Source organism: Streptomyces sp. NPDC096079 (genome assembly GCF_040303145.1).
GTDB lineage: Bacteria > Actinomycetota > Actinomycetes > Streptomycetales > Streptomycetaceae > Streptomyces.
Window position 1 is genome coordinate 1 of the sequence record NZ_JBEOST010000029.1, and the last position, 57,671, is coordinate 57,671.

The 57,671-nt window shown below is 73.8% G+C and carries 38 protein-coding genes (1 of these 38 running past the window's edge); 8 read left to right on the forward strand and 30 right to left on the reverse strand.

All coding sequences use genetic code 11. From position 1 onward, the window contains the following. Nucleotides 1-170 precede the first annotated feature (170 nt). Nucleotides 171-1,064 (forward strand): AraC family transcriptional regulator, encoded by an 894-nt coding sequence (locus tag ABTY59_RS34210; protein ID WP_352023020.1) that lies wholly within the window; start codon nucleotides 171-173, stop codon nucleotides 1,062-1,064. Between the two features lie 28 nt (nucleotides 1,065-1,092). On the opposite strand, the gene ABTY59_RS34215 is transcribed toward ABTY59_RS34210, so the two are convergent. The 15 genes from ABTY59_RS34215 to ABTY59_RS34285 all read right to left on the reverse strand — a co-directional run bounded on the left by ABTY59_RS34215 (nucleotide 1,093) and on the right by ABTY59_RS34285 (nucleotide 33,531). Continuing rightward, on the reverse strand, nucleotides 1,093-1,824 hold the full coding sequence (locus tag ABTY59_RS34215; RefSeq protein WP_352023021.1) for an ABC transporter ATP-binding protein: 732 nt from the start codon (nucleotides 1,822-1,824) through the stop codon (nucleotides 1,093-1,095). Continuing rightward, on the reverse strand, nucleotides 1,821-4,538 hold the full coding sequence (locus tag ABTY59_RS34220) for an ABC transporter permease subunit (RefSeq protein ID WP_352023022.1): 2,718 nt from the start codon (nucleotides 4,536-4,538) through the stop codon (nucleotides 1,821-1,823). The genes ABTY59_RS34215 and ABTY59_RS34220 overlap by 4 nt, the downstream gene beginning before the upstream one ends. Nucleotides 4,539-4,550: 12 nt before the next feature. Then, the gene (locus tag ABTY59_RS34225; protein ID WP_352023023.1) at nucleotides 4,551-5,807 is read right to left on the reverse strand and encodes an ABC transporter substrate-binding protein; all 1,257 of its coding nucleotides are present in this window, start codon (nucleotides 5,805-5,807) and stop codon (nucleotides 4,551-4,553) included. Between the two features lie 84 nt (nucleotides 5,808-5,891). Next, entirely contained in the window at nucleotides 5,892-6,578 is a 687-nt protein-coding gene (locus ABTY59_RS34230) for a class I SAM-dependent methyltransferase (protein ID WP_352023024.1), read from the reverse strand. Nucleotides 6,579-6,713: 135 nt separating this feature from the next. Further along, a complete protein-coding gene (locus tag ABTY59_RS34235; protein WP_352023025.1) occupies nucleotides 6,714-7,160 on the reverse strand; it encodes an immunity 26/phosphotriesterase HocA family protein in 447 nt (148 codons plus the stop codon). Then, nucleotides 7,157-15,325, reverse strand: coding sequence for a SpvB/TcaC N-terminal domain-containing protein (locus ABTY59_RS34240; protein ID WP_352023026.1), 8,169 nt, complete (start codon nucleotides 15,323-15,325; stop codon nucleotides 7,157-7,159). Before ABTY59_RS34240 ends, ABTY59_RS34235 begins: the two co-directional genes overlap by 4 nt. A gap of 115 nt (nucleotides 15,326-15,440) precedes the next feature. Next, complete coding sequence (locus tag ABTY59_RS34245; protein ID WP_352023027.1) at nucleotides 15,441-16,601, reverse strand: Kelch repeat-containing protein; 1,161 nt, start codon at nucleotides 16,599-16,601, stop codon at nucleotides 15,441-15,443. Further along, the gene (locus ABTY59_RS34250; RefSeq protein ID WP_352023028.1) at nucleotides 16,598-17,803 is read right to left on the reverse strand and encodes a Kelch repeat-containing protein; all 1,206 of its coding nucleotides are present in this window, start codon (nucleotides 17,801-17,803) and stop codon (nucleotides 16,598-16,600) included. Before ABTY59_RS34250 ends, ABTY59_RS34245 begins: the two co-directional genes overlap by 4 nt. Before the next feature lie 27 nt (nucleotides 17,804-17,830). Continuing rightward, nucleotides 17,831-19,042, reverse strand: a complete 1,212-nt coding sequence (locus ABTY59_RS34255; protein ID WP_352023029.1) for a Kelch repeat-containing protein — start codon at nucleotides 19,040-19,042, stop codon at nucleotides 17,831-17,833. Next, complete coding sequence (locus ABTY59_RS34260) at nucleotides 19,039-28,440, reverse strand: Tc toxin subunit A-related protein (RefSeq protein ID WP_352023030.1); 9,402 nt, start codon at nucleotides 28,438-28,440, stop codon at nucleotides 19,039-19,041. The genes ABTY59_RS34255 and ABTY59_RS34260 overlap by 4 nt, the downstream gene beginning before the upstream one ends. Before the next feature lie 204 nt (nucleotides 28,441-28,644). Next, nucleotides 28,645-28,938 (reverse strand): hypothetical protein, encoded by a 294-nt coding sequence (locus ABTY59_RS34265; protein WP_352023031.1) that lies wholly within the window; start codon nucleotides 28,936-28,938, stop codon nucleotides 28,645-28,647. A gap of 124 nt (nucleotides 28,939-29,062) precedes the next feature. Next, nucleotides 29,063-29,716 carry an alpha/beta fold hydrolase gene (locus ABTY59_RS34270; RefSeq protein ID WP_352023032.1) on the reverse strand — a complete coding sequence of 218 codons (654 nt, stop codon included), beginning with the start codon at nucleotides 29,714-29,716 and terminating at the stop codon, nucleotides 29,063-29,065. A 126-nt stretch (nucleotides 29,717-29,842) separates the two neighbouring features. After that, nucleotides 29,843-31,498, reverse strand: coding sequence for an MDR family MFS transporter (locus ABTY59_RS34275; RefSeq protein WP_352023066.1), 1,656 nt, complete (start codon nucleotides 31,496-31,498; stop codon nucleotides 29,843-29,845). Between the two features lie 179 nt (nucleotides 31,499-31,677). Further along, complete coding sequence (locus ABTY59_RS34280; RefSeq protein WP_352023033.1) at nucleotides 31,678-32,379, reverse strand: TetR/AcrR family transcriptional regulator; 702 nt, start codon at nucleotides 32,377-32,379, stop codon at nucleotides 31,678-31,680. 165 nt (nucleotides 32,380-32,544) lie between these two features. Then, entirely contained in the window at nucleotides 32,545-33,531 is a 987-nt protein-coding gene (locus tag ABTY59_RS34285; RefSeq protein ID WP_352023034.1) for an aldo/keto reductase, read from the reverse strand. A gap of 117 nt (nucleotides 33,532-33,648) precedes the next feature. Between ABTY59_RS34285 and ABTY59_RS34290 the strand changes: the two genes are divergently transcribed. The 3 genes from ABTY59_RS34290 (at nucleotide 33,649) to ABTY59_RS34300 (ending at nucleotide 35,158) form a co-directional block, all read left to right on the forward strand. Then, nucleotides 33,649-33,897 (forward strand): antitoxin MazE7, encoded by a 249-nt coding sequence (locus ABTY59_RS34290; protein WP_352023035.1) that lies wholly within the window; start codon nucleotides 33,649-33,651, stop codon nucleotides 33,895-33,897. 4 nt (nucleotides 33,898-33,901) lie between these two features. After that, nucleotides 33,902-34,282 carry a toxin Doc gene (locus ABTY59_RS34295; protein ID WP_352023036.1) on the forward strand — a complete coding sequence of 127 codons (381 nt, stop codon included), beginning with the start codon at nucleotides 33,902-33,904 and terminating at the stop codon, nucleotides 34,280-34,282. Nucleotides 34,283-34,390: 108 nt separating this feature from the next. Then, nucleotides 34,391-35,158: an SDR family NAD(P)-dependent oxidoreductase gene (locus tag ABTY59_RS34300; protein WP_352023037.1), complete on the forward strand. Its 768-nt coding sequence runs from the start codon at nucleotides 34,391-34,393 to the stop codon at nucleotides 35,156-35,158. 58 nt (nucleotides 35,159-35,216) lie between these two features. Here ABTY59_RS34300 and ABTY59_RS34305 read toward each other — a convergent pair whose 3' ends face one another. Together ABTY59_RS34305 and ABTY59_RS34310 are read right to left on the reverse strand one after the other, a co-directional pair. Next, nucleotides 35,217-35,429: a helix-turn-helix domain-containing protein gene (locus tag ABTY59_RS34305; protein WP_352023038.1), complete on the reverse strand. Its 213-nt coding sequence runs from the start codon at nucleotides 35,427-35,429 to the stop codon at nucleotides 35,217-35,219. Beyond that, nucleotides 35,429-35,920, reverse strand: a complete 492-nt coding sequence (locus tag ABTY59_RS34310) for a DUF2975 domain-containing protein (protein ID WP_352023039.1) — start codon at nucleotides 35,918-35,920, stop codon at nucleotides 35,429-35,431. The genes ABTY59_RS34305 and ABTY59_RS34310 overlap by 1 nt, the downstream gene beginning before the upstream one ends. 109 nt (nucleotides 35,921-36,029) lie before the next feature. Here ABTY59_RS34310 and ABTY59_RS34315 point away from each other — a divergent pair, with 109 nt between their 5' ends. Further along, entirely contained in the window at nucleotides 36,030-37,928 is a 1,899-nt protein-coding gene (locus tag ABTY59_RS34315; RefSeq protein ID WP_352023040.1) for a serine/threonine-protein kinase, read from the forward strand. A gap of 74 nt (nucleotides 37,929-38,002) precedes the next feature. Then, nucleotides 38,003-38,968 (forward strand): MerR family transcriptional regulator, encoded by a 966-nt coding sequence (locus ABTY59_RS34320; RefSeq protein ID WP_352023041.1) that lies wholly within the window; start codon nucleotides 38,003-38,005, stop codon nucleotides 38,966-38,968. Between the two features lie 63 nt (nucleotides 38,969-39,031). Here ABTY59_RS34320 and ABTY59_RS34325 read toward each other — a convergent pair whose 3' ends face one another. After that, nucleotides 39,032-40,405 carry a cryptochrome/photolyase family protein gene (locus ABTY59_RS34325; protein ID WP_352023042.1) on the reverse strand — a complete coding sequence of 458 codons (1,374 nt, stop codon included), beginning with the start codon at nucleotides 40,403-40,405 and terminating at the stop codon, nucleotides 39,032-39,034. A gap of 265 nt (nucleotides 40,406-40,670) precedes the next feature. Between ABTY59_RS34325 and ABTY59_RS34330 the strand changes: the two genes are divergently transcribed. Then, the gene (locus ABTY59_RS34330) at nucleotides 40,671-41,237 is read left to right on the forward strand and encodes an RNA polymerase sigma factor (RefSeq protein WP_352023043.1); all 567 of its coding nucleotides are present in this window, start codon (nucleotides 40,671-40,673) and stop codon (nucleotides 41,235-41,237) included. Here ABTY59_RS34330 and ABTY59_RS34335 read toward each other — a convergent pair. From ABTY59_RS34335 to ABTY59_RS34380, 10 genes are all read right to left on the reverse strand, one after another. Further along, entirely contained in the window at nucleotides 41,183-42,772 is a 1,590-nt protein-coding gene (locus ABTY59_RS34335) for an SDR family oxidoreductase (RefSeq protein WP_352023044.1), read from the reverse strand. The genes ABTY59_RS34330 and ABTY59_RS34335 overlap by 55 nt on opposite strands. Nucleotides 42,773-42,945: 173 nt before the next feature. Beyond that, nucleotides 42,946-44,331, reverse strand: a complete 1,386-nt coding sequence (locus ABTY59_RS34340) for a M16 family metallopeptidase (RefSeq protein ID WP_352023045.1) — start codon at nucleotides 44,329-44,331, stop codon at nucleotides 42,946-42,948. A 227-nt stretch (nucleotides 44,332-44,558) separates the two neighbouring features. After that, nucleotides 44,559-45,836, reverse strand: coding sequence for a M16 family metallopeptidase (locus ABTY59_RS34345; protein WP_352023046.1), 1,278 nt, complete (start codon nucleotides 45,834-45,836; stop codon nucleotides 44,559-44,561). Between the two features lie 7 nt (nucleotides 45,837-45,843). Then, nucleotides 45,844-47,286, reverse strand: coding sequence for an MFS transporter (locus ABTY59_RS34350; protein WP_352023047.1), 1,443 nt, complete (start codon nucleotides 47,284-47,286; stop codon nucleotides 45,844-45,846). Beyond that, entirely contained in the window at nucleotides 47,262-48,011 is a 750-nt protein-coding gene (locus ABTY59_RS34355; protein WP_352023048.1) for a HesA/MoeB/ThiF family protein, read from the reverse strand. Before ABTY59_RS34355 ends, ABTY59_RS34350 begins: the two co-directional genes overlap by 25 nt. Before the next feature lie 278 nt (nucleotides 48,012-48,289). Further along, complete coding sequence (locus tag ABTY59_RS34360; RefSeq protein ID WP_352023049.1) at nucleotides 48,290-49,048, reverse strand: 2OG-Fe(II) oxygenase; 759 nt, start codon at nucleotides 49,046-49,048, stop codon at nucleotides 48,290-48,292. Between the two features lie 59 nt (nucleotides 49,049-49,107). After that, on the reverse strand, nucleotides 49,108-51,093 hold the full coding sequence (locus tag ABTY59_RS34365) for a B12-binding domain-containing radical SAM protein (RefSeq protein ID WP_352023050.1): 1,986 nt from the start codon (nucleotides 51,091-51,093) through the stop codon (nucleotides 49,108-49,110). 1 nt (nucleotide 51,094) lies between these two features. Beyond that, nucleotides 51,095-51,865 (reverse strand): 2OG-Fe(II) oxygenase, encoded by a 771-nt coding sequence (locus tag ABTY59_RS34370; protein WP_352023051.1) that lies wholly within the window; start codon nucleotides 51,863-51,865, stop codon nucleotides 51,095-51,097. Nucleotides 51,866-51,878: 13 nt separating this feature from the next. After that, a complete protein-coding gene (locus ABTY59_RS34375; protein ID WP_352023052.1) occupies nucleotides 51,879-53,528 on the reverse strand; it encodes an ABC transporter substrate-binding protein in 1,650 nt (549 codons plus the stop codon). 100 nt (nucleotides 53,529-53,628) lie between these two features. After that, on the reverse strand, nucleotides 53,629-53,778 hold the full coding sequence (locus ABTY59_RS34380; RefSeq protein ID WP_352023053.1) for a hypothetical protein: 150 nt from the start codon (nucleotides 53,776-53,778) through the stop codon (nucleotides 53,629-53,631). A 211-nt stretch (nucleotides 53,779-53,989) separates the two neighbouring features. Here ABTY59_RS34380 and ABTY59_RS34385 point away from each other — a divergent pair, with 211 nt between their 5' ends. Next, nucleotides 53,990-55,642 (forward strand): ABC-F family ATP-binding cassette domain-containing protein, encoded by a 1,653-nt coding sequence (locus ABTY59_RS34385; RefSeq protein WP_352023054.1) that lies wholly within the window; start codon nucleotides 53,990-53,992, stop codon nucleotides 55,640-55,642. Nucleotides 55,643-55,666: 24 nt separating this feature from the next. On the opposite strand, the gene ABTY59_RS34390 is transcribed toward ABTY59_RS34385, so the two are convergent. Together ABTY59_RS34390 and ABTY59_RS34395 are read right to left on the reverse strand one after the other, a co-directional pair. Further along, nucleotides 55,667-56,545, reverse strand: a complete 879-nt coding sequence (locus ABTY59_RS34390) for a pyridoxamine 5'-phosphate oxidase family protein (RefSeq protein WP_502995465.1) — start codon at nucleotides 56,543-56,545, stop codon at nucleotides 55,667-55,669. Then, nucleotides 56,542-57,671: the 3' portion of a globin domain-containing protein gene (locus ABTY59_RS34395; RefSeq protein WP_352023055.1), read on the reverse strand. Its footprint extends 166 nt past the window's final position; only the last 1,130 of its 1,296 coding nucleotides appear in the window; the start codon falls outside the window, past its right edge; its stop codon occupies nucleotides 56,542-56,544. Before ABTY59_RS34395 ends, ABTY59_RS34390 begins: the two co-directional genes overlap by 4 nt.

Genomic DNA, 57,671 nt, shown 5'->3' on the forward strand with positions numbered 1-57,671 from the left:
CGTCGCCGAGCGCTTGCCGTCCACGTTCGCCCGGTGCCACTCCCAGGACGGGATCTGGGTCCAGCCGTCGCCGGCCGGGCGGCCACCCGATCGTTCCGGGCAGGGATCGTCGGGTCCTGGCAGGGTGGCGGTTCCTACGGTGAGGACATCAGAAGGAAGGACACGCACCCGTGCTGGAGCAGCTCAACCAGGCGCTCGACCACATCGAGCGCCGCCTCGACGCCGAGGCCGGCGGTGAGATCGACGTCGCCGAGGTCGCCCGGATCGCGATGACGTCGGAGTACCACTTCCGGCGCCTGTTCTCGGCGCTCGCCGGTATGCCGCTCTCCGTGTACGTACGGCGCCGGCGCATGACGCTCGCCGGGGCCGAGGTGCTGGGCGGGGAGCGGACGCTGCTCGACGTGGCCGTGCGCTACGGGTACGGCTCGGGCGAGGCGTTCGCGCGGGCGTTCCGGTCGGTGCACGGCATCGGGCCGGGCGAGGCCCGGCGCACGGGTGCGGTGCTCACGGCGCAGCCGCGCATGTCCTTCCGTGTCGTCGTCGAAGGGAGCACGACCATGCGGTACCGGATCGTGGAGAAGGAAGCGTTTCGGGTCGTCGGCAGGAAGGCGCGGGTCCCGCTCGTGCACGAGGGGGTCAACGCGGCCGCCGCGAAGCACGTGGAGAACCTGGACACGCGGGCGATCGTACGGATGAAGGAGCTGGCCGACGGGGAGCCGAACGGGGTCCTGTCCGCGGTGGTCCACCTCACCGACAGCCGGGAGGAGGGCGCCGAGGTCGACTACTGGATCGGTGTGGTCACCGGTACCGAGGCCGGCGCGGAGGAACTCGACGCGCTCGACGTGCCGGGCGGGACCTGGGCGGTCTTCGACAACCACGGCCCCTACCCGACGGCCCTCCAGGAGCTCTGGCGGGACGTGTTCACGCAGTGGTTCCCCTCGAACCCGTACGTGAGCCGGCCCGGTCCCGAGCTGCTGCGGACACAGCCCGTGGAGATCGGCTCGGACACCGACTCGCAGCTGTGGATCCCCGTCGAACGGGTCGGCGGGGGCGCCGGGGCGTGAACGCCGGGCCCGGGGGTGCGGGGGTGACTCAGGGAGTGCCGAGGTACGCCTCCCGTACCGCCGGGTCCGCCCGGACCTCGCCCGCCGTCCCCTCGGCGAGCACCCGGCCGAGGTCGAGCACCACGACGCGTGAGCACAGCTCCATCACGAAGGCCACGTCGTGTTCGACGAGCAGCACCGCGCAGCCCTCCTCGTCGGCCATGTGCCGCACGACGGCGGCGAGCGTGCGGCGTTCCTCGGCGGTCGTCCCGGACGCGGGCTCGTCCAGGAGCAGGACCCGGGGCGGATCGGCGAGCGCACGGGCCAGCTCGACCATGCGGGCCTGACCGACGGGCAGGCCGCCCGCGTACGAGGCCGCGAGCGGGTCGAGCCCGCACTCCCGGAGCACGGCGGCGGCCCGCTCCCGGCGGAGCCGCGCCGCGCGCCGCGCTCCGCCCCGCCAGTCCTGGGCCACGACGAGATTGTCCGCGACGGTCAACTGGCCGAAGAGCTGCTGGCGTTGGAAGGTCCGGCGGATGCCGTGCCGGGCCCGCCACATCGGGGACCTGCGCGTGATGTCCGTGCCGTCGTACGCGATCGCTCCCGCGTCGGGGCGCCGCATCCCCGACAGCACGTCGAAGAGGGTCGTCTTGCCCGCGCCGTTCGGCCCGATGAGGCCGCAGATCTCACCGGGGCCGACGGAGACGGACACGTCACGCAGGGCGTGGACGCCGCCGAAGCGGACGCCGATCCCGCTCGCGCGGAGCAGTGCGTGGTTCATCGGCGGGCTCCCGTCCCCAGGTAGGTCTCGGCGAGCCGGTCCCTGTCCACCTCGGAGCGGGGTCCGGACCAGGCGATCTCGCCCTGTGCGAGGTACGCGACGGTGTCGGCGATCCCGAGCACCTCGGCCGCCTTCTCCTCGACGAGGACGAGCGCGGTGCCGTGGTCGCGGAGTTCGGTCAGGAGCCGGAAGACCTCCTCCACGACGCGCGGCGCGAGGCCGAGGGACGGTTCGTCGGCGACGAGCAGGGCCGGCGGGCGCTGGAGGAGCGGCGCGAGGGCGAGGAGCTGCTGCTCGCCGCCCGACAGGGAGCCCGCGGCGACCGTGCGGCGGGCGGCGAGCGCGGGGAACCGCCCGTACACGGCGTCGCGGTCCTCGGCTCGCGTCAGGTGCAGCGCCAGGTTCTCCTCGATCGAGAGTCCGGCGAAGATCCCCCGCCCCTCGGGGGCCAGCCGCACCCCACGGCGTGCCCGGGCGACGGCCGTGTCGCCTGTGGCGTCCCCACCCCGGACGCGCACGAGACCGGCGGTCGGCCGCACCTGCCCCGCGGCGACCCGGCAGAGGGTGGACTTCCCGGCTCCGTTGGGCCCGAGCAGCACCAGCACCTCTCCCCCGGCGACGGCGAGGTCCACGCCGCGCAGCACGGGCGCACCGCCGTATCCGGCGTGCACCCCGCGCAGTTCGAGCGCTCCGGGCGCCTCGTCGGGGCCGCTGCCCGGCGCCGCCTCGCTGACGGCGGTCGCCGCGCGCGGCGGCGCGGACGACGGCCCGTCCCCCGGGCGCGGCTCCGGCACCCGCACCGGCCGCGCCCGACGGGCCGCGAGCCTCGACGGGAGCGCGGCGCAGTAGCCGTCCGGGTCGTTCGCGAGGGCCAGACCCGCCAGGCCGAAGAGGATCACCGGGAGATGCGCGGACTCCGTCACGTACGTGGTGACGAGGTGTGGGACCACCGCGAAGACGAGCCCCGCCACCACCGCGAACTGCGGCCTGCGCACCCCCGCGGCGACCACGACCGCGAGCCACACCAGGCCCGTCATCGCCGTGAAGTCCGTGGCCGTGATCCTGGTGCTGTACGAGGCGTAGAGCACGCCGCCGAAGCCCGCGAGGCCCGCCGACACGGTGAACAGCAGGAGCTTCGTCCGTACCACCGACACCCCCGACGCGGCCGCGGCCTCCGGGGCCGAGCGGACCGCGAGCATGGCCCGGCCCCAGCGCGAGCCGCGCAGCCGGGTGAGGAGGGCGACGAGCGCCGCGCTGAGCAGCACGAGGGCGAGTCCCATCGCCCGGTCGTCGCTCAGGTCCACCGGTCCGGCGGCCGGCCTCGGGATCTCCCACCCGGTGTCGCCGTTGCGCAGCCATCCGAGCTGGAAGAGCACCTGGTCGGCGAGGAAGGCGAGCGCCAGGGTGGCCAGGGCCAGTGTCCTGCCGCCGAGCCGCAGCGCGGGCAGCGCGACCACGGCGCCGAGCAGGGCCGCCGCGGCCGTGCCGACGGCGGCGGCGACGACGAAGGGCCAGCCGTGGCTCATCAGCAGCCCCGCGACGAGGGCCGCACCGGTCACGAACGTCGCCTGGGCCAGCGACACCATCGCCCCGAGTCCGGTGACGACGGTGAACGACATGAACACGAGGCCGATCGCGAGCCCTTGGGCCAGGATCCCGCTCCAGAAGGGCGTGGTGACGGTGTAGAACGCCGTGCCGAGGAGCGCGCCCGCCACCACCCAGGCGCCCCAGCGGCGGGTCCGGCCCCTTCCGGCGAGGTACTCGACGGGTGGTGGGTCCGCGGCTGCCGTGCCCGCCGCACGGCGCCGGCGCCGGCCGAGGACGACGAGACCGGCGAAGAGGATGAGGAACGGCACGGCCGTGCGGAAACCGGTGATGTCCTCGGCGAACGAGGCGTACCCCGCCACGAGGTTCTGCAGCACCCCGAGGCCGAGACCGCCCGCGAAGGCGAGCGGCACCGAGGTGAAGCGCCCGAAGACGGCCGCCGTGGCCGAGACGAACAGGAACAGGGTGTAGTCGTGCGCGGAGAGCCCGAGCAGCGGGGTGGCGAGGACGCCGGCGAGGCCCGCGAGGCCGGACGACAGCATCCACGCGAGGGAGGACAACCGGTCCGCGCTGATGCCCCGCAGCTCGGTCAGCGCCCGGTTGTCGACGGCCGCCCGCAGCCGCAGGCCGAGCCTGGTGCGGCGCATCAGGACCCACAGGGCGGCCGCGGCGAGGGCCGTCGCGATCCAGGTGATCAGCTGGTCGGAGTCGACGCCCACGCCGTCGACCGGCTGCCAGGACACGGCGGGGCTCGGCCCGACGCCCGGGAGGCCGAACTGGTTCTCGGCGGGCCTGACCGGGGCGCCCGCCCGCCCGAGCAGCTCGACCGCCCACAGTCCCGCCGCGGGCAGCGCGACGAGGAGGCCGATCGTGGCCACGATCTGCGCGGTCTCGCCGACGCCGGCCAGCTTCCTGAACATCAGCCGGTCCAGGCCCCAGCCGAGGCCGGGCGCCACCACGAACACCAGGAGCAGGGCGGTGGGAACGGCCGGCCAGCCGAAGCCGGAGTGGAGCTCGTGGAAGGCCAGCGCGGACAGGTAGGCGGTGGCGCCGTGCGCGAAGTTGAAGAGCCCGGAGGCGGAGTAGGCCAGGACGAGGCCGGTCGCGAGCAGCGCGTACAGCGCGCCCGAGACCAGCCCGCTCAGGACGAAGCCCAGCAGGTCACCCACGTGACGCGCCCCTCAGCCGAAGGGGATCGGGGGGTAGCACCGGAACGGCACGGCCACCTCGTACCGTCCGTCCTTCAGGCGGACGAGCGCGCCGCAGCCGAAGCTCTCCTTCCTGCCCTTGGGCTCGGCGCGGTCGCCGACGAGCGTTCCGGTGTCGGAGAAGCCGTCGGCGGCCTTCTGGAAGGACTCGACGGTCAGGTCCTTGCCGGCCTTCGCCGCGAGGGCGAGGAAGAGGTCGGCGCTCATGTAGCCGGTCATCATGTGCATGTTCAGGGGGACGTCCTGGCCGCCCGCGGCCTTCCTGATGTCGGCCTTGAACCGGCGCATCGCGGGGCTGTCCGCCTCGAAGGGCTGGAACTGCAGCAGCACGTGCACCCCGTCGAGCGCCTGCCGCGTCGCGGCCTTCGCGAGCAGCCCGGGGTCGTAGTCCGTCGGGTCGGAGAGGAGGCCCTTGTAGCCGGACCTCTTGAGTGCGGTGAACAGGCCGATGTTGTACGGCGTCTGCATGACGGAGACGACGGCGTCGGGTGCGGCGCCGCCGGGGCCCGAGCGGAGGATCTCCTTGGTGTAGGCCGACCAGTCGCTGGGCATCGAGGTGGCCGGGACCACGGCCTTGGCGTACGCGACCCGGAAGCCGGCCGCCTTGAAGCCCTGGGTGAAGGTACGGATGCCGAACTTGCCGGCGTCGTTGTCGCCGGCGATCAGCGCGACCGACTTGCCGCGCGCGCCGCCGAGGACGGTCGCGAGGCCTTCGGGCCAGGTCTGGTTGAGCGTGCCGCCGGGCGTCGGGACGAGGCAGCCGTTGAAGCCGTAGAGGTGCTCAGGTCCGCAGAAGGAGGGGAGGGTGCCCCAGCCGACCGTCGGGACCTTCTGCGCGTCGAGGAAGTCCGCCCCCGCGAAGGTGACGGAGCTCATGGGCGCGACGGCGAAGACCTTGTCCTGCTGGACGAGTTTGCGGGCCGCCGCCAGGTTCCTCGCGGGGTCCTGGCCGTCGTCCTCGGCGCCCAGGTACTCGATCTTCCGGCCGTTGACCCCGCCCTCGGCGTTGGCCCGGTCGTAGCGGGCGCGGGCGCCGAGGTCGGTGTCCTTCTTGGAGTAGCCGCTGGCGGTCGTCATGGAGACGATCCCGCCGACCTTGATCGAGTCGGCGGTGACTCCGCGTACGGAGGAAGAGCTGCTTCCGCCGCTTCCGCCGGTGGAGGCGGAGTTACAGGCGGTGACGAGGAGCAGGGCGAACGAGGCGGCGATGACGCGCAACGGTCGAGGCACGGGCGATCCCTCCGTCGGGTGACCGCATTCTGTGACCGGACCGATGAACCGTCAATAACTGATGCAGCGTCAATTGACGATGCATCAGGAGGTTGGGGATGTCTGCGATCCGCCCTCCGGGAGGGACGGGCGACGGGCGTAGGTGAAGAGGTGCTCCTCGGGGGCCGCACGCTCGTCGTCCGGGGCGAAGGACGACACCGCGTGGTGGAGCACGTCGAGGCCGCACTCCTCCCGCTGGAGGCGCAGGTACTCCTCGACCGAGAAGCTGGAGACCCTGACCGTGCGTTCCATCCAGACGATCTCGACGTCCTCCACGTCCGCCGGGACCGTCGCCGTCACCAGGAATCCGCCCGGCGCCAGCCAGCCCGCCATGCGCCCGAGGCTCGCCGCCGCCTCCGCCCGGCTCATCATCATCAGCGGGAAGAACGCGCACACGGCGTCGAAGTGGCCCTCGGGAGCGTCGAAGGCCCGCACGTCGCACTGCTCGAAGCGGGCCCCGGGCACCTGCGCGCTCGCGAGGGCGACCATCTCGCCGGACACGTCGATGCCGGTCACCTCGCAGCCGGCGCGCGCCAGGAGGTCGGCGACCGGGCGTCCGGTCCCGCTGCCCACGTCGAGGACCCTGGCCCCGGCGCCCAGGCGCGCGGTCAGCCACTCGATCGCCTCCCGCTGCGCGGGCAGCCGGACGAAGGCGCGTTCGTACTCGACGCCGAGGCCGTCGAACAGTTCCGCCGCCGTCATCGAGCGCTTCTCCGTACCGTCGTGGTCCATTGCGAGTCCCTTCCGTCGCGGGTGCGTACGGGGTTTTCGTACCACGGGCGGGACCGGGATCGGCGTGCCGCGGACGCCCTCGCCCGGTGATGCCGCAACCCGTGCGACCGGACCCAGGGGCCTTCCGGACCGCCCCTAGGACAGGCGCACCCTCGCGGCCAGCTCGTCCTGGTTCGGCAGGCCCAGGAACGTGTCCAGGAGGCGGCGCTCGATGTGGTGGGCGTCCCACACCGCCGCACGTTCGAGACCGACGCACTCCTCGGGGGTGGCCCGTCGCTCCGCCCCTTCCGAGTCGAAGATCACGCACTTCCTGAAGTCGGCGCGGTCCTGTGTGAACAGGACCACCGGGCGGGCGGCCGCCCCCGCGAGGGGGCGGCTCCCGATCGGTTCCCACCGGTCGCCGTCCGGGAGACGGACCGCCTGCGCGAACAGCAGCGGCCTGGTGTCGAGGTCGTCGAGATCGGCGGACGGCCCGGCGGTCCGGTAGTCGTAGAACGCCGTGTACGTGGTGGTGAGCACCCTGCCGTACCCCCACGAGCCGTCGGCCAGCGGGATCCGCAGGTACGTCCCCGGCCCGCTCACCGCTGCCCCCGCACGGCGTCGCGCACCAGCTGCTTGAACGGGGTTCCCGTGAACGGTGCGAGTGGGCCGAACTCCAGGTCCGACGCCAGGTGGAACATCTCTCCCATGAGGCTGTCCCTCTTGACACCGCGCGAGTCGTTCTCCGTCAGCCGCGGCCCCGGATCCGTGTCCGACCACGCGCCCCCGCGAAAGTCCTTGATGCCCAGTTCGGCAGCCCGCCTGCCGCCGTTGTCGTCGATGAGCTGCTGCTCCCTGCCCCTGATGGCGAGGTAGCCGAAGTCCCGGTACCGCTCAGCGTAGTTGACGGCGAAACCGACGGCGAAGCTGTCCAGCTCGGCCGGACCGAAGCCCGCTCCGTCCGGTTCGGCGCGCTCGTCCACGTGGTGCCTGGTGTCCCGGGCCTTCATGGCGTCGATCGCCTGTTCACGCCAGGACTGGTTGAGGTCGATGACCATGCTCGTACGGCCCGCGTAGACGCGTCCGTTGGTGTTCGTCTTGGTGTACGTCACGTACACGCGCCCCCGCCTCACCTCCGGCGTCTTCCGATTCGCGGACGGTTCCGGGATGGGGAAGGGGGCGTGCACCAGTTGCTGGACCTGGGTGAGGACGGGGAACGCCCCCCGCATGGTCGGCACCCCGAAGGGGTTGCCGTTCTGGACGATGGAACCCGCGCGTTGGATGTACTGCCGTACCTCCAGGGCCATCGCCAGGGCCGCGACCGCCTGCCCTGCCACGAGCGCCCCGCCGGCGGCCAGGGGCGCGGGCGCGGCGGCCGGTGCCGCGGCCGCCGGTGCCGCGGCCGGGGCCGCAGCGGGCGCGGCGGCAGCAGGCGCGGCGGTCGCACCGGCTCCGCCCTTCAGGAGGGCGGCTCCCCCCCATCGCACGGCCGCCCGCTCCAGCGCCGAGGCCCCCTGCCGGAGGGTCACGGCGAGGGCTTCGGCCGGTTCGTGTCCGTCCCGGTCGGTGAGGGTGACCGGGTTGCCCCGCGCGTACCGGTACAGGTTCGGTCCGTCGACGAGTCCGGACGGATCGGCGGCGGTCCATCTGCCGAGCCAGCAGGCGTAGAAGCGGGCACCGTGCAGGGCGAGTCCGGTCTCCTCGTCCCGCTCCACGCCCGTGTAGCGGTACCGCTTGGGCGTCTCGGTGCGGCTGCGGACCGCCTGGTACGTCGTGCTGCCGTACGGCGCGTACTCCTCGTACGAGATGATCTGCGCCCGCTCGTCGAGTTCGAGGCTGGAGGAGCCGAGGTGGTTCCCTGCCTGGTAGCGGATCAGCCGGGGCGGTGCCGGGTCGGAGCCCTCGGTGTCGCGGGTGCGCAGCTCCGTGAGGGCGAAGCGTTCCTCGCCGGAGCCGGATCCCCCTCCCGCGTCGGCCGTGGTGTGCACCGTCTCCCGTTCGAACACGGCGGTGTCGGAGCCGATCGGGCCGCGGTGTCGCCGGAACAGCTCGACGTCCCCGAGGTAGATGCGCTCCTCGATCAGGCCCGGCGCCTTCTCCCACACCTTGCGCACCCGCCGGCCGTCGGCGTCGTACACGCAGTGGACGGTGCCGCCGCCGCCCAGGTCCGCGCGGCGCAGCCGGTCCGCGTGGTCCCAGTGGAGGCTGGGGCCCGGGGCGCCGCCGCCCAGGTGCGGCATGCGGGTCATGCTGCCGTGCCGGTCGTGGGTGTACGGCTCGACGAGCGGCGGGGTGGTGCCGCCGGGGTCGAGGGTCGTGGAGCTGAGCCGGTTGCCGGTCTTGGCGAGGGTTCCTCCCGTGCCGTCCTCCAGGAGGCTGGGCTCGGCGTACGTGTAGCCGCGTGTCCAGCCGGCGTGGGCGGGGTCGCTGCCGCGGTGCTGCACCCGCAGGATGTTGCCGACCAGGTCGTGGACGTGGCGCTCGACGTACGTCCCCATCGTCTGCTGGGTGTTGGGGTGGTCGAGCCGGGTGTGGAAGGCGTCGGAGGCGTCGGGGGCGGTCGGGGCCCTCCGAGTTCCGTCGGCCTGCTGGCCCAGGTGCTCGCGGCCGGTGGCCTGGACGAGCCGGTAGAGGGCGTCGTGGACGTAGTCGTTGCTCGGTTCGACGCGCTGGTTGCGGAAGAAGACGGTCTGCTGGGCGTCGTCGTGGATGTGGGTGAGGTTCCCCGACGGGTCGTACGTGTAGTGCAGGTTCTGCAGGCCGCAGGAGCCGGCGGGTGGCCGGGGGGCGTCCGGGTGGTCGCAGTCCTCGGGGAACGACGGGCCGCGTCCCGTGACGAGGTGGACCAGCCGGAAGGTCAGCGGATCGTGACGGTAGCGGGTGGTGGCGCCGTTCTTGTGGGCGACGCGGGTGCGCCTGCCGTGGGCGTCGTAGTCGATGTCCGTGATGCCGACCGGGGAGGGCGGCTCGCTGCCCGGGTCGAGGAGTCCGGCGGGCCGGCCGGCCCGCTCCAGCCAGACGTCGACGCCGTCGAGCAGGCCCGCCTCGTTGAAGACGGGCTGGACGACGTGGAGCCGGCCCGGGACGCGGTCGCTGTGCGGCAGCGTGGCCTGGACGGTGCGGTTCAGCGCGTCGTAGCGGCTGCTGTCCTCGAAGGTCTCGTCCGCCAGGCGCGGGTCCGCCGCCCAGTCGGGCAGGGCCCGGTGGTCGGCGGTCAGGGTGCGGGTGCGGTGGAGGGCGTTGCCCTTGAAGTCGTAGGCCTCCAGGGGGGTGCCGGCCGCGTCGAGCCGCGCGTGGACGACGACTCCCGCGCCGTCGAAGTGCCGCAGGGCGCGGGTGCGCAGATTGAGCCGCCGCGCGCGGGCCTCGTCGGCGGGTGACGCGCCGGCGGCGGGTTCGCCGTACTCGATCCGCTCGATCCGCACCTCGCGGTCGAGGGTGCGCGGGTCGGAGGCGGCGTCCCCGTCGGCGACGGTTCCGCGGACGGTCGTGGTGACGCGACGGCGCAGCGCGTCGTACGTGGTGGCGACGGTGTGGCCCCGGCTGTCCCAGGCGCGGATCGGGTTGCCGAGGGCGTCCGGCAGGGTCCAGCGGGCCCCGGCCTCCATGCTGTGCTGGTGGATCCGGTTGCCGAGCAGGTCGTGGGCGTACCGGACGACGATCCGCCCGAGCGGGTCGCCCGCCTGGGTCACGGCGTCGCGCGCCAGGCGCTGGTTGCCCTCGATGTCGAGCTCGGTGCGGGTGGCGACGGTGTCCTCGGTGCCGTCGAGGTCGTGGCCCGGGCAGACGACCCGGTTGCGTTCGACGGTGAGGAACGGCCGCCCCAGCGGGTCGAGATGGGCGGTGGTGGGCGTGTCGGCGTGGGCGGCGGCGCGGGCGGCGGCGGACTGCTCGTGCGGGCCGAGGGCACCGCCGATCCGCTGGGCGTGCCACGTGTCGAACGGGGTCGTCCGGGCGGCGAGGTGATGTGCCAGGAGGCCGCGCACATCGGGGTCGGTGCGCGGGTCGCCGGTCTGCCCGCCGCGGGGCGCACAGGTGTCGTTGCCGTCGAACGTGGTCTGTTCCCAGGGCCCGAACAGGACCTTCTCGTAGGTGTCGTGGGGGTGGAGGGTGGCGACGACGCGCCCGACGGGGTCGTGGAAGAGGACGGGGCTGACGCCGACCGTCACGCCGAACTCGAACTCGGGCGTGGCGCTGAAGAAGGGCTCGTACTGGCGGACCGGCTTGCCCTTGTTGTTGTGGACGACCCAGCCGCCGCACGCCCAGCGCGGTGTGACGGCCGGCCCGCCGTCGGTCAGCGGACCGGGCTCGGCCCGTGTCTTGCGCTGGATCTCGCGGCCGAAGCCGTCCGAGTGTCCGTAGGTGGTCCGGATCCTGAGTCCGTGCGGCGGGAGGGGGTCGTGGTGGTGCGTCTCGCGGGTCAGCGTCACCACCACGGCGGGGCGGCGCAGCCGGCGGAACCGGTCGAGGTCGTACACGACGCGGCTGGTGGCACCCGCGAGCAGTGCGGCGGCCGCCGCGTCCGGGTCGGCCGCCGCGGCGAGCAGGTCGACCGCTCCCGAGTCCGGGTCCTGCGGGAATCCGTCCAGGGTGTCGCCCTCGGCGGGCGCGGGCGCGGCCTTGCCCATGAGGGCGGTGCCGGTGACCATGCCGAGGGCGTCGAAGGCCACCTCGGTGCGGTTGCCGTTGGCGTCGGCGACGAGGCGCGGCTGGAGCACCCGGTAGTCGTTGGCCTCCACCGTCGTCGTGTTGCCGAGCGGGTCGCGCACCTCGACGGTCAGCAGGTCGTCGACGTCGACGTCGACGGTGGTGTCCTGGCCGAAGGGGTCGCGGTGGCGCCGGACGACGAAGTGGTGCCGCAGGGCCCGCTCCAGCTCGGCAGCCGGGGGGTCGTCGGGGGCGGTGGAGAAGTAGGAGCGGCCGGACGGCAGCCACCAGTGGTCGTCGGCGTCCGTGGCCGGGAACCGCCCGTCCGCCTTGAGGGTCCTGCCGGACAGATAGCCGCCGCGGTCGGCCCCCGGCCCCGCGAGGACGCTCGCCGGGTCCGGCAGCAGCTCCTCGGGGGAACCGTCGGGGCGCGGCCGGCGGAGGACGGACGCGAGGAGGCCCGGGGTGAGGGCGAGCGTGTAGGTCTCGCCGGTGGTGGCGCGGGGCTCGAGACCGCCCAGCGGGAGGAGCCGCGCGAGGTCGTCGCTCCGGTAGTGGGTGCGGTTCTGCCCGATCGGCCGGCGGCAGGCTCCGGGGGCGGGTGGTTCCTCGTAGGCAACCTCCCGCGCGTAGCGGTGGCGCAGCCGTCCGGTGGTGTCGGGGTCGGGCTCGACGAAGTCCTCCGCGAGGAAGCGGCCGCGGGGCCCCGTGGCGTCGTATCCGGTGAGCTCGAAGGTCCGCGTCTCGCACGTCGCGGGGTGGCGCCACGCGGTGGAGGTGTCGATCCCGTGGGTGACGCGGTGCTCGGTGTAGGTGACGAGGGACGTGGTCTGCCGGTCCCGGTCGGCCGGATGGAGGGCGTCGAGGGCGGGGTTCGGAACGGCGCGGACGCCGCCGTCCGGGTCCGCCGTGACCAGCTGGGCGCGGCGGCCGTAGCCGATCGCGGCTTCCTTGAGGACGGTGCCGTACGGATCGACTTCGAGGACCAGCGTGTGCCGGGTGCGCGGGTCGGCGGCGTTCCGCTCGTAGTGGTGGGTGAGCGTCTCGCGCGGCTGGACGTCGAACACGGCGAACTCGTGCGTACCGCACGCCTGGAGGCGGCGGACGGTGAAGTTCTGCTCGGTGACCGTGTACGGGGTGTCGGCGCGGGTCCGCTCTTCCGGGGTCGGCTCGGGACCGGCGTCGTCGGCGTAGACCTCACGCCGCAGCAGGGTGCCCTTGAGGGCGCGGCACGCCTGCCGTTCCTCCTCTTCGTTCAGGCCCGTGGGCAGCGGGGTGTCGTCGAGGAGCAGGTCACGGGCGGCGGCCGGGGTGAGTCCCGGTTCGCGGTGGTACTCGCCCTCGTGGTGCCGCGAGACGCGCTCGCGGTCCAGGCGGTCGCCGGTGTGGAACCACGACTTGATGTGCGCCGGGGGTACGGAGGAGGCGGGGGCGGTGTCGCTCCCGCCGTCTCCCGTCGTCGGGCCCGTGACGGCTTCGAGTTCCTCGGTGTCCCACTGCTCGACCATGCCGAAGCCGCAGAACTCGCGTTCGACGCCGTCGTACCGGCCGTGGTGGTAGCGGTAGCGCGTGGTGAACCGGTTGCGGCTCACGTGGTCGTACGTCTCCACGCGTTCGACGACGTGGACGGGGAAGGCGAGCCGGGCGATCCACGGCCGGCCCTCGTACGCGTCCTGGAGGGAGAACCTCGTCGACGGCGCGTAGGTCAGCCGGGTCTCCGCGCCGAGGTTGTTCGTGAGGCCCACCAGCAGATGGGGTTTGGCGCCTCCCATGAGGTTGACGTACCGCAGGGGCCGGCCGGCGTCCTGGGCGAGCGGTGAGGACCAGACGAGGCAGGTCGTGCCGTCGCCCAGGAGGTCTGCCGTGGTGACGTCGGTGGCACGGTCGGCCGACGGGAACGCCGGCAGTGCCCGGGGACCGCTCCAGCCGTTTCCGGACTGGTTGAAGTAGAGCCGCACGCCGTCGCGGTGGAGGTAGAGGAGGTCGGTGGTGCCGGAGCCGTCGATGTCCGCCAGCCGGACGCGCTGCTGGTCGAACGTCTCCGGGTGGTCGAACCACGGCGCGTTCTCCATCGTCACCTTCGCGCCGAAGCGCCCGTGGCCGAGGTTGGGCCAGTAGCAGACCTCGCCGTTGCCGACACGGACGAGGTCGGGGAGGCCGTCGCCGGAGAGGTCGGCGAGGTGGAGGGCGTGCGTGCCGTCGGAGAACACCGCACGCGGGCCCTGTTCCTCGTCGGCGGCGAACGCGATCCGCCCGGCGTCCTCGAACCCCTCCTCCCCGAGCGAGCGGTACCAGACGAGGGAGCTGTCCTCGGTGACCAGGACGTCGGCGCGTCCGTCTCCGTCCAGGTCGGCGATCCGGGCGTCCGGGGCGTTCAGCGGCATGCTGGGGAGCGAGGCGAACGGCCGGAACGGCTGCCAGCCCTCGGCGCCGTCGTGCTCGTACAGCCCGGGAGCGGACCCGTTCGAGACGACGACGTCCACGAGTCCGTCGCCGGCGAGGTCCACGAACTCGGCTCCGCCGCCGGGCGGGAGCGCGGGCATGCTGCCGACGTGCTCGACGGGCGCGAACCGGACGCGGGGGGCCGCGCCGCCCTTCCGGTCCGGGTCCGGCAGGGGGCTGATGTTGCGTGTGTAGAACCAGGCGCCCGACTGCTCGACGAGCACGCCCGGGACGCCCTCGCCGTGCAGATCGGTCCAGCGGTACGTCGTCCCGTCCAGGCCTACCGGGAGGTTCTCCACGGACCGGGGGTCGACCGTCTCGACCGTGTCCCGCACGGTGGGCTCCGTGTACGTGAACTCCACCGGCGGCATGCTCCTGCGGAGGTACCCGGTGCCCTCGCGGCGGTGGCCGTGCTGCGTGACGGCGCGCAGGAACGTGTACACGGGCCCGTCGGCCGCCGCCGGGTCGGCCGCGTCCCCGTGGTCGAATCCGGTCGACCGCACGAGGCAGTCGACGCCGACTCCGTCCGGCTCCGTGCCGGGGAAGTGGTGGAACATCAGCACGCGGCGGCAGAGCCGGCCGGTCCGCACCTCGAAGCCCGAGCGGTACGAGGAGAAGGCGTCCGGCCGGAGCGGCCACGGGTGGCGGAGGGCACCAGAGGCGTCGACCGCCTCGTCGTCCCCGGGCCGGGGGGCGTCCGGATGGTGATCGCCGTAGTCGAGGACGGCCTCGAACATCCAGCCGCCGGCCACGACCCCCGCGTCGAGGAAGTGGGGTCGTGCGCCGGCCTCGTCCAGGGCGGTCCTCCGGTTGCCGTAGAGGATGCGCTTCAGATAGCGCTGGGCGGTCCTGCGGACGTCGTCCCGTGGCCCCCGGTTGCGCTCCTGGGGCCTGTCGACGTCGACGCCGGTGCCGTCCTCGGCCCTGTAGCGGTAGAGGACGACGCCGCCCTTGTCGTCGCGGGTCTCGGAGATCAGCCAGCTGAAGACCCGGCCCGGGTCGCGCGGGTCCGCGATGCGGTGCTCCGGGTCGAGCCCGTACACGGTGAGGACGTTGTCCTTGGACACCGAGCGCCAGTGCACCTCGCCGACGCGCGGCGCGCCGGGCGCTCCTCCGGGCGTGGCGACGGCCGTCCAGCGCTCGATCCGGGCGAAGGCGCCCTCGACGCGCGGCCGGTAGCGGCGGACCCGGTGGCCGGCGATCTCGTCCTCGTGGACGACGAGGCCACCGGCGGGATCGCGGACCCAGTGGCCCTCGGGGTCCCGCGTGTGCCCGGGGTGGGCGGCGACCCAGTCGCCGGCCTCGTCCTGCCGGTACACCGGGACGAGGTCCTCCTCGCCCGACAGCACGAAGACGTCGGAGTCGACGGCGTCCAGGTAGCGCGGCAGCCCCTTGTCCGTCTTCCGCGTCACCGACGGGACCGACAGGCTCCAGCCGAAGCCGAAGGGGCCGTTGCCCGCTCCGGAGTCGTACGTCAGGGTGAGGTCCGGGCCGGATCCCCCGCGGCCCGGGCTCGTGGCGACGGGCACCGAGACGGATCCCGTGCCGGTCGCGGGATGGGCGGTGAACGTCTCGCCGATGCCCCGGACCGCTCCCCCGCCCTTCGGGAGCGTCACCTGCGGCGCGGCGACGACGAACCGCCGCGCGCCGGAACCGGCTCCTTCTCGTTCGCCCGTCACCACGCCCGGTCACCTCCGCGTCGAAGCCGCCTGTTCACGTCACTCCTGCTCGTGCGGCCGGACCGGTCCGGCCCTTCGGTCGTCCGCCGGCTCGCGCGGACGGTGCGGTGCGCCGTCACGGGGCGAACAGTTCGCTGGTGGCGGTCGGCCGGTGCGGGACGCGGGTGGGCGTGGCGGGTCCGGAGCGGACCGTCCCGCCGACCACCAGGACCCTCCCGTCGGACAGGACCGCCGCCGCGAAATCGGTCCGGCCGACCGCCATTCCGGGCACCGCCGTCCAGTGCCGCGTCTCCGGGTCGTACCGCGCGGCGCTGCGGTATCCCGCGTCGGGGAACAGGTCGTTGCCGCCGCCCGCCACCAGGACCTCGCCCGTCGCCAGCCGTACGGCGCGGTGCTGGGTCCGGCCGCAGGGCATGTCGCCCTCCGGGGTCCACCGTCCGCCCGCCGCCGGGTCCCAGCGCTCCGTCGTCGCCGTGCTGTACGGGTCGAGCCGGCCGTCTGCGCCCACCGCGCCCCCGCCGCCCGTGGCGAGGACCGAACCGTCGGCGAGCGCCGTGAGCTCGTGACCGCTGCGCGGGGCGGAGAGGCCGCCGGTGGGCGTCCAGGTGTCCGTCGCCGGGTCGTAGCACTCGGCGTACGCCAGCGCGGTGCCGCCGCGCCAGTCGCGGCGGGTGACCACCCAGCCGCCCGCGACCAGCACGCGGCCGTCCGGGAGCGGCACCGCGGGGTGGAAGGAGCGGGCGTCGGTCATGTCCCCCGCCTTCGTCCACCCCGGGAGCAGCGGGTCGAACAGCTCGGCCGAGTACAGCGACCGCTCCGAAGCGGCCGAGCGCCGGCCCGCGCCCCCGGCCACCAGCACCCGGCCGTCCGGGAGCAGGGTCGCCGAGTGCCCGTAGCGGGCCTCGCGGAGCTCGCCCGCCGGGCTCCAGTCGCCGGTGCCCGGGTCGTAGACCTCGGCGGTGGCCAGCGGCCTGGACGGAAAGGCGTTGGGGCCCGTGTGGCCGCCGGTCACCAGGACCCGCCCGTCGGCGAGCAGGGTGGTGGAGTGCATCCGGCGGGCGGCGGCGAGCGGCCGCCCCGGCGACCAGGCGCCGTCGCGGGGGTCGAAGAGCGCGGTGCCGTCCTGGGCGGTGAGCGCCGCGTCGGCCCCTCCCGCGATCAGGACGCGTCCGTCGGCCAGTCGTACGGCACTGCTCGTCGCGCCGTTGAGGACGCGCTCCCAGGGGAGCGGCCCGGCGGCCGACCAGGCGCCCCGGTGGGGTCGGTCGTCCGTCACGGCGTGAACACCTCCGTCACGGCCGCGGGGACGTCGGTGCCGGGCGTCGGCGAGCCGACGGCGGCGCGGGCCACTCCCCCGGCCGCCAGGACCCGTCCGTCGTCGAGGAGGACCGCGCCGAAGGCCCAGCGGCCGGTGGACATGGGACCCGCCACGGACCAGCCGCGCGCGCCGGGGTCGTAGCGCAGGGCGCAGGCGTACCCGACGTCCTGGCAGGCGTAGTCGGCGCCTCCGCAGACGAGGACCTCGCCCGTGCGCAGGGTCAGGGCGCGGTGGTGCCCGCGCCCCCAGGGCAGGGGCGGCTCCGGCCTCCACTGCTCGGCCACGGGGTCGTAGCGCTCGACGCCGGCCAGGCCGTGCGGGTCGTGGCGGCCGTCGTCGGCCGCGCGGGGACCGAAGCCTCCCAGGGTCAGCACCGTGCCGTCGGCGAGGATCACGCTCTGGTGGGCGCAGCGGGGGTCGCCGAGCGCGCCCGTCGGGGTCCAGGTGCCGGTCGCCGGGTCGTACAGCTCGCAGAGGCCGAGGGTCACCAGTTTCGTGCGGCCGGTGTCGGCCAGTCCGCCGGCGACGAGGACGCGTCCGTCGTGCAGGAGGACGGCCTGGTGGTGCCAGCGGGCGTCGCCCATGTCCCCCGTCGGGGTCCAGGTGCCGGTGCGGGGGTCGTAGAGCTCGGCGGAGGCCAGGGTGCGCAGGCTGTGGGCGTCGCGGGGGCGGTGGCCGCCCGCGACGAGCACCCGCCCGTCGGGCAGCCGGGTCGCCGTGTGGCTCTGGCGGGGTTCGCGGAGCGAGCCGGTGGGCGTCCACCTCTCGGTGGCGGGGTCGTAGAGCTCGGCGGTGGCCAGGGCCGGCGGGGGGTAGGCCTGCGGTCCTGTGATGCCGCCGACCGCGAGGACCCGGCCGTCGGCGAGCGGCGTGAGGGTGTGCATGCGCCGGGCCCGGCGGAGCGGGGCGGTGACGGTCCAGCGGGCGTCGGCCGGGTGGAAGAGGGCGGCCGTGTCGAGGGCGACCAGGTCGCGTCCGGCGCCGCCGGCGTGCAGCACGCGGCCGTCGGGCAGGAGGACCGGTCCGTCCTGCTGGCCGGCCAGCATGACGAGCGGAGCGGGGAGCTCTCCGGCCGGTGTCCAACGTCCGGACGGTGGCGCTCCGTACGGGGAGAGCGCCCCGGTGGGGTGTGCGCCGCCGTCGGCGAGCAGGGTGCGCATCGGTGTCCTTCCGTCTCCCTCGGCCGGTTACGGCGTGTAGATCTCGGCGGTGGCCGTGACCCGGTCCTCGCCGGGCAGCGGGGCCGCGGGCCCTGCCTCGTCGAGCCCTCCCATGACCAGCACCCGGCCGTCGGCGAGGCCGAGCGCGGCAGGGGCCCAACGGCCCCGCGACATGGGGAACTCCGGGGACCACGTGCGGGTGGCGGCGTCGTACAGCGTGGCGTTCGGGTAGCCGACGGACATCGAGGCGTCGTCGGTGCCGCCGAGCGCGAGGACGTCGCCGGAGCCGAGCCGGACGGCCCGGTGGTGGCTGCGCCCCCAGGGCATCTGTCCGTCGGTGGTCCAGCGGTCCGAGGCGGGGTCGTAGCGCTCGGTGGTCCACTGGCTGTAGGGGTCGTAGGTCCAGTCGTCGTCCCTGAAACCCGGCATGTCGCCGCCGGTGACGAGGACCGCGTTCCCCGGGAGCAGGGTCGCCTGGTGGCTCTTGCGGGCGGTGGCGAGGCCGGCGGTGGGCGTCCAGGCGTCCGCCACCGGGTCGTACGCCTCGCAGTGGGCGAGTGCGGTGTGGCTGCCGCGCCCCACGGCGAGGACGCCGCCGACCATGAGGGTCCGGCCGTCGTCGAAGCGGACGGCGGGGTGTCCGAAGCGGGCGTCGGTCATCGGCCGGACCCGCGTCCAGGTGCCGGTGCCCGGGTCGTACGTCTCCGCCGACCGCAGGGTGCGGTGGGAGTCGGCCGAGCGGACGGCCGCGCCGCCGGCGACCAGGACCCGGCCGTCGGGCAGCAGGGTCGCCGAGTGGGAGAAGCGGGGCTCGCGCAGTGACCCCGTGGGGGTCCAGGTGCCCTCGGCGGGGTCGTACACCTCGCACGCGCCGAGAGCCGTGGCCGGGACGGGTCCGGGTGGTTCGCCGATCCCGCCGGCGACCAGGACCCGGCCGTCGGCCAGCAGGGTGGTGGAGTGCAGCCGGCGGCCGGTCCACAGGGCGCCGGAGGAGGACCAGGTGCCCGAGACCGGTTCGAAGAGCGCCGTCACGTCGGTGGGGACCCGGCGCCCGTCCTCGCCGCCCGCGAGGAGCACCCGTCCGTCGGTCAGCTGGACGGCGGCGTCCGCCGGTTGTGCCCAGAAGCCGGCGAACGGCATCTCCCCGGCGGGCGCCCAGTGTCCGGGCGCCGCGCCGCGCGCGCTGTCCGCGAGCCGGGCGGCGAGGCGCGTCGCCCGCCCGTGCGGTGTGGCGGTCACGGGGTGACCGCCGGAGTGGCGGCGGGCTCCACCGCGTACTGCCACACGAGGAGCAGGTCCTCGAAGGCGTCCGGGTTGAGCCGTCCCTCGTGGAGCAGTGCGGGGGCGAGCGAGGCGATCCCGGCGGCGGGCACGGTGATCCGCCATTCCTGGTCGGTCGCGGTGACCGTGCCGTGCACCCGGTCCGCGCCGGCGCGGGGCTGCCCGGCGAGCGCCGGATCCGGAGTGAGGGTGAGGTCGCCGTGCGCGCCGCCGGGCCCGGTCAGCCCGATCGTCAGTGCTCCGCCGCCCGGGTAGCAGTCCCGGTAGCGCGTGGTGGTGCCGGGCGCGACGTCCGTGGAGAGGATCAGGACCAGTTCGGGTCGCTTGAGCGTGGTGGTCCGGTCGTGGAAGAGGTACGGGAAGTGCCTCTTGGCGAGGGTGAAGGAGAGGGAGGCCGGGGACCCGGCGGGGGTGGCGAGGAACCGGCTCCACTGGTCGGGGAACTCCCGGCGCGCGCTGAAGTGCCGGTGGAGACCGGTGCCGCCGCCCGTGTGCAGCCAGGAGCCGAGCGCCTTGTGGAGCTCGGCCACCGCCGCCGCGGCGAGGGTGGCGCCGCCGTCCCTGGCGGTGTAGCGGAGCTGCATGACGACGTCGCTGATGGTCGCGTAGTCGAACTGGCGGAAGGAGTCCGGCAGCGTCAGCTGCCACTCGCCGATGGCGCCCGCGCCTTCGAAGGGCAGGAACCGCTCGTCGCGCAGGGTGCCGTCGAAGAGTCCGGCGTCGTCCTGTCCGGTGCTGGTCACCACCGACTGCACGGGGCCGATGTGGTCCCGGAAGCGGATGTCCCCGGGCTGACGGCCGTGCTTGCCCCCGTTGAGCCGGGATTCGACGCGCACGCTGCTCTTGAGGAGGGTGGCCGTGAGGTTCACCCCCGTGTACGGGCCCACGACGCAGGGCACGGTGAAGGTGACCTGCTTCAGGCGGCGCATGTAGTGGCCCGGGGTGTCCAGGTCGAACAGCGCCTCGGGCAGGGAGACGTACGCCCGGCCCGTCTCCTTCAGGCTGCGCAGCGCGCCGGGGTCCAGCTGGGCGAGCGAGATCCGCTTCGTCAGCTCCAGTTCGCGGGCGTTGGCCTCGTAGTAGGCCGCGTCCATCCGGTGCAGGTCGTTGAGGAGGCGCTCCCCCGCGAGCAGTCCCTTGTGCAGGCTGTCCCAGTGCCCGAAGGAGACGAAGTCGGTCTCCTCCGTGCCCAGTTCGTGCCGCAGGGCCCGCTCGGCGCGCTTGGCCACGTCGTAGGCGAGCTGGTAGGCCTGGAAGTAGCTGGTGCCGAGCTGGCCGACCATCCAGTCGTACAGCTCCTGGTTGGTGTACTTGCCGCGCAGCAGCGCGTCGGCGTCCCGGGAGTTCGCCATCAGCCTTACGTGGCTGTCCACTTCCTTCTGCGCGGCGTCGCGGTGGGACTTCGCGACCTTGATCTGGGCGGCGAACTGCTTGGCCTCCTTCTGGGCCTGCCCCTTCTGGAACTTCCACTCCTCCAGACGGTGGTCGTATCCGCCGACCGTGGCGGACTGCTGGGCCTGCGAGGCGTCGGCGCTGAGGTAGCCGATGATGCCGTGGGCCATGCCGATCATGGCGTCGGAGAGGTTGTTGCCGCCGAAGGTGGCGCCCACGGAGGTGGGGGCACCGATCTTCAGCTCCGGGATCAGCGAGAGGTAGCTCGCCAGGGTGTTGATGGTGGCGGAGACCTTCTGCAGTTCCACGGACTGCGCGCTCAGGTCGGCGGCCGTCTCCTCCTTGGCGTTCATCCGGTTCTTGGCCTTGCCGGTGTAGTAGACCTCCTTGTCCTTGGCGACGGCCTGGGAGGCCTCCAGCGCCTTGATGGCCCGCCGCGCCTCCTCCACCTGCTTCTTGCGGACCTGGAGCGCCGCGTCGAGCGCGGTGTACTCGTGGGTGGACCGCAGCCGCGCCAGCTCCTCCGCGTCCCGCTTCTCCAGGGCGGCGAGCAGCGCCCCACCGAAGCTCTGCACCTGCTGGGCGAACTCCTTCGCCTTGGCGAGCATCGTGGCGAACCGGTAGTGCGGCACGGGGGCGTTCATGTCCGCGAGGACGGTCGACAGGTCGAGACCGGCCGAGGCGGCGCGGGCCAGGAGCCCCGGGTCGATCTCCGCCCCGAACAGGGAGGTCTGCCGGGTGACGCCGTCGATGTTCTGGCCGTGGCGGATCTTGTACAGGCGGTCGTCGACGGTGTCCCAGTACCCGAGGAGCTTCTCGTTGCGCGGGATGCCGAAGTAGTCGAGCCAGCGGAGGCCGACCCCCGGCGCGATGGACGGGGGCGCGTGCCGCGGGGCGGGGATCAGGTTCTCTGTGGCGGCCACGGCGGGCGCGGAAGGCTGTTCGTTCAGCTCGCGGAAGCTGAGCACGGGCACGGGATCCTGCCGGGTCACCTCCTCGGGCCGCCGGCCGAGGAGTTCGGCGGCCAGGATGTACAGCTGGGTGGCCTCGTTGACGGACTCCAGGGTGTCCTGGCGGAACAGCTGGTCGCCCCAGGCGATGAGGTTGTCCAGGTACTTCATCACCACGGCCTTCTGGTACGCGGTGGTCCGCAGGCGCGCGACGACGTCCGGCTGGAAGGGGTGCCGCAGCCAGGCGTCGACCTTGGCGGCCTCCTTCGTGTTGCCCTCGGCGAGGCGGCGCAGGATCTCCTCGATGCGCTGCTTCTGGTAGCCGTCCGGGTTCTCGGGGTCGTCGGACGTCTCGTGGAAGGGCTTGGTGCGCCAGTAGCGCGCGGGGCTCGTCTCGGCGGAGCGGTCGGTGGGGTCGAAGATCCGGTGGAACCACCGCTGCGCCTCGGAGAACCGCTGGTGGGTGGAGAGCCGGCCGGCCATGAGGAGGGGGGCGTGGAAGAAGAGTTCCCAGTTGTAGACGGCGTAGGGCTTGTCGGCGGCGAACTCGACCTCCTCGACGGGGTAGTCGGGACCGAGCGCGCGTTCCGGGTCGGGCGTGTAGCGCTCCACGAAGCTCTCGGTCCTGCCGGTCGGCGTGAACCGCTCGGGGTGGAGCTGGAGGTCGCGGTCGTACAGTGCGTCGAGGCCGGAGAGGTCCAGTCGTGCCTTGAAGACCTCGGCGAACGGGTGGTAGAAGGCGGAGAACTCCTGACGGAAGTAGTTGTTGTTCCGCCAGTCCGGAGTCATCACGTAGGACCGCTCGCTGTCGGTGAAGAACAGGACGTCCCGCTGCCACACGCGAGGGAACCTGTGGTGGGGGGCCACCACACGGAACGGAATCGACAGCGGGGTCTGCTTCAGGATCGCCCGGGCGTCCCACAGGCAGAGTGTCCGTCCGAACTCCCCGCCGACCTGGTCCTCGACCCAGCAGTTGTTGACGACCTTCTGCCCGGGGGGCGGGATGAAGTCGTGCTTTTCGGCGCCTTCGGCGCCGGTCTGCCCGTCGGGGTCGGTCGGAGGGCGCTCGTACTGCCGGGGAGCGGAGTAGACCATCGGCTCCGCGATCATCGTGCCGCGGCGCCTGCTCAGCCGGAACCTGCCCCACACGTTCGAGTTGTGGACGGAACCGTGCTGGTAGTCGAGGGAGAAGAGGTTGCCGTAGGTGCACCAGACCACCGGGTCCCGGCTGTAGTGGTCCGACCCCGGAAGGAACAGGTAGAGGTCCTTGTCCGCCGGGTCGAAGTGTTCGTCCGGGTAGGGCTCCCAGTCCTTCGGCAGGACGGGGTTGGTGTGCAGGGACTCGCTCGACACCCGCTTGGTGGTCCACTGCCCGTGCCGGTACTCGCTCCAGTTGAGCTGGATCTGCCAGTACTTCGGACTCGGGGAGATCGCGTTCTCGTCGGTGCCGTCCGGCAGGGTCGTGATCTTCTGGACCTCACCCGCGGGGATGAAGGTCGGCCAGAAGGCGTACAGCTGCTTGTCCCACATCCCCAGTGACAGGGCCTCGCCGTCGATGTCGAGGTTGACCTTCTGCCACGGTGTCCAGTAGAGCCGGTTGACCCAGGTGCGGAAGTAGTGCGTCCGGGGGGAGGATTCGGTGCGGGCGAGGACGTGGACCATGTCCCCGCTGAAGTCGGTGGGGGGTCTACTCGGGTCGGAGTCGACGAACACCCCGCTCGGCTGCAGCCGCGCGACCGCCGCCAGCTCCTCCAGGTAGTTCTGCAGCGCCCCCCGCGCCGTCTCGTCGTTGAGGTCCTTCTGCGTCAGGTCGGTCTCCAGCTGCCCGAAGAACGACGACTTGTCGGCCCGCAGCTCCGGCTCGAAGTAGTTCTCCGGGTAGAGGAAGATCTTCTGGTTGGCCTCCCACAGCCGGTAGCGCTTCATCCACTCCCACTGTTCCCAGAGGTCGGAGTCGGAGGTGGTGACCCTCGGTTCGAGGTTCAGCAGGCAGCGCTGGACGAAGAGCTGGATGCTGTACGCGGCCTGTGCGATGCGCGTGGTCTGCTGACCGGCGCCCATCTCCACGTCCAGCAGGAAGTGGTCGTGCAGCCCGTTCGCGTCCCGCCACAGCGGGATGCCGCCGTCGAGGGCCGGGTGCGCCACGAGATGGGCCACGAGGGCGGCGCGGGCGCGCTCGCGCAGGGCGTCCTGCAGGGGGCCGGCGACGGCGAGCCAGTCGGTGGCGGTGTGGCGGGCGCGGGCGGCGCCCCAGGCGGCCTGGGCCGCCTCGGGGGTGAACTCGGCCCGCAGCCACAGGTTGGCGCGCTCGGCGGAGACGCCGAGGCGGCCGTACATCGCGACCCCGCGCCGGAGCTTGTCGAGGTTGACGACGCTCAGGAAGCGGTCGGCGGTGTTGATCTGGTAGTTGCGGGCGACCATGTTCACATCGAGGAACGCCCAGCCGGTGAGGCGGCACAGTTCCCGGATGATCTGGCTGTCGTAGCTTCCGGGCGTGCCGGCCAGCCGGAACACCGCCTCCACCGTGGCGATTCCGCCGGGCAGGGCGTCGCGGAGCCGGGCGAGGCCGATCAGCGCGGCCAGCCGGAGCACCGGGACGTGCGAGGCCGGGGTGGGCGGGACCGCGGGCAGCGTGCCGAGGTCGAGCCACTGGCCGGGGGCCGCGTACCGGAAGAGGAAGGGCAGGTCGTCGGCGGTGAAGCGGAGCGCCTTGAGGACGAGGGCGACCCGGTGGACGAGTTCGAGCGCGGTGAACTGGGGACCGAATCCGGCCCGGCTGATCACGACCGCGGGATCGCTGCCGGTGTAGGCGGTGTCGAGGAACTCCTCGACCACCGGCTTTCCTCCGGCGCCCGGCAGCCAGGTGGCGAGGAGCGCCTCGGCGAGGGCCGGGTCGAGTCCGGCCGCCCGGCCGATCTGCTGGACGACGGCGTCCTTGCTGAGGTGACGGCTCAGATGCGGGGCCAGCCGCTCCAGCACGAGGTGGAACCGGTCCGCGGGGAGGGTCTCCGGTGCGTCGAACAGGGCGCCGGCCTCGACCGCGCCGAGGAAGGCGTTGCCCTCCTCCGGCGCCGCCTCCTGGGCGGTGACGAGTCCGTCGACGGCGGCCACGAGGTCGTGGTCCGCGCCGGGTGCCTGCTTCAGCAGCCGGACCTCGGCTTCGCTCAGGTAGCCACGCGACCGCAGGACGCGGGCGGTCACGTCGTGGAAGACCTTCGTGGCGAGCGCGGGTGGGACGGCGTACCCCGGGGGGAGCGCGGTCAGCGTCGCCGCGAACACGGGGATCCGCAGGGCCTTCATGCGGGTGGTGACGAACCGGCGCGGCTCCTGGTACAGCGTCTCGACGGCGGCCCTGAGGGCGTCGCCGTCCGGGCCGGCGGGGGCCAGGGCGAGGAGGGTGCCGTGCTGGGTGGTGTTCATCGGGCCGGTGAAGGTCAGCCGGGCGGCCTGGCCGGGCTCCTCCGGCTCGAAGCGCACCGGCAGGTCCACCGGGAGGGTGACGTCGGGTGGCAGGGCGGCGAGCGGGGCCGCGTACACGGACGTGCCCGCCATCGTGGACACCACGTCCTGGACCAGGCTGACGTCCCACCCCATGAGGGCCAGGTTCCTGCGGGTCAGTTCCCCCCTGGCGTCCGTGGTGCCCCGGGTCTGCTGCCGGACGGCCTGGAGCGCGGTGCGCAGGGAGGTGAGCGCGGCGACGAGGGCGGCGTCGTCGGGGACGGGCCCGCCGAGCGGGGGCTTCCGCGCGTCGAGTACGGCCTCGATGTCGACGGCGTGGAATCCGGCCCGGTCGAAGGTCTCCATCAGGTCGACGAAGCGGCCGAGGACGCCCATCTCGGACGCGGCGGGCAGCAGCGGCGGTCCGGCGGCGGCCTCGGTTCCCGGGGGGCGCAGGCGATGGCCCGCCGCGGGTTCCGTCTCGGCGGAAGGGGAAGCGGATGCGGAAGCCGTCTCCCCGGCCGCCGTCGTGACGGCGGAGGCCGAGGCGACCAGATGGGACCAGGGGCTGGCGCTGCTGCGGGGCGCGAGCCTCAGCAGGTCGACGATGGGCAGCGAGAGGGTGCGGGCCAGGGTCACGACGCAGCTGAGAACCGTGAGGTTGACCAGGGTGAGGGACTTGTTCCGCAGGGGCGTGTCCGGGCCCGTCACCAGCTCGGTCAGTTCGGCGTCGGTGACCTGGAGCGCGGCGAGCAGGGCGGCCGACACGGCGGGGGTGTCCAGGCTGCCGACGACCTTCAGCTCGGTGCGGTCGGCGTTGAGCTCGAAGGGGCTGGGGGTGCCGGGCTGCGGGGTGACGACCGCCGGGTCCAGGAACAGCCGGTCGTACAGCGGCGGCTGCTCGTCGGAGGGGTACCGGTGGGTGTCGAGGGGCCGGCAGAAGCCGAGGACCCGGTCCACCGGGAGGTCGAGGCGGCGGCTCATGGCGCGGACGGCGGCGATGGACCGCAGGGTGAGCGCGTCGAGACGGCCGCCGTCGCCGGATCCCTGGATCAGGCGGTCGAGCTCCTTCGGTTCCACGCCCAGGACGTGCTGGAGGCGGACGAAGCGGTGGAGGCGTTCGAGCACGGAGGCGTCGAGGCCGGACAGGGTCATCGCGTCGGTGCTGTGCGGGAGCCGCGCGTCGGGGACGAACCGCACCGCACCGCCGGGGTCGACGAAGCGTGTCTCCAGCACGGCCGCGAGCTCCGCGAAACGCAGCCCGGCGGCGTCCAGGAGCGCACGGACGTGGGTCATGGCCCCCGTGAGCGCCGCGTCGGTGGTCGTGGCGGGCAGCCCGTAGTACTCCGCGAGGGTGCGCGGCGGGGTGAGCGTCTCGCCCGCGATGATCTGCTGGGACACCTTGGACAGGCCGAGCCGGGCGGCCGTGAGGAGCCGGTCGAAGTCGGTGGGGTGCGTGGCGTCGTAGCAGAGGTCGAGGACGAGGGCCTCGCGGGTGACCCCCAGGTGCCCCAGGTAGGTGGTGGTCTGCTCGCTCCAGAGGTCGAAGGGCAGTTGCCAGGGGTGGACGGCGGTGCGCAGCCTGTCGTACGCACCGGTGTTGACGTGCTGGGGCTGTACGCGGAGTTCGTCCGGGCCGCCTCGGCTCTGGCGGTCGCCGGCCGGAACCGCCGTGTCCGGGGAGACGGCGGATTCGAGCACCTCGTTGACGAGGTCGACGTACGGGAGGGCGAACTCGGTGTTCTCCTTGCTGAGTTCGATGTCCCAGAGATCGGGCCTGCGGTCGTGGAGCACCTCGGCGACGGGCCCGCAGCGGGAGTCCCCGGTCTGGACTCCTCCGCCGAGGCGGCGCAGGTAGTACAGCAGGTCCACGAGGTAGGCCGCCGGGCTGTGGACCGAGCGGCTCTCCTCGACGGGCGCGTAGTCGGCCGAGCCGAACAGGTCCTCCCAGTCCGGGATCTGCGCGGTCTGCGGCAGGATCGCGGGGAGCCAGGGCACGTCGGCCTGTCCCGCCGTGCGCAGGTCGGCGACGAGGTTGACGGCCTCGGCGTGCACCTGGGTGGCCCGGGCGTGGACGGAGCGGGCCTCGTCCTCGTCGAGGTGTCCGGACATCGTGCGGGCGAAGTCCGAGGCGCCGATGCGCGCGACGTCGTAGGCCGAGTGGAAGCCTCCGCCCCGGAGCGCCCGCATCGCCTCGAACCGGGGGGCGATCTTGAACGTCCGCTGGATCGCGCCCAGTTCGTGACGCGCTTCCGGGTCGGGGACGGTGGTGGCGTCGACGCGGGTGGCCGTCAGGTCGAACTCGGGGTTGTCGGCGAGGAAGCGGGTGGCGGGGGCGTCGGCGTGGTCCGGGTGCTCGGCGAGGCGGAAGGCGAGGTGGGCGGTGGGGTACGCCTCGGCGACGCGGGTGCGCAGGGCGTCGGCGTACTGCGAGGCGGAGTCGAAGGACCGTGCGGAGGCGGAGGGCGGTGCGGAGGCGGAGGACGGTGCGGAGGTGGAGGACGGTGCGGAGGCGGTCCGGGAGCGGGCCCCCGGTGACGGCTCGGGCTCGCTCTCCGGTGCGCCTCCCGTCTCGGCGACCAGGTCGGGCCAGCGGCCGTCCAGGCGGACGAGGTCCCGACGATGGGTGAACTCCCCCGTGTCGAAGCGCGCCAGAAGCGCCTTGACCAGGGGCGGGTTGTCGTCGGTGAGCCGCCCGAGCTCCAGGGCCAGGTCCAGCCGCTCGGCGTGCCCGTCGAGTTCGCCGGCCATGCTCGCGGGGGTGCCGTCGCCGTCCAGGTGGGCGGCGTACAGCCGGGCGCGGGCCTCCGGATCGGGGACGGCCAGGGCGAAGATCCGGGCCGACCGGGAGGGGACGAGACCGTCCGGCGGGGTGGGGGCCAGGGCGTCGGGACCGGCCCGGTCGGCCGTCTCGGCGGCTCGGAGTTCCCGGAGGCGCAGGGCCGCCATGAACTCGCCCGCTCCGTCCGCCGAGGAGATCACCCCGTGGTCGGCCGCGGCGGCCAGCGCGGCCGAGGCTTCCGAGACGCTTCGCCGGGCGAGGGAGGCCAGGTCGGCGGGCAGTCCGCGGGCGAGCAGCCCGAAGTAGGTCTCGGCCGCGAGGCCGGTGCTCCGCTCGTGCCTCGCGGCCTGGGCGGCCTGCCCGATCTCCCGGGCGTGGTGACCGGTGGCGCGGGAGAGGTAGGCCAGCTCCTGCCCGTCCGCGTCCTCGCCGACCTCCGCGAGACCGGCCCCGTCGAGGTGGGCCCCGACCGCGCTGAGCAGGGCCTCGTACCGGCTCGGACCGCCGCCCGGCAGCCGGAGGTCGACGGGCTCCGCTGCCCTGGCGACGGGCCGCACGGTCCGGGTCGTCCGGCCTTCCAGGTCGGCGGTGACCACCAGCTCCGCGGCGGAGTCCGGCAGCCGGCACTCCACGCGATAGCCACCCCCGTCGGAGGTGCGCGTCTCCCCCACGGGCTCGGTCGAGCGCAGCCGTCTCGCCGTCACCAGGACGGCGGCTCCTGCCACGGGCGTGCCGTCCGCACGGAGCACTCGGCCCTGAACGGTCACGGAACGGGGGGCGGCTGCACTGGTCATGGCCTCACCTGATGACGGGGTTCATCGCCTTCTCAGCCGGCGATCTCCGCTCGGGAGCATAGCGACGGATCACCCCAGACGACCTTGATCCGCCGTCAAACCCCTCATACAGCCGAACTGGGTGCACTTCGCCTTCACCACCCCCGGCACCCGCGCACCGCCGGTGGCGTCCGGAAGGCCCCTGAGGGCCTGTCCGGAAGGCCCCTAGCCCACGACGACGTTGTACGCCGGAGTGATCGACGGCTGCACGTCACCGTGGCCGAGCTCCGCGAGGATCGGCCCGAAGGTCTTCGCGTGGCGCTCCAGGGCCTCCTCGCTCTCCCAGACCTCGGTCACGTGGAACCCGCCGTCGACCGGGCCGGCGGCATGGGAGAGGAGACCGGGGTTCCCGAGGTCCGCGAACCGCGTGAAGCCCTGACCGTGGGTCACGCGCTCGATGACGGTGTCGTAGAGCTCCTGTCCGGCGCCGGGGAAGGTGAAGGAAACGATGACGGCCATGCGCAAGCCCCTGTCTCGGTGAGCCGCGCGACCGCGCGGCGACGCCCGGGATTCTAGCCTTGTGTGACCGGTCGGACGCGCAGGGTGATTCCGTCGGCGGAGGGGCGGTCGCCCCGCGCCGCCGTCACCGGTTCGCGGCGTAGCCCTCCAACCGGTCGGCGAGTTCCTCCGGGTGACTCAGCGGCAGGCAGTGGCCGCCGGGCATCGTGTCGGCCTCGACGCCCAGCCGGTCCCGTGCGACGCGGCGGCTCCACTCCGCCGGCAGGAAGCGGTCGTCGCGGCCGATCAGCACCCGGCTGGGGATCGCCGGCCACCGCTCCAGCGGCCAGGCCCCGTCCATCGGCGTTTCCCGCTGGGGCCGGGCGCGGCGCCGCGCCTCGGCGGCCAGCTCGGGCGGGACGTCGTGGTAGAAGAGCTCCTCGTCCCCCGCGCCGGTGAGGACGAGGTCGCTGTGACCGGTGGCCGCCCACCACTCGTTCGCGCTCTCTCCGGGCCGGGGAATCATGCCGGCGACGAAGACGATGAGGTCGGCGTCCACGCGCTCCGCCACGAGGGGCGCGGTGAAGCCGCCCAGGGAGTGGCCGACGACGACCAGGTCCGTACGGTCGCCGACCGCCCGGACGACGGTGTCGGCGTAGTCGCCCCAGGTCGCCGTCTCGTCGTCGCTGGGCAGGTCCACGGCGACCACGTCGTCGCCCCGCTCGCGCAGCGCGGCTTCCAGGAGGTGCCAGCTCCAGGCGCCGTCGCCGGCACCGTGGATCAGAACGAAGGTCGTCATGGGGTGATCCTTCCCCCGGCGCGACCTCGAAACAGCGGAGGCCTCCCCCGCCCTGGAGGGCGGGGGAGGCCTCTTTCGTACGCGACGGCCGCGTGTCCGGGGCGGCGCGCCGCCCGGCCGGCCGGGTCAGCCGGTCTCGACGGGCTGTGCCGGAGCGTCGGCCGTGGTGCGGGAGGGGCCGGCGGCTCCCCCGGCTTCACGCGTCTCGCCGGTTGCCGCGGTCGCGACCGCTCCGTCGGCCGCGTCCGCTCCGTCCACCTGGTCCGCCTCGTCCGCGAGGCGCTGCAGGCCGCTGGTGGTCTTCAGCGGCTTCTCCTTGACGAAGACGACGCAGAGCAGGGCGAGCAGCGCGAACGGCGTCGCGACCAGGAAGATCTCGCCCGTGGCGACACCGTACGCGTGCTCCACGATCGCGCGCATCGGCGCGGGGAGGGTCGTCATGTCCGGCATGGCGCCGCCCCCGGCAGCCCCTCCACCGGCGGGGACGCCGGCGTCCGCGAGGCCCTTGGCGATCTCCGAGGCGACACGGTTGGCCAGGATGGCGCCGAGCACGCTGGTGCCGATGGTGCCGCCCAGGCTGCGGAAGAAGGAGAGGACCGAGGTCGCGGCTCCCAGCTCGGTGGCCGCGACGTCGTTCTGCGCGGCCAGGACCAGGTTCTGCATCAGCATGCCGACACCGATGCCCATGACGGCCATGTAGACGCTGGTCAGGCCGAAGCTCGTGTCGGAGCCGATCGTGGAGAGCAGGCCGAGACCGGCCGTCATCGTGATGCCGCCGGCCACGAGGTAGACCTTCCAGCGGCCGGTCTTGCTGATGATCTGTCCGGCGATCGTGGAGGAGAACAGCAGGCCCATGATCATGGGCAGGCTCATCAGGCCGGCGACCGTCGGGGACTTCCCGAGGGAGATCTGGAAGTACTGCGAGAGGAAGACCGTGCCGCCGAACATCGCCAGGCCGACGAAGAGGCTGGCGACGGTCGTGAGCGCCACGGTGCGGTTGCGGAAGATCCCCAGCGGGATGATCGGCTCGGCGACCCTCGACTCGACGAAGACCGCCGCGACGAGCAGCAGCAGGCCTCCGCCCGTCAGGGCCGCGGTCTGCCAGGAGGCCCAGTCGAAGCTGTTGCCGGCGAGCGAGACCCAGATGAGCAGCGCGCAGACGCCGGCGACGATGAGGAAGGCACCGAGGTAGTCGATCTTCGCCTCACGTCGCCGCGTGGGCAGCTTCAGTGTCCGCTGGAGCAGCCCGATGGCGAGCAGGGCGAACGGGACACCGATGAAGAAGCACCAGCGCCAGCCCAGCCAGGAGGTGTCCACGAGGACGCCGCCGATGAGCGGTCCCGCGACGGTGCCCACGGCGAAGACGGCGCCGAAGATGCCGGCGTACTTGCCGAGCCTGCGCGGCGGGATGATCGCCGCCATCACGACCTGCGCGAGGGCGGTCAGACCGCCGGCGCCGATGCCCTGGGCGACGCGGCTGAAGATCAGCAGCCCGACCTCGTGCGAGAAACCGGCCAGCAGCGAGCCGACCACGAACAGACCGAGGGAGATCTGGAGGAGCAGCTTCTGGTTGTAGAGGTCGGCCAGCTTGCCCCAGAGCGGCACCGTGGCCGTCATGGCGAGCAGTTCGGCGGTGACGACCCAGGTGTACGAGGACTGGCTCGCGCCCAGGTCGGCGATGATCCGGGGCAGCGCGTTGGCGACCACGGTGCCGGCCAGGATGGAGACGAACATGCCCGCCATCAGGCCGGACATGGCCTGGAGTATCTGCCGGTCGGACATGGCGGCCGGGGACGCCTCGACGGGCGCCTCTGGTGTTTTCACTGGATCTCTCTCAGAGTTCGTGCTCGCCGGATCGCGCGCGTCGTCGTGCGCGCGGCCGCCGGCGGCGCTCCCGGGCGGGAGCCGTTGGGCAGGGGGTGGTGGCGGGTGGGGCGTGGACGTGCGAACGGGGCGACGGATCAGCGTCCGCCGGCTCCGTCGGCCGGTCGGGGTGGCGCGGGGAGGCCTGCGGCGAGGTGTCCGAACGTCTCCCGGAACACCTCCGCGAAGGCGGCCTCGTCCTGCCGGACGGACCAGTGTTCGACCGCGACGCGGATGGCGGTCGTACCGACGGCGGCGAGCAGGCGGGGGTACAGGCCCAGCGCGCGCCTGCGCTCCAGGTCCTGCTCGGCGTCGAGTGCGGGGCGGCCGTCGTCGAAGAGCGGGGAGCCCGCTCCGATGCGCTCGGCGAGCGTCTCGGCGAGGCCGAGCTCGTCCGCCAGGTGGGCGCCGATGCTGCGCGCGAGCAACTGGGGGGTGCGGCGCAGGACTTCCGCGTGCAGCTGCCACAGCTCTCGCTGTTGCTCGACCTCGCCGAGCTCCGCCGCCAGGGCCTCTCGGAGGACCTCCAGAGGGGGGAGTTCCACGGGGGCGGCGAGCACGGCGCGGCGGACCCGGTCGCTGGAGTCCGCGGCGACCATGACGAAGACCTCGTCGCGGGAGTCGAAGTAGTTGAAGAAGGTCCGCGTGGAGACTCCGGCCTTCGCGCTGATGGCGTCGACGGTGACGTGCTCGACGCCGTGTTCGGCCGCGAGGCGCACCGCCGCCTCGACCAGCGCGGCGCGCGTCGCCCGCTTCTTGCGTTCTCTGAGCCCGCCCGACGCGGGGACCTCCTCTGCCATACGTGCATGGTACGCAAAAATGCACGGTCTGCAAAAATCAGCCCGCGCGCCCGCCCCTCGACGAGGACGGCCGCGTCCGTGCCGGAGGAGCCGCCAAGGGGCACGGCGCCCGGTGACCGCGACCGCACCCCACCAGCGGTCGGCGGCCGGTGGGCTGTCGCGGGGTCAGTTGTCGACGAAGGTGAGGCTCGTCGTGTCGTAGCGGGTGCCCGCGATCCCCTCCGGCGGGGCGGCGGCCTCGATGGCCGCGAGGTCCTCGGCGGTCAGCTCCACCGTCAGGGCGGCCAGGTTCTCCTCCAGACAGCGCTGCCGCCGGGTGCCGGGGATCGGCACCACGTCGTCGCCACGGCGCTGCACCCAGGCCAGGGCCAGCTGTCCGGTGGTGACGCCCTTGGCCCCCGCCAGCTCGTTCAGCTGCGCGACGATCGCCAGGTTCCGTTCCAGGTTGCCGCCGGCGAAGCGCGGCTGGCTGCGGCGCACGTCGGTCTCGGCCAGCCCCTCGACCGAGCTGTACCTGCCCGTCAGGAAGCCGCGCCCGAGCGGCGAGAACGGGACCAGGCCGATGCCGAGTTCCCGGCAGACCGGGGCGATCTCCGCCTCCAGGTCGCGGGTCCACAGCGACCACTCGCTCTGGAGCGCGGCGATCGGATGCACGGCGTGGGCCCGCCGGATCGTCCGCGGACCGGCTTCGGACAGACCCAGGGCGCGGACCTTGCCGGCCCGCACGAGTTCGGCCATCGCCCCGACGGTCTCCTCGATCGGCACCTGCGGATCGACGCGGTGCTGGTAGTAGAGGTCGATGTGGTCGACCCCGAGGCGACGCAGTGACGCGTCGCAGGCCTGCCGGACGTAGGCGGCGTCGCCGCGGACCCGGGTGGGTTCGCCCAGGCGGTTGGCGAAGCCGAACTTCGTGGCCAGCACCACCTCGTCGCGGCGTCCGGCGACCGCGCGTCCGATGAGTTCCTCGTTGTGTCCGGCGCCGTAGAAGTCGGCGGTGTCCAGGAGGGTCACCCCGAGGTCGAGGGCGCGGCGCAGGGTCGCGGTGGACTGCGCGTCGTCCGTGGCGCCGTAGCCGTGGCTCATGCCCATGCACCCCAGGCCCTGCGCGGAGACCTTCAGGTCGCCGAGGTGCCGGGTGGGAAGGTCGGTCATGCTGCTGCCTCCTGCGCTCGGAATCATCGGTCAGGACGCTAGGTACTGGAGCGCGCTCGAAGTCAACCGAGCCCCGGGGTCTGGCCGTGGCTGCATGCTCTGCTGCATACTTTCCGTATGCCAGACACCAGCGTACGGATCGACGAGACCACGCGGGACCGGTTCAAGGCCCTCGCGGACGCCGCCGGGCTGTCCGTGAAGGACTACCTGGAGCGCGTCGCGGACGAGAAGGAGCGCGAGCAGCTCCTCGACACGGCGACCTCCGCCTTCCGGCGGGCCATCGGCGCTCCCGGCGTCGCGAGCCGCTTCGACGCCGACTTCGGCGGGCTGCCGCCGGTCAAGCACGAGTCCGAGCGGGCGGCCTGATCCCGTGCGGCTGCTCGTCGACGCCCGGTGGCTCCTGGACCGCCAGGAGGAGATCCTCCGCAGGGACCTCACGGTCAGCGACTACTCGGTGCTCGCCGGCATGGCCGCCCGTCACCGTGTGAACACCCCGCACCTCGACCAGGCCGACCCGGACGCCTTCTGGCGTGCGGCGGTCTTCCTCCAGGAGTGCGTCCTGCTCCGTCCGCTGCCCACCCGCAACGAGTTGTACGGGTACGGGGTCGCCATCGCCTATCTGGAGGCCTCCGGTCACCGGGTCGACACCTCGTACGAGCCCTGGCGCGACCTCATCCGCGACATCCAGAGCCTCCGCCTGACGAGCTACGACACGGCCGACCGGCTCCGCTCGTTCCGGCAGCAGTCGTAGGGGCCGGGAGGAACGGAGGCCGCGTCCGGATCAGTCCGGTGGGCGACCCGGGGCAGGTGACGAAGGGGTTACGGTCTCCCTTTGCGTCGCCGTTCGAAGGGAACCCTCATGACTCTGCCCGCATCAGGCAGGCGCGTCCTCGTCAGTGGCGCCTCGCGGGGCCTCGGGCGCGCGGTGGCCCAGGCGTTCGCGGCCCATGGCGACAGGGTCGCCGTCCACTTCGGCTCCCGCACCGAGGACGCCCGGGTCACCTTGAAGTCCCTTGCCGGGACCGGGCACGTCCTGGTCGGCGGCGACCTCACGAACCCGGCGGCGACGGCGGCCGTGGTGGACATGGCCACGGAGGCGCTCGGCGGGATCGACGTGCTGGTGAACAACGCGGCGGTGAACGTCCGCCACCCGCTGCCCGAGACGCCGTACGAGGAGTGGGTGGCGGTGTGGCAGCAGCACGTCGCGGTGAACCTGCTCGCCACGGCGAATCTGAGCCATCTTGCCGCGCGGCTCATGATCGAGCAGGGCACGGGCGGCCGGATCGTGAACATCGGCTCCCGCGGCGCCTTCCGGGGCGAGCCCGACCATCCGGCGTACGGGGCGACCAAGGCGGCGGTGCACGCGCTGGGTCAGTCGCTCGCGGTCTCGCTGGCCCCGCACGGCATCGCCGTCGCCTCCGTCGCCCCCGGCTTCTTCGCCACCGAGCGCGTCGCACCCCGCCTGGAGGGACCCGAGGGCGCGTCGATCCGCGAGCAGAGCCCGTTCGGCCGGGTGGGCTCGGTCGAGGAGATCGCCGCCGCCGTACTGTGGCTCGCGTCCCCCGCCGCGGAATGGTCCTCGGGGACGATCCTCGACCTCAACGGGGCTTCTTACCTGCGGAGTTGACGAACGGGGTACGAGAAAGGGGCGCCGCCCCGACCGGCCTCGGCCGTCGGGGCGCGCCTCACGCCTCCTCGACCTCCCAGCGGAGCAGGTCGCCCGGCTGGCATTCCAGGACCTCGCAGAGCGCGGCGAGCGTCGCGAACCGTACCGCCTTGGCCCGGCCGTTCTTGAGCACCGCCAGGTTGGCGGGGGTGATCCCCACCCGGTCGGCCAGCTCGCCCACGGACATCTTGCGCCGGGCCAGCATCACGTCGATGTCGACGGCGATCGGCATCAGATGACCTCGTCCAGTTCGGCCCGCATCCGCGTCGCCTCGACGTCCCGTGCGACGGCCTGGGCCAGCAGCATCCGCAGGACGAGCACGATGAGCGCGACCCCCAGGATGGCCAGGCCGATGCCGCCCATGATGACGGTGACCCCCGGGTCGTCCCGCTGGCCCGGCGCGTTGACGGCCGTGACCGCGAACCACAGCAGGGCGGCGGCCACGATCGAGCCGATGACTCCGTCCACGTACCGGAAGGCGGCATCGGAGAACACGGTCCCCTTCCGCACCATCGCCACCAGCCGCCACACGCAGACCAGGGCCACCTGGGCCGTCAGCATGCCCAGGATCACGATCACGCGCAGCGCGGTCAGCGGCATCGAGCCGTCCTCCGGGTCGCTCCCGCTCACCAACACCCACAGCATCAGGGCTTGCACGCACACGGTGCCGGTGAACACCACCGCGAGCACGGCGCGCAATGCGCGCACTGTCAGATGTCCCACGCCCCCTCCTTCCATCGAATCACGATGGGAATCTATCGAATTTCGATAGACCACGCAAGGAATCGACGGCTCCGAGGTGACGTCGCCCGCGCAGGGTCGTTTCCTCGGTATGCATGTCTTTCAGACGAACGGCACGCCCGACCGCACCGCCCCCATACCCGCCCCGCGCGCGCCGTCCCGTGACGCGGCGGAGGCGGCGCTGGTCGAGCACTACCCGGCTCTCGTACGCCTGGCCCATCTGATCCTGCCCCCGCCGCTGGGCCGCCACCGCCGGGTGCTCGCGGCCCACGCCCTGGTGCAGCGCAGCCTCGCCCGAGGCGGGAGGACCCGCGGCGGCGACGCGGCGGACTCCGCTCACGATTGGCTCCGCGCGCGGGTCGTCCGCGGGGCACTGCGCCCGCCGCTCACGGTGTCCGCCGGGATGGCCCTGCCCAGGGCGCTCGGACTGCGCGTCTTCCCCCGGGCCGGCGGCACGGACGAACTCGCCCTCGACCGCGCGCTCGCCGCGGCGGAGCCCGCGACCCGTGCGGCCCTCGCCCTGACCGCTCTCGACGGACTGCCCCCGGCCTCCGCCACCGCCCTGTTGCGCGCGGCCGGCGTGACCGATCCCGAGCGGGCCCTGAGCGGCGCCGAGCGGTTGAGCGCGACCTGCGGACCCGGTACGGCGGCTCTGCTGCGGGGGCCGGAGTTCGATCCCTGCACGGTCCATCTGCGCCCCACCGATCTGCTGGGCCGCCGCCGACGGATCCGGCTCGCCGCCCTCGCGGGATCCCTGGCCCTGCTGACCGGGGTCGCCGTCGCCGCCCTCGGCGGGTCCCCCGCGTCCGCCCCGCGCTCCGTGGTGTCCGCCGCGCCCGGAGAAGTCGTCCCCGTGCGCGTCCCGGGCGGGCGGTGGGCCGACACCTCCCGGGTCGACTTCACGGCCTGGCCGGCCCGCGGCGACCGTGCCGCCGACCCGAAACTGCTCCGGCGGGCCGTGGCCGCGTGGACGGAGCGATCGCCCCGCGCGGCCGGGTCCGAGCCGCCCGCCCTGCTGTACGCGGGCGACGTCGACGGCGCGAAGGTCGTCCTGCTGTACACGGGCCGCGGCCTCGTGCGCTACACCGAAGCGGGCGCGGGCCGCGGTCGCCCCTCCCTGGTGGAGGCGCGTGCCGACGACAGCGACGTGACGACGGCGGCGGCCGTCGTCCTGACCCGGACCGGGGGCCGGGCGCGGTACCTCCTGGCCCCCTGGATCGCGGAGGCCGGGGTGCGGGACCTGCGGCATCCCCGTACCGACCTCCGGCCGCTGGACATCACGCCCGACGGCGTCACCGGACCCGTGGAGGACGCCGGACCGCGGACGGGACCGGGAGGCTGCGACGGCGTGACGGCGCTCCAGCTGCGCTCGTCGACGCGCATCGTGGAGGACCACGCCTTCCTCCTCGTCGATCTGGGCGGACTCAGCCCCGTCCATCTCACCTGGACGCCGCTGCCCGCCCCGGGGGAGCCGGCGCGCCGGCCGCGCGAGGCCACGGGCCCGCTCGGTCTGGCGGCGTGGTCGCACTCGGCGTGTTCCCTCCCGCTGCTGAGGGACGCCGGTGTCCGCGCGGTCAACCGGTGGGAGTTCGCCGCGCAGACGCTGCCCGAGCGGGCCGGGCGAGGGCTCTGGGTCTGCTCGCGGGCCGACACCTGGGAGGGGCGGGGGCGGGTGGACGTCACCCTGGAGGTGCCCGGCCGCACCGTTCCCGTCACGACGGTGCGCTCCACCGCGGCCTGTGGGCGTTTCGGTCAGGACGTCCTCGCCGGAACGTTCTGGACGGCACCCCGGGGCGCGCGCTACCTGCTGGCGGCCGGCAGCCGGCGCGTCGTGGGCATCGACGCGGACGGGGCGCTCACGGCGGGCGCGCGCGGTCAGGTCCTCGCCGTGCGCGGCGACACGACCGCGCCGTTCCGGCTCACCGGGCGGCTCCCCGACGGCTCCTCGCTGCCGGGCTGGACCGCGCCCGTACTGGAGGGCGGCGGGTGAGGGTGCCGCCGTCATCGGCCGCACGGCGCCCGCCGCGCATCGATCGTGCGGCGTTCGCGCCGTAGAGTGGGCTCATGTCCGAAACGACCCATGGGGTCAGCACCGGCGCCGTGGCCCGGCGCCTGGGCGTCTCGCCCACCACCGTCCGTTCCTGGGAGCAGCGGTACGGGATCGGGCCGGCGGTCCGGGCGAGCGGCAGGCACCGGCGGTGGATGCCCGGGGACATCGCGCTGCTGGAGGAGATGTGCCGGCTGACGGCCACGGGGGTGCCCCCCGCTGAGGCCGCGCGCGTGGTGCTGGGGCAGCAGCCCGGGGACCCCCGGGGCGGAGGCGCACCCCCGGGGGCCGGGCCGGCCGCGGACGACGGACCGCCGCTCGGCGACGTCCGGCGGGAGTGCCGTGGCCTGGCCCGCGCGGCGGTCCGGCTCGACGCCGCGGCCATGGAGGCCCTGCTGGGACAGGTCATCGCCGACCACGGGGTGGTCGCGGCCTGGGAAGAGGTCATGGTGCCGACGCTGCACGCCGTGGGGCGCACCTGGGAGTCGTCCGACGACCGGTACGTCGAGGTCGAGCACCTGCTGTCGTGGCACGTCTCCACCGCTCTGCGGCGAGCCGCGATGGCCGGCGCCGGGGCGGTGGAGGGGCCTCCCGTGCTGCTGGCGTGCGTCCCGGCGGAGGCCCACACCCTGCCGCTGGAGGCCCTCGCGGCGGTGCTGGCCGAACGGGGGCTGCCCTTCAGGATGTTCGGGGGCGCGGTGCCGGCCGAGGCCCTCGACGCCGCCGTGCGCAGGTCGGGTCCGGCGGTGGTCGTGTTGTGGTCCCAGGCGCGCTCCACGGCCAGTCACGCCCTGGCCCGGCACGTGGCGGGGACGTCGTTCGGCCTGCGGGGCGCCCGGACGACGCCCCTCGTGCTCCTGGCGGGTCCCGGGTGGGCGGGGCCGCCGCCCGGTGACGGTCTGCTGCGGCCGGGTGGGCTGCGCGAGGCGCTCCAGGTGATCGCCGCCGTCTACGAGGACCCGGGCCACGGGTCCGGGTCCTGAACCGCACCGCGTCTTCCGGGCGTTCGCCCAGCCGCCCGGTCCCGGAGACCCCGCCCGTCCCGGTCAGTCCTTCTCCCGGGCGTGGCGGAAGCGGGCCAGGCCGTCCGCGAGCTCGATGAGGGGGTCCGGGTAGTCGTACGCGGCGCGGTCCAGTCCCGTGAGGGTCCACGGCTGGTGCACGGCGGGCGCCGGCAGCTCGGCGAGCTCGGGGACCCAGCGATGGACGAAGCGGCCCTCGGGGTCGTAGCGCAGGCCCTGCCGTACCGGGTTGAGGACCCGGTTGGGCCGGGTGTCGGTGCCGGTGCCCGCCACCCACTGCCAGTTCAGCTGGTTGTTGGCCACGTCGCCGTCCACCAGGAGACCGAGGAAGTGACGGGCGCCCTCCCGCCAGTCGATGTAGAGGGTCTTGGCGAGGAACGAGGCGGTGATCAGGCGTCCCCGGTTGTGCATCCAGCCCTCGTGGGCGAGCTGGCGCATCGAGGCGTCGACGATCGGATACCCGGTCCTCCCCTCGCGCCAGGCGTCCAGGTCGGCGCGCGCGTCCGTGTCGCGCCGCCAGCGGTCGCGCCGGGGCCGGTAGTCCTCCGCCGCGGTCTCGGGGCGGGCGGCCAGCACCTGCTGGAAGTAGTCGCGCCAGCACAGCTGCCGGACGAACGCCTCGGCGCCGGGCCCGCCGCGCGTCCGGGCGCGGTGCACGGCTTCGAGGGGCGAGAGGGCGCCGAAGTGCAGGTACGGGGAGAGCCTGGACGTCACGTCGCCGGCGAGGTCGTCATGGCGGTCCTCATAGGCGTCGACGTGCCGGGACAGCCAGGAGGTGAGCCGCTTGCGGCCCTCGCTCTCTCCGCCGGCTGCCAGGCCCGGGGACACGCCCGCCACCTCCGATCGTGCGGGGAGGCCCTCCGAGCGCACCGTGTGCGGGACCCTGACCTCGCGCGGGGCCGGGAAGGGCTTGCGCAGGGGTTCCTCGCTCCAGCGCCGGAAGTACGGGGTGAAGACGGCGTAGTGGTCGGCCCCCTGGGGCGTGAGGTCGCCGGGCGGTACGGCGGTGGTCACGGCGTCGTGCACGTAGAGACGGCAGCCGTCCGCCTCCAGGGCGTGCCGGAGTCCCTCCTGCCGGGCCCGTGCGAAGGCGGAATGGCCGGCCGCGACGTGCACCTCGTCGGCCTGGGACTGCCGGACCACGGCCCGTACCTCGGCGACCGTGTCCCCACCGCGCACCACCAGCCGGCCGCCCCGGTCCTGGAGTGCCCGGTCGAGGTCGGCGAGGCAGTCCGCGAGGAAGGCCAGTCGGTTGGGGGCCGCGAAGCCCGCCCGGTCGACCGCGGGGTCCCGGACGAACAGCGGAACGACCTCGTGCGCGCCCTGCACGGCGGCCCGCAGCGGCGGATGATCATGCACGCGGAGGTCCGACGTGAACAGGACCACGGAAACAGTCATGACGAACTCCCGGACATCGGCCGTCGAACGTACGGAGGAGCCCGGCCGGCCGACCACCGGGCTGCCGTCACTTCCCGGCGGGAGCGCGGCTCGGATGCACGTCGCGGGCCCGTCCTCCCGCCGTGGAGATCGCGGATGCCCCCGCCCGTCCCATTCGACGCACTTTCGACGCGCATTGTCGAGCGAGGGTGTTTCGGTGGAGCGTCGTGGTGAGGGGTGCCCCGCCCTTCCGGCCCTTCCGGCCCTTCCGACCGAGGAGCACGCCATGAACGCCACGCGGTATGCCGAAGGACCCCAGCAGGACGTCGCGGCCCGTTTCGCCGCGGGGGACGAGGACGCCCTCGCCCTGGCGTACGAGCAGCTGGGCCCCCTGGTGCACACCCTGGCCTGGCGCTCCCTCGGCAACGTCCAGGACGCCGAGGACGTCACGCAGCAGGTCTTCCTCGCCGCGTGGCGGGGACGCGCGGGGTACCGCAGCGAGCGCGGCACGCTCACCGGGTGGATCGTGGGCATCACCCGCCACGTCATCGTCGACGCCCTCGCCGGCCGCACCCGCCGCGCGGCCACCGAACGGGCCGTGGCCCGGAGGCAGGAGGCCTCGATCCGGCACTTCGGCGGTGACGAGAGCGAGCTGACCCTCGACCGGGTGATGGTGCTGCAGACGATGACGTCCCTGTCGCCCGTACAGCGGCGTCTGGTCGGCATGACCATCTACGGGGACATGACGCACGCCCAGATCTCCCGGGAGACGGGGCTGCCGCTCGGCACCGTGAAGAGTCACATCCGCCGCGGCTTCCTGGCGCTGCGCCGGGTGATGGAGGCGTCCGCCTGAGCACCCGCGCGGGAGGGCCCCTCCGGCCCGAGCGTCCCGGCGGCCTTCTCGGCGGTCCGTGCGATGTTCCTCGCCATGCCGCCGAAGACCACGGCGTGGAAGGGCGCGACGCTCCACCAGTACACCTGTCCGGCCAGTCCGCGCGGATGGAACAGCGCGCGCTGCCGGTAGCGCGTGCGCCCGTCGCCGTCGCGGTCCGCGGCCATCTCCAGCCAGGCGAGGCCGGGGAGCCGCATCTCGGCGCGCAGGCGCAGCAGCCGTCCCCGTTCGATCTCCTCGACCCGCCAGAAGTCCAGCGCGTCACCGACCCGCAGCCGCTCGGCGTCGCGCCGACCACGGCGCAGGCCCACTCCCCCGACGAGCCGGTCGAACCAGCCGCGCACCGCCCAGGCCAGCGGGAAGGAGTACCAGCCGTTCTCGCCTCCGACGCCCTCGATGACGCGCCACAACGCGTCGGGGCTCGCGTCGACGGTGCGGGAGCGCCGGTCGGTGTAGAGGCTGCCGCCCGCCCATCCCGGGTCGGTGGGCAGCGGATCGCTGGGCGCGCCGGGCAGGGACGCGGAGGACCAGCGCGTGGTGACCTGGGCGTCGCGGACGCGTCGGAGCGCGAGGTCCAGGGCCCGGTCGAAGGGGATCGGGGACTCTGGTCGGTCGGGGACGTACCGCTTGATGTCGTGCTCGGAGCAGACGACCTCGTAGCGCAGCGACTCGGCGAGCGGCCGGGCCAGGGACGCCGGCACGGGCGTGACGAGTCCGATCCACTGGCTGGACAGGCGCGGCGTGAGCATGGGTACGGAGACGATGAGCCGCCGGGGCAGCCCCGCGACGGAGGCGTAGCGGATCATCATCTCCCGGTACGTGAGGAGGTCGGGGCCGCCGATGTCGAACGTCCGGTTCACGTCGTCCGGCATCGTCGCGCTGCCGACGAGGTAGCGCAGGACGTCGCGCACGGCGATGGGCTGGACCCGGGTGCCGACCCAGCTGGGGGTGACCATCACGGGCAGGCGTTCCGTCAGATAGCGGAGCATCTCGAAGGACGCCGAGCCGGATCCGATGACGACGGCGGCGCGCAGCACGGTGGTGGGGACACCGGAGTCGAGCAGGATCCGGCCCACTTCGGTCCGGGAGCGGAGGTGCGGGGAGAGCTCCCGCACGGGGATGTCCGTGGGGACGAGCCCGCCCAGGTAGACGATCCTCCGGACGCCCGCGGCGCGGGCCTCGGCGGCGAAGGTGCGTGCGGCGCGGCGGTCGGCCCGCTCGAAGTCGGTCCCCGAGGTCATCGAGTGGACGAGGTAGTAGGCGACGTCGATGCCGCGCAGCGCGGGCCCGAGGCTTTCGGGGTCCGTGACGTCGCCGCGGACGATCTCCGCCTCCCCGGACCAGGGCAGGTCGGTGAGCTTGTGCGGACTCCGGGCGAGGCAGCGGACCTGGTGTCCCCGGCTCAGCAGCTCGGGGACGAGTCGGCCGCCGATGTAGCCGGTGGCCCCGGTGACCAGGCAGCGGAGGGGGTCTGACGGTGGCGAGGGCGTGGCCATGGAGTTCTCCGTTCCTCGGACGGGCCGCGGTGCGCACGTCACTGGACCTCACTTCGCGCGTACCGCCGCCCGTGGATGCGCCGGCGGCCTCACGTCGACCGTAAGGCGCCCGTCGGCCCGTGGCCGGGCGACGCTCCCGAGCTCCGGCGGCCTCCTCGGATCCGTGCGTCTCCTCAGGCCGCGCCGGCCGGCGGGCCCGCCGCCTCCCTGACCGCGTCCTCGATCCGCTCGGCGTCGCCGACCGCCACCGTGACCAGCCGGTCCGGCGCGAACGCCTCCCGCAGGGCCGCCGACGCCTCCTCCACGGTGACGGCAGCGGCCCGCCGGAACGCGCCCGGCAGCGTGGCGGGCGCGCGGCCGTCGAGGACCAGCACGGCGATCTCGTCCGCGACGGCTGAGGCCGTGAGGTACCGCAGCGGCGCGGCGTCCACGATCTGCGCCACCGCCGCCGCCCGCTCGCCCGCGGTGATGCCGTGTTCGGCCACGTCCCGCAGGATGCGGCGGACGTCGGTCAGCGCGTCCCCCGTCACCGAGGTCTCCACCGCGCCGGTCACCACCGCCAGCGAGTGCTGCACGACGGCGAGGAGCCGGCTGTGGAAGCCGTACGTGTACCCCTTGGTCTCGCGCAGTTCCCGGTCGAGGCGGGCGTTGACCGAGCCGCCGAGGCTGTGGTTCCCGATGAGCAGCGCGTCCCAGCCGGGTGCCGTCCGCGCGGTCGCGGCCCGGCCGAGGACCAGCCGGGTCTGGACGGCCCCCGGCCGGTCGACCACGATCACCGCCGGGACGTCCCGTACGGGCGGGGCCGGCGGCGCCTGAAGGGTTCCCGGCTCGCCCTCCCACGCGTTCAGGACCCGGCGCAGCGTCGCCTCCGTGCCGTTGCCCGCCAGGTCGCCGGCGACCACGACGGTGGTGGCGGCGGGCCGCAGGAAGCGGCGGTGGCAGGCGACGACCGCGTCCCGGTCGATGCCGCGGACCGTCTCCTCCGTGCCGCGCGCGGGGCGGCTGCGCCGGTCGGCGGGGTCGAACACCGCGCCGTGCAGCTCCAGGGCGGCCCGCCGCTCGGGGTCGGCCCGGTTCCGTGTCAGGGCGTGGACGCGGGAGCGGACGAGCCGGGCCACCGAGGCGGCCGGGAGCAGCGGTTCGCGCAGGGCGTCGACCAGCAGGGCCAGGGCACGCCCCAGATGGGTGACCGGGACGTCGAGGGTGATGCGGAGGCCGGCGTGTTCGGCGCCGACCCCGAGGGTCGCCCCGCAGTTCTCCAGCTCGCGGATGAAGTCCAGCGAGCTGAGGCCGGGCACCCCCTCGACCAGGGCACTGGTGGTGATGCCGAGGACGCCCTCCAGGTCGCGGGGTTCGAGGGCGAGCGGCGCGGCCACGACGATCTCGACGCTCAGCACCTCCTGACCTGGGCGGTCGCAGGTCAGCAGGGTCACGCCGTTCGCCAGCACGTCCACGTGCGGCGCCGGGAAGAGCCACGGCTCCACCGGAACGGGCACGGGCCGCTCCGGCCGCGCCGCGGCGGCCGGGTGGGGCGGGGAGGCGGAGACGGGCGCAGTCATGCGGGGACCCTTCGCGAAGGACCTGCGGGCGGGGAACCGAGGGCGAGGTCGGGTACGGGTGACAGGTCGGGTACGGGTGACAGGTCGGGTGCGTGAGCGCGGTCGGGTACAGGTGACAGGTCGGGTACGGGTGACAGGTCGGGTACGCGGTCGGGTACGGGTGACAGGTCGGGTACGTGGTCGGGCACGGGTGACAGGTCGGGTGCCTGAGCGCGTTCGGGCGCTGCCTAGCGAACCGCCTCCCGCGCGGGCTCGTACGTGAGGACCGCCCGGCGCGCCGGGGCGAGCAGCTCGGCGGCCGCCGCGGCGACCTCCGCCGCGCCGACGTCGAGCACGCTCGCCAGGTGCCGGTCGCAGCGGGTCGCGTCGCCGAAGTACGCCTCCTGGGCGCAGAGTTCGTCGGCGCGGCCGGCCGGGTGGGCGAGCCGGTCGTGCCAGTCCCTGCGGATCTGGGCGCGGGCCCCCTCCAGGGCGTCCTCGGTGACGCCGCCGTCGGCGAGCCGGTCGATCTCCTCGTCCACCGCGCGCTCCACCGTCGCCGGGTCGGCCCCGGCGAGGGCCCGCACGTTGAGCTGGCCGAGGGACGGTGCCCGCACGAGCGGCATCAGCGAGGCGCGCGCCGTGTGGGCGAGCTGGTCGCGCCGTACCAGCCGGTCGTGCAGGCCCCGGCTGCTCATGCCGCCGAGGAGGGTCAGGGCGAGGTCGGCGGCGGCGCAGCCGGGTGTGCCGTACGGGGGGAGCTGGTAGGCGGCCATGAACGCGGGCCCCGGTACCGGTTCCACCACGTGCCGCCGCGCCTCGGCCGGGCGCGTGGGGGCGCCCGCCGTGAGGGGGGCGGTCTCCGTCCCGGACGGCGGGAGGTGTCCGAAGTGGCGTTCGGCGAGCTCCATGACCGTCCCGGGGGCGACGTCGCCGACGACGGAGAGGATCGCCCGGTCCGGGGTGTAGTGGCGGCCGAAGAACGCCCGGCAGTCGTCGAGGGTGACCTCCGCGAGGTCCTCGGGGCTGCCGGCCGGCAGGGCGCGGAAGGGGTGCCCCGCCGGGAAGGACATGGAGACCAACCGCTCCCAGCCGGTCCCGTACGGAACGTTGTCGTACCGCTCGCGGCGCTCGTTCAGCACGACGTCCCGCTGGGTGGCCAGGCTCTCGGCGGTCAGGGCGTCGGGCAGGCCCCCCATGCGGTCGGCCTCCAGCCAGAGGACGAGCTCCAGCTGCCCGACCGGGACGAGGCTGTGGAAGGCGGTGCGCTCGAAGCCGGTGGCGGCGTTGGTGTGCCCACCCGCGTCCTCGACGGCCGCGGTGTGTCCGCCGGCGGGCACGTGCGTCGAGCCCTGGAACATCAGGTGCTCGAAGAGGTGCGCGAGACCGGTCCGGCCGCGCGGCTCGTCGCAGGAGCCCACCCGGTACCAGAGGCAGACCGCCGCCACCGGCACGGTCGGGTCCTGGGAGGCGACCACCCGCAGGCCGTTGGCGAGGGTGTGGCGGACGGGGTTGAGGACGGGCACGGTGCTCCTACGGCTCGGTGGGCGGCGCGGTCGTGTCCTGCGGCTCGTCGGTGTCGGCCGCTCCGGGCGGCGGGCCGGCGTCCTCGTCCTCCTCGCCATCGGTGCCGCGCAGCGCGCGGACCGGGCTGAGCAGCGGCCAGAGGGCCGAGGTGAAGAGGCCGGCGGCCGACAGGTACATGACCTCGGCGAGGCCGAAGCGTCCGCCGAGCCAGCCGCCGAGCAGGGCGCCGATCGGCTGGCAGCCCCAGCTGACGAAACGCGTGGTGGCGGTGACCCGGCCGAGGAGGTGGTCGGGGACCAGGCTCTGCTTCACGGTCTCGCTGATGACGAGGTTGACCACGACCGCGAAGGTCCAGGTGAAGGTGGACGCCGACACGAGGAACACGGCGAGCGGACGGTTGTCCCCCTGCGCGGCGAGCGGGACGAGGACGGCCGAGGCGCCGGGGGCGGCGTACGCCACGACGAGGGCCCGGCCCTGGCCGAGCAGCCGGGTGAGGAAGGGCGTGCTGGAGGCGCCGAGCAGACCGGCGACGCCGCCCGCCATGCTGGTGGCGCCGAGCAGGCCGGGACTGAAGCCGAGGACCCGGAGGACGAAGAGGGTGTGCACCGCGAAGAACATCGCGTGGAAGATGTTGAAGTGGGTCGCGGCGAGGATCATCGGGCGCTGGATGCGGTCGTCGCGCAGCACCCGCAGCCCCTTGAGCACGGCCTTGCGGTGCGTCTCCTTCTCCGGTGTCCCGGTCTCGTCGCCTGCGGGGCCCTGCTCGGCGTCCGCCGGGTCGGCGGACGGCGGGGCCTTCGGCAGACCGGCCAGGGTGAAGCAGCTGACCAGGTACGAGAGGCAGTCCACGACCAGGGCGACGGGGGCGCTCATCACCTGGATGAGCAGACCGGCGAGGCCCGGTCCCGCGACGGTGCCGACGGAGGTGCTGGCCTCCATCCACGAGTTGGCGCGCTCCAGTTGGCGGCGTGGCAGCAGCCGGGGCAGATAGGCCGACATGGCGCTGTCGAAGAGCAGGGTGAACGCGCCGACCAGGAAGACCACCGCGTACAGCACCGGCATGGTGAGCGCGTCGAGCCAGAAGAGCAGGGGGATCGCGAAGAGCAGCAGTCCCCGGGCCACGTTGGACACGATCATGAGGGCGCGCCGCTCGTACCGGTCCGCCCAGACGCCCGCCGACAGTCCGAGCAGCAGCACGGCGGCGGATTCGGCGGCTTCCAGGACGCCCATCTGCCACGGGGTGGCCGCGAGGGTGGTGACGGCGGTGATGCCGATCGCCATGAAGGTGATCTCGGTGCCGGCGAGGGACAGGGTCTCGCCGGACCAGAGGCGGAGGAACCCGGTGCCCCGGAAAGGGGCCTTCCTCGGTTTCTCCTTCGCCCTCCCCTTCGGCTTCCGCTGCTCCGGTACCTGCTGCTGATCGGTCATGAGGTCGTCGGACACGTGCATGTGCTCTCTTCGCTGTGGGTGATCTGCTGGCGCGTGAAGTCCAAGGCCGCCCGCCGGCCCAGCGTGGGGCACGTTCCGCTGCACAGGAACTCGACGATGTCATGCGCGAGCATGGCGGCGACCACTGTATTGGCGGGGCCGAAGGAGAAGGGGGCGGGTGCGGTGGACCGGTCCTCGACGTCCCGTTCGCGGTCGGTCAGGCCGCCGCGCCGGTCGCGTTCGAAGCAGGTCCAGCAGCCGCCCCCGGCGGGGTCGAGCACCGGGCCCCACAGGCCGACGCCGACGCCGACCGCGCCGATCGTCGTCGGCGTGCCGGTTCCGGCCGCCCACTCCGCGACCACGGCGGGCAGTTCGGGCGGGGTGTCGGCGGCCACGACCACCAGGTCCAGGTCGTCGGGCAGGGCGGCGGCGAGGTCTCCGGCGACGGTGATCCGTCTCCGTACGCCGGTGGTCTCGACGTCGGTCCGGATCGAGACCAGATAGTCGGCCAGGGCCTCGGTCTTGGGCCGTCCCAGGTCGGAACGGGTGTACGTGAACTGCCGGTTGAGGTTGTGCGGGGCCACCCGGTCGTCGTCGACGAGCCAGAACCGTCCCACGCCGGCCGCCGCCAGGTGCTGGGCGACGATGCCGCCGAGCCCGCCGAGGCCGATCACCCCGATCCGCGCGGTGATCAGCCGGTGCTGGGCCGCGCCGGTGTCGGGGGTGAACAGGCCGAGGTAGTCCACCTGCCGCTCGTACGTCCGGCCCGCGAAGTCCGCGGCGGTCGCGGCCGGTTCGGTCGTGACCCAGCCGAGGTCCCGGAGCTGGTCGAGGAGCGCGGTGGCAGCGCCGGGGCGCCAGGCGGCCCCGAGCGCCTCCCGCGTGGTGCCTTCGCGCAGGCGCAGCAGCGCCTCGCCCAGGCCCGGCCGGGCCCCGCCGATGCGGAGCAGCCGGGGGCCGAGGGTCAGCAGCGTCTCGTCCGGGGTCTCGTGGACGGCGACGGCGGGCAGCAGGCGGACGGTGTTCAGCTCCCCTCCAGGTGCTGCCCCATGGCGATGGTGTAGCGGCCGACGGCGTCCCGGGTGAAGGGCTCGACCCAGTGCCAGCAGTCCTCGCGGATGGGCATGAGGGAGACGCTGTTGAAGACGGGTTCGACGAAGAACTCCTGGTCCTGTCCGTTGCGGAAGGCGAGCCGTCCGCCGGACTCGGGGGTGTACTCCTCGTCGAGGTAGAAGTTGACCGCGAGGACCCGGCCGGGCACCAGGTCCTGGTGGGCGCCCAGGGCGTCGGAGCGGCGGTACGCGGCCAGTTCCATGGTGGTGTGCTTGCGCAGGACGAGGCCGGTGCCGGAGCCGATCCAGTCGCGCAGGGCGTCGGTCAGCACGGAGAAGACGAAGAACTCCTGCAGGGTGCGCTGGTGCCCGGGGTCCATGGCGCCCTCGTCGAGCAGGGCGTGGATGTCCTTGACGACGAACTGGGCGATGGTGACGTCGTCCTGCTCGTCGACCTCGTCGTCCCAGAACTCGGTCTTGCCCAGGCGTCCTTCGTACGTGGCGGCGTGCCGCGACCAGGTGGGGATGGCGCGCATCGCGGCGGCGAGGTCCGTGGCGAACTCGGGGCGCAGGAAGTCCCGCAGCTGCAGGGGGTGGACCGGGTCCCCGTGGTACCAGTCGCGCAGCCGCTCGACCGTGGACTCGGTCAGGTACCGAGGCGCGACGTAGGGGGCGGCGCCGGCGAGGGCCGGCGGAACGGGCGACGACGACCGTGTCGTGGTGCTGGACATGGTTCTCCTCACGGACGGGGGTGGAGGGGCTGGCGGCCGGTTGCGGAGCAGGGGCGGGGTCAGGTCAGGGCGGGCTCCGGGCGTCCGGTGGCGGCGACGGCGGTCAGCAGCCGGGCCTCGACGAGCTGCCGCAGGACGGCGGCGCCGCCGGCCGCTCCGTACGCCTGCGTGAGGTCGCGGCGCGTCAGGGGTGTGCCGTCCAGCCAGGGGGTGAGCCCCCGGGCCACGGCGGCGGGAAGGACGGTCCGCTCGCGTCGCAGGACGTGCGTGACGACCAGCTCGTCACCGCGCGGCAGGACGTCCAGGGACGCCACGCCCAGCCGGAACGCCTCGCCCTCGCCGGGCAGCCGGTCGAGGAACTCGTCGCCGGTGCGGCGCATGTGGGCGGAGCCGTGGCCGATCGCGAAGTCCTGGTAGGCGCGGTGGACGCCGGTGCGCTCCTCGCGCGTCATCGCCGGGTCGATGTTGCCCAGGTGGTTGAGCGCGTACTGCGCCTGGTTGGCGAGCCCGGTCCCGTCGCCGCCGACGACCAGGCCGAAGCGTTCGGGGTGGCGGCCCACCTCGGACGAGCGGGTCGCCTCGAACGGGAAGACGGTGAAGGACTCGATGCAGTCGGCGAGTTCGGCGACGTCCCGCAGGGACTCCATGGCCTCCTCCACGGTGGTGGAGGGCAGGTCGGGGATCAGGTTGATCCGCAGCTTCATGCCGGCCTGGTGGGCCTCGCGGATGAAGCGGAGGTTCTCCTCGCGGTCGGCGGACTTGTGGACGAGCTTCAGGACGCGGGTGTTGGTGGTCTCCATGCCGATGACGAGGTACTCGCAGCCGGCCCTGACCATCAGCTGGAGCAGTTCGGCGTCGAAGCGCCGGTCCACCATGGCGAAGGAGTTCCAGGTGATGTCCAGGCCCCGGTCGAGGACCGCCTGGGCGAAGCGGCGGGCGAACGCGGGCGGGATCGACTCGGTGATCAGCTCGAAGCGGCGCACCCCGTGGGTGCTGACCTGGTGCTCCAGCTCGGCCATGAAGCTCTGCACGGAGCGCCCCCGGTAGGGCGGGGAGCCGTCGTACAGTTCGACGAAGTCGCAGTAGTCGCACTTGCCCCAGTAGCAGCCGCGCGCCTGGACGATGCCCATCTCGGGGCCGACGAGCCGGGCCATGAGCACGGGGTCGTACGCGGCGGGCGGCAGCGCGTTGGGGTGCAGGCCCGCCGTGGGCGGGGTGTGGACGGGGGTCCCGTCGACGAGGGCGGAGACGCCCGCGACCTCGCCCGGCCGCCATGCTCCGCCGTCGGCCTGCCGCCACAGGGCGAGGAGCGGGGCCTCCCCGTCGAAGCGCACGACCGCGTCGACCTGGCGGTGGACGTCGAGCAGGCGGGCGAGGTCGTGCTCGTTCATCAGGGAGAGCGTCGGGCCGCCGAGCACGATCCGCACATCGGGCCGGACCTGCCTGACGGCCTCGGCGAGCAGCAGCGCGGGCACGAGCTGCGGGCCCATGGGGACGGACACGCCCAGGAGCCGGGTGTCACCGGGCAGCCGGTCGGCGAGGCCGAGCGAGGCGTAGTACGCGCGGTAGACCAGCGTCCGGTCCGAGCGCAGCAGCGCCGGGTCGGTCAGCCACTCGGCCTCGGGGTCGATGAGGTACGGCCGCGCCAGGGCGGACAGCAGGAACTCCGGGCCGGACGCGGCGGCGAAGGTGTGGCGGCCGCGCTCGTCGAAGAGGGCGTCGCGGTGGCGGGCGAGCCAGCGGCCCGCGACGGCGCTCATCTCCTCGGGGTGGCGGCCCTCCAGTCCGACGAGCCGGCCGGCGCCCGCCTCGGCCAGGTGGCCGGGGTCGAGCAGGTGCAGGGCGAACTCCTCGTTGAGGTCCCACTGGTGGGTGCGGACCTTGCGGCTCTGCAGGAAGCCGGCGAGGACGGCGGTCGACGGGAAGTAGCGGCCGAAGCTGGACTCGACCAGCGGGGGGAAGGCCAGGACGACGGAGCCGTCGCGCGCGGGGGGCGCGTCGGGCCCGGGGTTGCCGTCCGGTGTGCCGGGTGTGCCGGGTGTCATGTCACTTCACCTCACCGGGAGTCGCGGGTACGGCGGCGATGCTGACCGTGTGGCGTCCGACGCGGTCGGCGCGCCAGGGGGTGACCCAGTGGACGCAGCCCGGCCGGATCGGCATGACGGACAGGCTGTTGAACCGGGGCGGCATCAGGTGCTCGCGGCCCTCCTCGTCACGGAAGCCGAGGATGCCGCCGTCGTCCGTCCCGTAGCCGGGGTCCAGGTACAGGTTGAGGACGAACAGGGTGTCCGACTCGGCGTCGGAGTGCTCGCCTAGGGTGTCGCCGCGCCGGTAGCGCGCGAACTCGACGTTGGTGGTCAGCGGCCCGCCCGGGGCCGTCCACCGGTCCAGCACGTCGCGGAGGGCCGTGCCCATGCCGGCGAAGACGAAGAAGTCGGAGAGCCGGGCGCGGTACTGGGCCGGGTACGGCGAGTCCTCGTCGAACAGGGCCGGGATGCCCCGGGCGACGTCACGCACGGCGGCCCGCTCCTCGGGTGCGGCCGCGCGCCATTCGTCGGGCGTCACCGGCCGGGTGGCGCGCCGGTCCGCATCCCACAGGACGGCCGAGGTCTCCCACGTGGGCATGGCCCGCACGGTCTCGCCGAGCGCCCGCGCCTGCGTCTCGGGCAGGAAGCCGTCGAGGTGGACGGGACGGGCGGGCCGGGCGGTCAGCAGAGCGGCCAGTGCGTCGAGTTCGGCGGGAGAACGGTCGACGGGGCGCAACGGGGTGTCAGGAGCGGGGGTGCCGGGGGCCGTGGTGGCCGGGCTGCGCGTCATGCTGTTCGGCCCTTCAGTGGTCGCGGACGGGCACGGCGGTTCGGGCGGGGTCGGCCAGGGATGCGGCGCGGGGGCCCGCCACGGCGGTACGGGTGAGATCGTCCAGGGATGCGGCGTGGGTGCCCGCCACGGCGGTACGGGTGAGATCGTCCAGGGATGCGGCGTGGGTGCCCGGCACGGCGGTACGGGTGAGATCGTCCAGGGGCAGGGCGCCCGTGGCCGCCACGGCCGGGGCGGGGTGTCCCGGTCCGGTCAGGGTGACGCTGTTGACCTGGAACAGCGGCACCACCGGCGCGTGGTCGAGCACGACGGCCTCCGCCTCCCGCCAGGCCTGCTCCGACTCCGGCCCCCCGGCCGCGCCCAGCGCCCGGTCGAGCGCCGCGTCCACGGCCGGCTCGGCGAACCCGAGGGCGCGGGCCTGTCCCGCGGTGCTGTGGAAGCCGGTGAGGAAGCCCGCCACATGGGCCAGCGGGGCCGGGTTGATGGCGTACAACAGCTCGTAGTCGAGCGTGGCGGCGGCCCGCGCGAAGGCCTCGTACGACAGCGGGCGGAGCCGTACGGGATGGCCGAAGCGGGCTTGGAGGTCCGACGCCACGAGGGCGGCGGCCTCGCCGTTCGGCGCGAAGTCCGCGTAGCTCAGGGCGAGTTCGGCGCGCCGACCCGGTGGCGGGAGGCGTCCGGGGAGCGACGGACCGGCGGGGCCTCCGTCGTCGGAGCCGCCCGCCCGCGGCTCCCACAGGGCCGAGTAGCGCGGGAGCGGGAGGGCCGCCCCGCACAGGCGGGCGCCGGCGGACCGCCGGTCGAAGCCGGCGGAGAAGGCGCGTCGTCCGGCCGGGGTGGCGAGCGGGCTGTCGAGGCCGGGACGCACCCACAGCTGACACGCCATGGACAGTGCGCGGACGGTCGCGCCGGGGCGGGCGGCGGCCTCGGTGAACCGGTCGGGCGTGAGGCCGGTGTTGACGGAGAGGTCGAGGCGGCCGTCGGCCAGGGCGGCGAAGGCGGCGGACCGGTCGGCGTACACCTGGAAGGCGAGCCGCCGCGGGGTGCCGGGCCCGGTGCGGCGGGACGGCTTGCGGCGCAGCTCGATCCGGCCCCGCGCGCGGTCGGCCAGGACCGGCCGGAAGGGGCCGCTCGCGGTCCAGCCGCCGTCGGGCGTCTCGCGGACCGGAGCGGCGCCGGGGAAGGCGAGCAGCTGCGGCAGATAGGGCAGCGGCAGCGCGGAGCGCAGTTCGACGACGGGAGCGCCGTCGTCCGGGTCGGGGACGACGCGGGTGGTGACCGGGGAGCCGGTGCCGTGGGGGTCGTGGGCGGCGGGCAGCGGCAGGCAGGTGGGTCCCCAGGCCCGGTGGACTCCGGCGGCGATCTCCTCGGGGCGGACCGGGCTGCCGTCGCCCCAGCGCTGTCCGGGGGCAGGCCGCAGCAGCCACGTGTGTCCCTCGCCGGGCCCGTCGGACGGGGTGACGGAGACGAGTGCGGACGGCTCCGTGCCGGGACCGTCGGCGCGGTCACGGGTGAGCGGGTCGACCAGGGCGTCCAGGACGGTGGCCTGGTTGAAGTCCACGACGTGGAAGGGGTCCAGGCTGAGCGGCCAGGCGTCGAGGTCCACGACGAGGGTGGTGTCGGGCCCGTCGGATCGGGCGTACTGGATGTCCACTTCGGCCACAACTCCCCCCGGTCGGTCGGCTGGCGGCGGTGCGCCGCACGGTGTCGGCTGAGCCGCCGGGCCCCGGGACCCGCTCGGTCCCGGGGTCCGGCGGCGGCGATCAGCTGCGCACGCGGTTGCCGAGGAACTCGTTCAGCAGCTCACGCTTGAACACGAGACCGTCGGTCTCGAGCTCCGGCGTGCCGGCCGTGTCCTGCTGGCGCAGCTCGGCGGTCTCCTCGGTCTCCGGACGCTGGGCGTTGGACTCCATGGTGGTTCCCCTCTCTTCGAGTGGACGGGGGGCCGGAGGCAGGGGTGTTGCCCCGATCCGGCCACCCAGTGGCCGCCGACCCGGTCGGGGAGGTGCCCCGAACGGGCGGTCGGTGGCGACGGTGTCACGCCAATTTCTCTCGCTCAAGACCGCCGTGAGAGATTGATCGGATTCAGGTGTGTCACACCGGCCGGCGAGGGGTGGGAGATCGATGGGGTTTCTGGAGGTTTCCGGTCTTGAATACTGGTTGGCCGATGGTCGGATGCTTTTTCACGATGCGTCCTTCCGGGTCGGGGACGGCGACAAGGTCGCCCTGATCGGCGCCAACGGAATGGGCAAGACGACACTGTTGCGCCTGGTCACAGGCGAGTTGAAGCCGGAATCCGGAACGGTCCGGGTGGTCGGTGGGCTGGGAGTGATGCCCCAGTTCATCGGTTCGGTGCGGGATTCGACCACGGTGCACGAATTCCTGGTCTCCCTCGCCCGCCCTGAATTGCGGCGTGCGTTTTCGGACATGGAAAGAGCAGAACTCGCCATGATGGAATCGGACAGCGAGGCCGTCCAGCTCCGCTATGCCGAGGCCCTTTCCGCATGGGGCGACGCGGGCGGTTACGACGCCGAGGTGGAATGGGATCTCGTCACCGAGGCCGCGCTCCGGCTGCCCTTCGACCGGGCCCGGTTCCGTGAGCTGCGCACCCTGTCCGGCGGCGAGCAGAAGCGGCTCGCCCTGGAGGCCCTGTTCCGGGGCAGCGCACAGGTGCTGCTCCTCGACGAGCCGGACAACTACCTCGACGTGCCGGGCAAGCGGCAGCTGGAGGAGACCATGGCGGCCTCCCCGAAGACCGTGCTCTACGTCAGCCATGACCGCGAGCTGCTCGCCGCGACCGCCACCCGGGTGCTCACCCTGGAGGCCGGTGGCGTATGGGTGCACGGCGGCGGCTTCCGCGACTACCACGAGGCCCGCGAGGCGCGCCTTGAGCGCCTGGACGAGCTGCACCGGCGCTGGTCCGAGGAGCACCAGCGGCTCAAGGACCTGGTCCGCACCCTCCAGCAGCAGGCGAAGGCCTCCGCGTCGATGGCGGGCAAGTACCGGGCGACGCTGACCCGGCTGGCCCGCTTCGAGGAGGCCGGCCCTCCGCCGGAGCGCCCGGTCGAACAGAACGTCCGGATGCGGCTGCGCGGCGACCGCACGGCGGTCCGCGCGGTGCGGTGCGAGGGCCTCGAACTGAAGGGGCTGACCCGGCCGTTCGACCTGGAGGTGTACTTCGGCGAGCGGGTCGCCGTGCTCGGCGCGAACGGCACCGGCAAGTCCCATCTGCTGCGGCTGCTCGCGGCGGGCGGCAGCGACCAGGAGCTCCACGAGCCGGACCGGCACGGCGAGCCGGTCGCCCACGCGGGTGCCGCCCGGCTCGGCGGGCGGGTCAGGCCCGGCTGGTTCGCACAGACCCAGCAGCGACCGGACCTGGTCGGACGCACCCTGGTGGAGATCCTGGGCCGGGGCGACGGTGACCGGGACGGGCGGGAGCGCGGCGCGGCCGTGTCGGCGCTGCGGCGCTACGAGCTCCAGACGCAGGCCGATCAGACCTTCGAGTCGCTGTCCGGCGGCCAGCAGGCCCGCTTCCAGATCCTGCTGCTCGAACTGCAGGGTTCCACGCTGCTGTTGCTGGACGAGCCGACGGACAACCTGGACCTGCACAGCGCCGAGGCGCTCGAAGCCGCGCTCGAACGCTTCGAGGGTACGGTCCTCGCGGTCACCCACGACCGGTGGTTCGCCCGTACCTTCGACCGGTTCGTCGTGCTCGACGACGACGGCGCCGTCCGCGAGCACGACGGCCCGTACTGGGGTCCGGGCGTTCCGGCCTGACCGCGCGGTGGAGGGCGGAGGCGCTCAGCCGCGGGCACTCCTGCTGAACCAGCCGCTGAAGCCCGTCGCCCCGGCCTCGCTTCCGCGCTCGGTTCCGGGGTCCGACCCGGCCCGGGGTCCGGTGGTGGGGGCCGCGCCGCCGTCCGTCCCCGGGTCCTGCCGTACCGCCCTCGCGAGGACGCGCTCCGCCTCGGCCCGCCAACTCGCCGCGTCCGCGCGGGGCGGCGGCAGGAACGGCCCCCGTTCGGCCGCGTCGGCGGCCGCGCCGAAGAAGTCCCCGCCCTTGCGTTTCACGTCGTCGGTCCCCCAGGAGCGGCCCGTGCCGCGCGCGGGGACCCTCTGGAGGTGCGGGACGTGCTTGGCGCAGTGGATGTACGCCTCCTCGACGGTGATCACCACCCAGACGAGGGCGCGCCGGCCGGGCACGGGGTCGACCGGGAGCGCGGGGTGGGAACGGCGCATGACCTCGTCGGCCACGACATCGGCGCGGCCGTTGACGTGGAGACCGATGCGGTCGCGGAGGAAGTCGACCATGAGGACGCCGACGTGCGGGTTCTCCGCGATGTTCCCGAGGCTGGCGTGGACGCCGTTGCCCCGGTACTCGGGATAGGTGAGCGTCGTGTCGTCCAGGACGTGGAGGAAGCCGGGCGGGCCGGCGCGGAAGGTGTTGTCGCACTCGCCCCGCCGGTCGGCGGTGGCGAGGAAGAACATCTCCTGTCGCGTCACGAACTCCCGCATGCGCGGGTTGAGCCGGTCGAGGACCTGCTCGGCGTAGAAGCGGTCGGCGCGCTCGGCGGTGCCCATGCGCTGCTGGACGAGGTGTTCGCCGCCGCTGCCCGGACGGGAGGTGCGCAGGGGCGCCGTCAGGGCGTTGCCCTGCCCGGCCTGTTCGAAAGTGCTCACGTCGTTGCCCCGACCAGTCCTTCGATGGAGTCGTGCCGTATGCGATGGGAGGGGACGCCCATGCCCAGCATGGTGTCGACGCCGCGCCGGATCATTCCGGGCGGGCCGGAGAGGTACACGTCGTGGGTGTGCCACGAGCCGTACTCGCGCACCGCCTCGGGGAGTCCCCCGGACAGCCCCGCGAGGTCGTCGACGACCGGCCGGACCGAGAGCCAGGAGTGCGTCTGCTGCAGCCGCATCATGGTGTCGAAGTCGTACAGGTCGTCGTTGCGGCGGGCGCCGTAGAAGACGTCGACGGAACGCCGTCGGCCGTGCTGCACCACGTCCTCCACCAGGGCCTTGATGGGCGCGATGCCGGTGCCTCCGCCGAGGCAGAGCAGCCCGCTGTCGGTGGTGTGGTCGACCGTCATGGAGCCGGTCGGTGCGCCGAGCCTCAGGACGTCTCCGGGGTGGGCCCGGTGGACGAGCGCGTTGGAGACCCAGCCGGCCGGTACGGCCTTGACGTGGAAGGAGAGCAGTCCGTCGGAGCGGGGCGCCGAGGCGAAGGAGTAGTGCCGCCACACCCGGGGCCACCAGGGCGTCTCCAGGGCGGTGTACTGCCCGGCGAGGAAGGGGTAGGGCTGGTCCGGGCGGACCGTGACGACCGCGATCTCCTTCGTCCGCATCTCATGGGCGACCACTTCCGCCTGCCACCACGCGGGCGCGTGCATCTCGTCGGCCGTCGCCGCGTCGATCATGATCTGGGAGATGGTCGTGTACGCGCTGACCCACGCGGCTTCGGTCCCGGGCCCCCAGGTCGCCGGCGCGTAACGGCTGAGGGCGCCGATCAGGGCCTCGCCGACGGCCGGGTAGTGCTCGGGCCGGGTGCCGTACTTGCGGTGGCCCCGGCCGAGCCCGGTCAGGTACGCGGTCAGGGTGACGGGGTCGTCCGCGTGGGTCGCGGCGGTGAGCAGCGCTTTGAACAGCCGGTCGCGCTGGGTGTCCATCGCCGCGGGGAAGAGCGCCCGCAGGGCGGGGTGCCGCAGGAAGAGCAGGGCGTAGAAGTACGAGGTGACGGTGTCGGCGATCGGTTCGATCTCCGCCATCGTGCGGCGCAGCAGTGCCGTCCCGGAGGTGCCCGCGGCGT

What these genes read in the sequence shown, in the direction of transcription:
- ABTY59_RS34215 (WP_352023021.1), bottom strand. Translation starts at nt 1,824, where the DNA reads ATGAACCACGCACTGCTCCGCGCGAGCGGGATCGGCGTCCGCTTCGGC.
- ABTY59_RS34230 (WP_352023024.1), bottom strand. Translation starts at nt 6,578, where the DNA reads ATGGACCACGACGGTACGGAGAAGCGCTCGATGACGGCGGCGGAACTG.
- ABTY59_RS34250 (WP_352023028.1), bottom strand. Translation starts at nt 17,803, where the DNA reads ATGCGCACCCTGCTCGCCGACGGCGGCGCACACCCCACCGGGGCGCTC.
- ABTY59_RS34260 (WP_352023030.1), bottom strand. Translation starts at nt 28,440, where the DNA reads ATGACCAGTGCAGCCGCCCCCCGTTCCGTGACCGTTCAGGGCCGAGTG.
- ABTY59_RS34265 (WP_352023031.1), bottom strand. Translation starts at nt 28,938, where the DNA reads ATGGCCGTCATCGTTTCCTTCACCTTCCCCGGCGCCGGACAGGAGCTC.
- ABTY59_RS34270 (WP_352023032.1), bottom strand. Translation starts at nt 29,716, where the DNA reads ATGACGACCTTCGTTCTGATCCACGGTGCCGGCGACGGCGCCTGGAGC.
- ABTY59_RS34275 (WP_352023066.1), bottom strand. Translation starts at nt 31,498, where the DNA reads ATGTCCGACCGGCAGATACTCCAGGCCATGTCCGGCCTGATGGCGGGC.
- ABTY59_RS34280 (WP_352023033.1), bottom strand. Translation starts at nt 32,379, where the DNA reads ATGGCAGAGGAGGTCCCCGCGTCGGGCGGGCTCAGAGAACGCAAGAAG.
- ABTY59_RS34285 (WP_352023034.1), bottom strand. Translation starts at nt 33,531, where the DNA reads ATGACCGACCTTCCCACCCGGCACCTCGGCGACCTGAAGGTCTCCGCG.
- ABTY59_RS34290 (WP_352023035.1), top strand. Translation starts at nt 33,649, where the DNA reads ATGCCAGACACCAGCGTACGGATCGACGAGACCACGCGGGACCGGTTC.
- ABTY59_RS34300 (WP_352023037.1), top strand. Translation starts at nt 34,391, where the DNA reads ATGACTCTGCCCGCATCAGGCAGGCGCGTCCTCGTCAGTGGCGCCTCG.
- ABTY59_RS34305 (WP_352023038.1), bottom strand. Translation starts at nt 35,429, where the DNA reads ATGCCGATCGCCGTCGACATCGACGTGATGCTGGCCCGGCGCAAGATG.
- ABTY59_RS34315 (WP_352023040.1), top strand. Translation starts at nt 36,030, where the DNA reads ATGCATGTCTTTCAGACGAACGGCACGCCCGACCGCACCGCCCCCATA.
- ABTY59_RS34320 (WP_352023041.1), top strand. Translation starts at nt 38,003, where the DNA reads ATGTCCGAAACGACCCATGGGGTCAGCACCGGCGCCGTGGCCCGGCGC.
- ABTY59_RS34325 (WP_352023042.1), bottom strand. Translation starts at nt 40,405, where the DNA reads ATGACTGTTTCCGTGGTCCTGTTCACGTCGGACCTCCGCGTGCATGAT.
- ABTY59_RS34330 (WP_352023043.1), top strand. Translation starts at nt 40,671, where the DNA reads ATGAACGCCACGCGGTATGCCGAAGGACCCCAGCAGGACGTCGCGGCC.
- ABTY59_RS34335 (WP_352023044.1), bottom strand. Translation starts at nt 42,772, where the DNA reads ATGGCCACGCCCTCGCCACCGTCAGACCCCCTCCGCTGCCTGGTCACC.
- ABTY59_RS34340 (WP_352023045.1), bottom strand. Translation starts at nt 44,331, where the DNA reads ATGACTGCGCCCGTCTCCGCCTCCCCGCCCCACCCGGCCGCCGCGGCG.
- ABTY59_RS34350 (WP_352023047.1), bottom strand. Translation starts at nt 47,286, where the DNA reads ATGCACGTGTCCGACGACCTCATGACCGATCAGCAGCAGGTACCGGAG.
- ABTY59_RS34360 (WP_352023049.1), bottom strand. Translation starts at nt 49,048, where the DNA reads ATGTCCAGCACCACGACACGGTCGTCGTCGCCCGTTCCGCCGGCCCTC.
- ABTY59_RS34365 (WP_352023050.1), bottom strand. Translation starts at nt 51,093, where the DNA reads ATGACACCCGGCACACCCGGCACACCGGACGGCAACCCCGGGCCCGAC.
- ABTY59_RS34370 (WP_352023051.1), bottom strand. Translation starts at nt 51,865, where the DNA reads ATGACGCGCAGCCCGGCCACCACGGCCCCCGGCACCCCCGCTCCTGAC.
- ABTY59_RS34380 (WP_352023053.1), bottom strand. Translation starts at nt 53,778, where the DNA reads ATGGAGTCCAACGCCCAGCGTCCGGAGACCGAGGAGACCGCCGAGCTG.
- ABTY59_RS34385 (WP_352023054.1), top strand. Translation starts at nt 53,990, where the DNA reads ATGGGGTTTCTGGAGGTTTCCGGTCTTGAATACTGGTTGGCCGATGGT.